Origin of the sequence: Vibrio sp. D404a (genome assembly GCF_030248535.1) — a bacterium.
Taxonomy (GTDB): Bacteria; Pseudomonadota; Gammaproteobacteria; order Enterobacterales; family Vibrionaceae; genus Vibrio.
Genome location: NZ_JAHGAJ010000017.1, coordinates 173,014 through 229,476 on the forward strand (window position 1 = coordinate 173,014; position 56,463 = coordinate 229,476).

43 protein-coding genes, 6 tRNA genes and 1 pseudogene (1 of these 50 only partly in view) are annotated in these 56,463 nt (G+C 45.9%); 20 read left to right on the forward strand and 30 right to left on the reverse strand.

Features of this window, described 5'->3' with window-relative positions; genetic code table 11:
* The 4 genes from ubiB to rmuC form a co-directional block, all read right to left on the reverse strand.
* On the reverse strand, positions 1-134 hold the 5' portion of the coding sequence (gene ubiB / locus KI655_RS11030; RefSeq protein WP_285404815.1) for a ubiquinone biosynthesis regulatory protein kinase UbiB. The gene continues 1,501 nt to the left of window position 1, outside the view; 134 of the gene's 1,635 nt are visible here — the first part of the coding sequence; the start codon lies at positions 132-134; its stop codon lies off the left edge, out of view.
* Entirely contained in the window at positions 131-736 is a 606-nt protein-coding gene (locus KI655_RS11035) for an SCP2 domain-containing protein (protein ID WP_285404817.1), read from the reverse strand. The genes ubiB and KI655_RS11035 overlap by 4 nt, the downstream gene beginning before the upstream one ends.
* Positions 737-847: 111 nt before the next feature.
* Complete coding sequence (ubiE, locus tag KI655_RS11040) at positions 848-1,627, reverse strand: bifunctional demethylmenaquinone methyltransferase/2-methoxy-6-polyprenyl-1,4-benzoquinol methylase UbiE (protein WP_285404819.1); 780 nt, start codon at positions 1,625-1,627, stop codon at positions 848-850.
* A 65-nt stretch (positions 1,628-1,692) separates the two neighbouring features.
* The gene (gene rmuC / locus KI655_RS11045; protein WP_285404820.1) at positions 1,693-3,225 is read right to left on the reverse strand and encodes a DNA recombination protein RmuC; all 1,533 of its coding nucleotides are present in this window, start codon (positions 3,223-3,225) and stop codon (positions 1,693-1,695) included.
* A gap of 136 nt (positions 3,226-3,361) precedes the next feature.
* Between rmuC and KI655_RS11050 the strand changes: the two genes are divergently transcribed.
* The gene (locus KI655_RS11050) at positions 3,362-4,249 is read left to right on the forward strand and encodes a DMT family transporter (protein WP_285404822.1); all 888 of its coding nucleotides are present in this window, start codon (positions 3,362-3,364) and stop codon (positions 4,247-4,249) included.
* Between the two features lie 124 nt (positions 4,250-4,373).
* On the opposite strand, the gene KI655_RS11055 is transcribed toward KI655_RS11050, so the two are convergent.
* The 7 genes from KI655_RS11055 to ftnA all read right to left on the reverse strand — a co-directional run bounded on the left by KI655_RS11055 (position 4,374) and on the right by ftnA (position 9,752).
* Positions 4,374-4,820 carry a PTS sugar transporter subunit IIA gene (locus KI655_RS11055; RefSeq protein ID WP_285404824.1) on the reverse strand — a complete coding sequence of 149 codons (447 nt, stop codon included), beginning with the start codon at positions 4,818-4,820 and terminating at the stop codon, positions 4,374-4,376.
* Positions 4,817-6,073, reverse strand: coding sequence for a PTS ascorbate transporter subunit IIC (locus KI655_RS11060; protein WP_032551054.1), 1,257 nt, complete (start codon positions 6,071-6,073; stop codon positions 4,817-4,819). Before KI655_RS11060 ends, KI655_RS11055 begins: the two co-directional genes overlap by 4 nt.
* 11 nt (positions 6,074-6,084) lie before the next feature.
* On the reverse strand, positions 6,085-6,354 hold the full coding sequence (locus KI655_RS11065) for a PTS sugar transporter subunit IIB (RefSeq protein WP_285404827.1): 270 nt from the start codon (positions 6,352-6,354) through the stop codon (positions 6,085-6,087).
* 291 nt (positions 6,355-6,645) lie between these two features.
* On the reverse strand, positions 6,646-7,116 hold the full coding sequence (locus tag KI655_RS11070; protein WP_285404893.1) for a hypothetical protein: 471 nt from the start codon (positions 7,114-7,116) through the stop codon (positions 6,646-6,648).
* Positions 7,117-7,427: 311 nt separating this feature from the next.
* A complete protein-coding gene (locus tag KI655_RS11075; protein WP_285404829.1) occupies positions 7,428-8,621 on the reverse strand; it encodes an NAD(P)/FAD-dependent oxidoreductase in 1,194 nt (397 codons plus the stop codon).
* A gap of 213 nt (positions 8,622-8,834) precedes the next feature.
* Entirely contained in the window at positions 8,835-9,158 is a 324-nt protein-coding gene (gene uspB / locus KI655_RS11080) for a universal stress protein UspB (protein ID WP_285404830.1), read from the reverse strand.
* Positions 9,159-9,224: 66 nt separating this feature from the next.
* On the reverse strand, positions 9,225-9,752 hold the full coding sequence (ftnA, locus tag KI655_RS11085; protein WP_285404832.1) for a non-heme ferritin: 528 nt from the start codon (positions 9,750-9,752) through the stop codon (positions 9,225-9,227).
* A gap of 187 nt (positions 9,753-9,939) precedes the next feature.
* Between ftnA and uspA the strand changes: the two genes are divergently transcribed.
* Together uspA and KI655_RS11095 are read left to right on the forward strand one after the other, a co-directional pair.
* Entirely contained in the window at positions 9,940-10,374 is a 435-nt protein-coding gene (gene uspA / locus KI655_RS11090; RefSeq protein WP_285404834.1) for a universal stress protein UspA, read from the forward strand.
* 51 nt (positions 10,375-10,425) lie between these two features.
* Positions 10,426-11,304: a carboxylate/amino acid/amine transporter gene (locus KI655_RS11095; RefSeq protein ID WP_285404836.1), complete on the forward strand. Its 879-nt coding sequence runs from the start codon at positions 10,426-10,428 to the stop codon at positions 11,302-11,304.
* A 123-nt stretch (positions 11,305-11,427) separates the two neighbouring features.
* Here the strand turns inward: KI655_RS11095 and KI655_RS11100 are convergent, their stop codons facing one another.
* The 3 genes from KI655_RS11100 to KI655_RS11110 form a co-directional block, all read right to left on the reverse strand.
* A complete protein-coding gene (locus tag KI655_RS11100) occupies positions 11,428-12,048 on the reverse strand; it encodes a hypothetical protein (protein WP_285404838.1) in 621 nt (206 codons plus the stop codon).
* 121 nt (positions 12,049-12,169) lie between these two features.
* Positions 12,170-12,949, reverse strand: a complete 780-nt coding sequence (locus KI655_RS11105; RefSeq protein WP_285404840.1) for a class I SAM-dependent methyltransferase — start codon at positions 12,947-12,949, stop codon at positions 12,170-12,172.
* A gap of 113 nt (positions 12,950-13,062) precedes the next feature.
* Entirely contained in the window at positions 13,063-16,200 is a 3,138-nt protein-coding gene (locus KI655_RS11110; RefSeq protein WP_285404842.1) for an EAL domain-containing protein, read from the reverse strand.
* A 99-nt stretch (positions 16,201-16,299) separates the two neighbouring features.
* Here KI655_RS11110 and asnC point away from each other — a divergent pair, with 99 nt between their 5' ends.
* Positions 16,300-16,764: a transcriptional regulator AsnC gene (asnC, locus tag KI655_RS11115; protein WP_261903388.1), complete on the forward strand. Its 465-nt coding sequence runs from the start codon at positions 16,300-16,302 to the stop codon at positions 16,762-16,764.
* Between the two features lie 68 nt (positions 16,765-16,832).
* Here the strand turns inward: asnC and prlC are convergent, their stop codons facing one another.
* Complete coding sequence (gene prlC / locus KI655_RS11120; RefSeq protein ID WP_285404846.1) at positions 16,833-18,875, reverse strand: oligopeptidase A; 2,043 nt, start codon at positions 18,873-18,875, stop codon at positions 16,833-16,835.
* Between the two features lie 272 nt (positions 18,876-19,147).
* Here prlC and KI655_RS11125 point away from each other — a divergent pair, with 272 nt between their 5' ends.
* The 4 genes and pseudogenes from KI655_RS11125 to KI655_RS11140 form a co-directional block, all read left to right on the forward strand.
* Positions 19,148-19,987, forward strand: coding sequence for a 23S rRNA (adenine(2030)-N(6))-methyltransferase RlmJ (locus KI655_RS11125; protein ID WP_285404848.1), 840 nt, complete (start codon positions 19,148-19,150; stop codon positions 19,985-19,987).
* A 169-nt stretch (positions 19,988-20,156) separates the two neighbouring features.
* The gene (locus KI655_RS11130) at positions 20,157-20,855 is read left to right on the forward strand and encodes a glutathione S-transferase family protein (protein WP_285404850.1); all 699 of its coding nucleotides are present in this window, start codon (positions 20,157-20,159) and stop codon (positions 20,853-20,855) included.
* Positions 20,856-21,084: 229 nt separating this feature from the next.
* Positions 21,085-22,440 carry a glutathione-disulfide reductase gene (gene gorA / locus KI655_RS11135; RefSeq protein ID WP_261903385.1) on the forward strand — a complete coding sequence of 452 codons (1,356 nt, stop codon included), beginning with the start codon at positions 21,085-21,087 and terminating at the stop codon, positions 22,438-22,440.
* A gap of 124 nt (positions 22,441-22,564) precedes the next feature.
* Positions 22,565-22,822: pseudogene (locus KI655_RS11140) on the forward strand (DUF6482 family protein); the annotation flags it as partial.
* Between the two features lie 79 nt (positions 22,823-22,901).
* Here KI655_RS11140 and KI655_RS11145 read toward each other — a convergent pair.
* A complete protein-coding gene (locus KI655_RS11145) occupies positions 22,902-24,143 on the reverse strand; it encodes an NADH:ubiquinone reductase (Na(+)-transporting) subunit B (protein WP_285404852.1) in 1,242 nt (413 codons plus the stop codon).
* Positions 24,144-24,429: 286 nt separating this feature from the next.
* Between KI655_RS11145 and KI655_RS11150 the strand changes: the two genes are divergently transcribed.
* From KI655_RS11150 to KI655_RS11165, 4 genes are read left to right on the forward strand one after another with little or no spacing between them, the layout of a single operon-like run.
* Positions 24,430-25,722, forward strand: a complete 1,293-nt coding sequence (locus tag KI655_RS11150) for a serine/threonine-protein kinase (RefSeq protein WP_285404895.1) — start codon at positions 24,430-24,432, stop codon at positions 25,720-25,722.
* Positions 25,723-25,724: 2 nt separating this feature from the next.
* Positions 25,725-27,161 (forward strand): chromosome partitioning protein ParA, encoded by a 1,437-nt coding sequence (locus KI655_RS11155; protein WP_285404854.1) that lies wholly within the window; start codon positions 25,725-25,727, stop codon positions 27,159-27,161.
* Positions 27,161-27,733 carry an ECF-type sigma factor gene (locus tag KI655_RS11160; protein WP_285404856.1) on the forward strand — a complete coding sequence of 191 codons (573 nt, stop codon included), beginning with the start codon at positions 27,161-27,163 and terminating at the stop codon, positions 27,731-27,733. Before KI655_RS11155 ends, KI655_RS11160 begins: the two co-directional genes overlap by 1 nt.
* Before the next feature lies 1 nt (position 27,734).
* A complete protein-coding gene (locus KI655_RS11165; protein WP_285404858.1) occupies positions 27,735-29,288 on the forward strand; it encodes a hypothetical protein in 1,554 nt (517 codons plus the stop codon).
* On the opposite strand, the gene KI655_RS11170 is transcribed toward KI655_RS11165, so the two are convergent.
* Positions 29,285-30,154 carry a hypothetical protein gene (locus tag KI655_RS11170; RefSeq protein ID WP_285404860.1) on the reverse strand — a complete coding sequence of 290 codons (870 nt, stop codon included), beginning with the start codon at positions 30,152-30,154 and terminating at the stop codon, positions 29,285-29,287. The two genes, KI655_RS11165 and KI655_RS11170, sit on opposite strands and share 4 nt — an antisense overlap.
* Positions 30,155-30,380: 226 nt before the next feature.
* On the opposite strand from KI655_RS11170, the gene KI655_RS11175 reads away from it, so the two are divergent.
* Together KI655_RS11175 and KI655_RS11180 are read left to right on the forward strand one after the other, a co-directional pair.
* Positions 30,381-33,782: a hypothetical protein gene (locus KI655_RS11175; protein WP_285404862.1), complete on the forward strand. Its 3,402-nt coding sequence runs from the start codon at positions 30,381-30,383 to the stop codon at positions 33,780-33,782.
* Positions 33,783-34,037: 255 nt separating this feature from the next.
* A complete protein-coding gene (locus KI655_RS11180; RefSeq protein WP_285404864.1) occupies positions 34,038-36,815 on the forward strand; it encodes a hypothetical protein in 2,778 nt (925 codons plus the stop codon).
* A 94-nt stretch (positions 36,816-36,909) separates the two neighbouring features.
* Here the strand turns inward: KI655_RS11180 and KI655_RS11185 are convergent, their stop codons facing one another.
* The 10 genes from KI655_RS11185 to KI655_RS11230 form a co-directional block, all read right to left on the reverse strand.
* The gene (locus KI655_RS11185) at positions 36,910-37,938 is read right to left on the reverse strand and encodes an SPOR domain-containing protein (RefSeq protein WP_285404866.1); all 1,029 of its coding nucleotides are present in this window, start codon (positions 37,936-37,938) and stop codon (positions 36,910-36,912) included.
* 187 nt (positions 37,939-38,125) lie between these two features.
* On the reverse strand, positions 38,126-39,064 hold the full coding sequence (locus KI655_RS11190; RefSeq protein WP_285404868.1) for an ABC transporter permease: 939 nt from the start codon (positions 39,062-39,064) through the stop codon (positions 38,126-38,128).
* 2 nt (positions 39,065-39,066) lie between these two features.
* Positions 39,067-40,044 (reverse strand): ABC transporter permease, encoded by a 978-nt coding sequence (locus KI655_RS11195; protein ID WP_032551023.1) that lies wholly within the window; start codon positions 40,042-40,044, stop codon positions 39,067-39,069.
* Between the two features lie 175 nt (positions 40,045-40,219).
* Complete coding sequence (locus KI655_RS11200; RefSeq protein ID WP_285404871.1) at positions 40,220-41,773, reverse strand: ABC transporter substrate-binding protein; 1,554 nt, start codon at positions 41,771-41,773, stop codon at positions 40,220-40,222.
* Between the two features lie 94 nt (positions 41,774-41,867).
* Positions 41,868-43,595: an ABC transporter ATP-binding protein gene (locus KI655_RS11205; RefSeq protein ID WP_285404873.1), complete on the reverse strand. Its 1,728-nt coding sequence runs from the start codon at positions 43,593-43,595 to the stop codon at positions 41,868-41,870.
* A gap of 1,035 nt (positions 43,596-44,630) precedes the next feature.
* Positions 44,631-44,707: transfer RNA gene (locus KI655_RS11210), tRNA-Pro, on the reverse strand.
* Positions 44,708-44,717: 10 nt separating this feature from the next.
* A tRNA-His gene (locus KI655_RS11215) sits at positions 44,718-44,793 on the reverse strand.
* A gap of 43 nt (positions 44,794-44,836) precedes the next feature.
* Positions 44,837-44,913, reverse strand: a tRNA-Pro gene (locus tag KI655_RS11220).
* 67 nt (positions 44,914-44,980) lie between these two features.
* Positions 44,981-45,056 (reverse strand) — tRNA-His (locus tag KI655_RS11225).
* A gap of 48 nt (positions 45,057-45,104) precedes the next feature.
* A tRNA-Arg gene (locus KI655_RS11230) sits at positions 45,105-45,181 on the reverse strand.
* 296 nt (positions 45,182-45,477) lie between these two features.
* Here KI655_RS11230 and KI655_RS11235 point away from each other — a divergent pair.
* Positions 45,478-45,891 (forward strand): cytochrome c5 family protein, encoded by a 414-nt coding sequence (locus KI655_RS11235; RefSeq protein WP_032551017.1) that lies wholly within the window; start codon positions 45,478-45,480, stop codon positions 45,889-45,891.
* A gap of 65 nt (positions 45,892-45,956) precedes the next feature.
* On the opposite strand, the gene rep is transcribed toward KI655_RS11235, so the two are convergent.
* Complete coding sequence (rep, locus tag KI655_RS11240) at positions 45,957-47,975, reverse strand: DNA helicase Rep (protein ID WP_285404876.1); 2,019 nt, start codon at positions 47,973-47,975, stop codon at positions 45,957-45,959.
* Positions 47,976-48,154: 179 nt separating this feature from the next.
* Here rep and KI655_RS11245 point away from each other — a divergent pair, with 179 nt between their 5' ends.
* The 4 genes from KI655_RS11245 (at position 48,155) to KI655_RS11260 (ending at position 53,366) form a co-directional block, all read left to right on the forward strand.
* Positions 48,155-48,736, forward strand: coding sequence for a TetR/AcrR family transcriptional regulator (locus KI655_RS11245; protein ID WP_285404878.1), 582 nt, complete (start codon positions 48,155-48,157; stop codon positions 48,734-48,736).
* 17 nt (positions 48,737-48,753) lie between these two features.
* A complete protein-coding gene (locus KI655_RS11250) occupies positions 48,754-49,860 on the forward strand; it encodes an efflux RND transporter periplasmic adaptor subunit (RefSeq protein WP_285404880.1) in 1,107 nt (368 codons plus the stop codon).
* 11 nt (positions 49,861-49,871) lie between these two features.
* Complete coding sequence (locus KI655_RS11255; protein WP_152467921.1) at positions 49,872-52,994, forward strand: multidrug efflux RND transporter permease subunit; 3,123 nt, start codon at positions 49,872-49,874, stop codon at positions 52,992-52,994.
* A 120-nt stretch (positions 52,995-53,114) separates the two neighbouring features.
* Positions 53,115-53,366, forward strand: coding sequence for an accessory factor UbiK family protein (locus KI655_RS11260; protein ID WP_032551009.1), 252 nt, complete (start codon positions 53,115-53,117; stop codon positions 53,364-53,366).
* A 273-nt stretch (positions 53,367-53,639) separates the two neighbouring features.
* Here the strand turns inward: KI655_RS11260 and ilvC are convergent, their stop codons facing one another.
* On the reverse strand, positions 53,640-55,124 hold the full coding sequence (gene ilvC, locus KI655_RS11265) for a ketol-acid reductoisomerase (RefSeq protein WP_285404884.1): 1,485 nt from the start codon (positions 55,122-55,124) through the stop codon (positions 53,640-53,642).
* A 147-nt stretch (positions 55,125-55,271) separates the two neighbouring features.
* On the opposite strand from ilvC, the gene ilvY reads away from it, so the two are divergent.
* Complete coding sequence (gene ilvY, locus KI655_RS11270; RefSeq protein ID WP_150870594.1) at positions 55,272-56,162, forward strand: HTH-type transcriptional activator IlvY; 891 nt, start codon at positions 55,272-55,274, stop codon at positions 56,160-56,162.
* A 125-nt stretch (positions 56,163-56,287) separates the two neighbouring features.
* Here ilvY and KI655_RS11275 read toward each other — a convergent pair.
* A tRNA-Ser gene (locus tag KI655_RS11275) sits at positions 56,288-56,378 on the reverse strand.
* Positions 56,379-56,463 lie beyond the last annotated feature (85 nt).

The following is a 56,463-nucleotide window of genomic DNA, read 5'->3' on the forward strand; positions in this document are numbered from 1 at the left end:
TTAAGCCAAAACAGTGACTTTCGAGCCAACAATGGCGCTTTAGTCAATTGGTGCTCTGGCATTAATTCATCAAGGCCATACTCCAACTGTACCTTGATAATGTGATAAAGACGTTTCAGTTCTGCCGGCGTCATGCTTTCTCCAGTAGAGTATTCAGCTTGGCCTCAAGGCGCGCTGTGGCACTTTTTACGTCATCAACCTGATCACAGAAGTGCGCAATCTCTAGCGGTGCTGGTGCGATCTTCCACTCTTCCGTTAGTACCTGCGCAAAGTGGTTCTGGTGCTTATTGGCTTGCGAAGCGACAAAACCGCCGACATTCTTAACGCCCTGTACCAGCGTATGGGCCACTACATCACCCGTCACACGAGACAGCCACTCTTCGATATCCGGCTTACAGTCAGTCATTAACTGAGCAAACTTCTGAGCCAACTGAATATCGCCTTCTAGAATCAGTTTGTCTTGCTTGATCAGCTTGGTGATATTGGATTGCTCACGCAACTCAGGGAGAACCGAGAGATTCAAAGAGAGGTAACAATCAGGCTGCCCTTCGTAATCGGCTAATACGTCGATCTGTTGGCTAAACACAAACGTCAGTGTTTTGTTGAGCTCTTTGAGATTCACTTGAATGATCTGGCCCTTTAAACGCGATAAACGACGAACCAGATCTGGGTCGTCGTTTACTAGGGTGTTCAAAGAGGTTTCAATAACCGCAGTTACTAGTGGGTCAAATGGCATGACTGTCCTTACCTTTGAAAACGGATAGGTCACCGCCTATCCGAGTATCATTATTGTTGCCTATTTGGCGTGTTCTTTTGTACTTATCGCTGCTCGAGCGTGATAACAAGCTTAGAACTTGTATCCACGGTGCAGCGCCACAATCCCGCCAGTCAGATTGTAGTACTTAGTGTTTTCGAAACCGGCTTCTTGCATCATACCTTCCAGAGTCTCTTGGTCTGGGTGCATACGAATAGATTCCGCAAGGTAACGGTAGCTGTCTGCATCATTCGCGATGATTTCACCCATTTTTGGCAATAGGTGGAATGAGTAGGCGTCGTACACTTTTGAAAGTGGCTCAAGTACTGGCTTAGAAAACTCCAATACCAACAGACGACCGCCCGGCTTCAATACGCGGAACATTGAGCGCAGTGCTTTATCCTTATCGGTTACATTACGTAGACAGAAGCTGATGGTGATGCAATCGAAGTAGTTGTCTGGGAATGGCAGTTCTTCTGCGTTCGCTTGAACATAATGAACGTTACCTACGATACCGCTATCACGCAGCTTGTCGCGGCCAACATTCAGCATTGAATTGTTGATATCCGCTAATACGACATGACCGTTTTCACCGACAATGCGCGAGAATTTTGCGGTTAGGTCGCCAGTACCGCCACCAAGGTCAAGAATGCGTTGACCAGGGCGAACGCCACTGCAATCAATAGTGAAGCGCTTCCATAGACGGTGAACACCACCCGACATCAGGTCATTCATAATGTCGTATTTAGCGGCTACAGAGTGAAAAACCTCTGCAACTTTCGCAACTTTCTCGTCTTTTGCGACTGTTTCAAAACCAAAGTGTGTGGTTTCTGATTCTACTGCTGTATTTGTTTGCACACTGGTGTCCGTCATGCTGTTCTCTACCCTGGTAAGTCCTCAACGGCAGCGCAATAAGCCTTTGGGCGCGCTGCGGTCGATTAGTTTACTTTATCCTCAGCAGGTTGTCTTTCTACTAACGAGGCATTTTCTGAAAAAGCGTCGTTTTGCGCGAGCTCTGTCAAGCTCACCGCGATCGGCTTTTTCACTTCTACCCCTAACTGCTTGAAGCTCTCTGCTTGACGAATCACGTTGCCACGGCCAGTTGCCAACTTATTCATCGCCCCTTGGTAGTTCTGGTTGGCTTTATCTAACGCTCCACCAAGGCCTTCCATATCATCTACGAACAAGCGCAGCTTATCGTACAATTTACTTGCACGTTCAGCGATGATTTGCGCGTTTTGGTTCTGACGCTCATTACGCCACAGGTTATCAATGGTACGCAGCGCCACGAGCAGAGTGGTTGGGCTCACCAAAATAATGTTCTGCTCCATCGCATCTTTAACAAGGCTTGGATCGGCCTGAATCGCTACTTGGAATGCAGGCTCAACGGGAATAAACATCAATACATAGTCGAGGCTCTGAATGCCTTTCAGTTGATGGTAATCCTTCTGGCTCAAGCCTTTAATATGTGCGCGCAGTGACACTAGGTGGTCACGCAGTGCCACATCACGCTCAGCATCAGTTTCTGCATTGAAGTAACGCTCATAAGCCACCAAGGCCATTTTCGAATCGACCACCACTTGTTTGTCTTGAGGTAAGTGAACAATCACATCCGGTTGATAACGCTTGCCGGCTTCATTCTGCAAGTTAACCTGAGTTTGGTATTCGTGTCCTTCACGCAGACCAGACTCGGCCAATACGCGCGCCAGTACCACTTCACCCCAGTTACCTTGCTGCTTGTTATCACCCTTGAGGGCTTGGGTTAGGTTCACCGCTTCACGAGTCATGCTTTCATTCAAGCGCTGTAGGTTTTTCAGCTCATGAACTAGGGTATGGCGCTCTTTTGCTTCTTGGCTAAAGCTGTCGTTAACCTGCCTCTTAAAACCTTCAAGCTGCTCTTTGAGTGGTGAAAGCAGCCCTTCAAGACTCTGTCTGTTTTGCTGATCGACCTTGGCGGTTTTCGCTTCAAACAACTGGTTCGCGAGGTGCTCAAATTGCTGCTTTAGGCGCGTCTCTGCTTGTTCTAGCAATTGCAGCTTCTCGTGATTGGCGAGGTTCTCTTGATCATGACGCGCTTCTTGCTCACGCAGTTCGGCTTCAAGCTCCGATTTCTGATCTTTGAGCGTGTTTATCTCATCGAAATATTGCTGACGCTCTTGTTTAACCGCCTCGAAATAGCGCAGCTTTTCCATCGCCGCCATCACCTTGCCGTGGGCTTGCTTGAGCTCAAATGCAGCTTTGTCGCGCTCATCATCGAGTTCATCAAGCTCTTGCTGGGCTTCAGCAAGGGAGGCTTTCAATTGCGACGTTTGTGATTCATGCAACTGACGGTCAGATTCCAACTGCTGCTCCAAAAGCTGCTGCTGAAAAGAGAGTTTCTGTTTGATCCACCAACCGACAAGGCTACCGCTGATAACCGCTGTAGAGGCGGCGGCGATAAGGGTGGTTTGATGCTCGATAATCCATTGCATGGTAGTGACTTAGCCTAATTGGAAATAACTCATTAAATGGTATTTTGATACTGGATAAATGTCCAGTTTGCCGTATTAAATTTCGACAGATAGACTAGGCGTCCGTATTCTGTCCTATTCAACTTGATGAGCCTTTATGAACGAACGTCGCGCCCTCGGCTTTGGCCTCTCCGCGGTCCTACTCTGGTCAACAGTAGCCACGGCCTTTAAGCTAACCTTAGCTGAATTTTCCCCAATTCAGATGCTGACCATTGCCAGCGTGGTCTCTTCTATTGCGCTGATTATCATCTGTTACTTCCAAGGCAAACTGTCACAACTGTCGACCACCTTCTTTGCCAACCCTTGGTATTACTTGCTGCTCGGCCTGATTAACCCCCTCGCTTATTATCTCATTTTATTCAAGGCTTATGACTTGTTGCCCGCCTCTCAAGCGCAGGCGATCAACTACAGCTGGGCGATCACCTTAACTCTGATGGCTGCGGTATTCTTAGGGCAGAAAATCCGCAAGCAAGACTGGGTGGCGTGTACCTTCAGTTACATTGGCGTGGTCGTGATCGCCACCAAGGGTGATATTCTTGGCATGCAGTTCGATAGTCCTCTAGGGGTTGGGTTAGCGCTACTATCGACGCTACTTTGGGCGGGTTACTGGATTCTGAACACCAAGAACAAAGCCGACCCTGTGGTAGGCGTGTTGCTTGGATTTTTGGTCGCACTGCCGTTTGCAATTGGTCTAACAATCTATGAGGGTGAAAGCTTTACTCAGATCACCACTAAGGGCTGGATGGCGGTGACTTATGTTGGTCTGTTTGAGATGGGCATTACCTTCGTATTGTGGCTATCCGCGTTGAAGTCGACCAATAACACCGCACGTATCAGCAACCTGATTTTTGCATCGCCGTTCATCTCGTTGATGCTACTCGCGACCATCATCGGTGAAGAGATTCACCCATCAACACTGTTTGGTTTGGTGCTGATCATTACTGGTTTGGTGATTCAACAGCTCAAGCTGTCAAAAGGCAAATAATCTACCAAGGGTAAATCGCCTTAAAGTAGACAAAAGTCGCTAAAAAACGCGAAGTAGATATAACTGACAAAGAAAAGGCCCTCATCGTGAGGGCCTTTATAATTGTGGGGGCAGGAGCGAATAATCAGTATTTCGCCAAGATATCTGCAATCTCTTTATTGGTGTTCGCTGCGATGATGGCATCAATATCATCATCATTTTGGAACAGCTCAGAGAGCGCCATAATAGTCTGAATATGGCTGTCTGAATCCATCGCCGCCAGAGTAATAGAGAAGTACACCTCGCCATTATCTTCCGACTCTAAATCCACACCCTTTTTGAATACCGTTACTTGCAGACAAGCCTCGTTAACACCGTCTTCAGGGCGAGCATGTGGCATCGCAATCTTTGGTGCCAGCACATAGTATGCGCCAATGTCTTTGTGTTTCTGTTGAATCGCTTCTAGGTAAGATTGCTCTACCTTGCCGCTCTCAATCAGCTTAGAGCAAGTGATCTCTAGCGCAGCATCAACCGTTAAGTTTTCTTCTGTTGAGATAACAATGTTATCGCCCGTTAGTTTCAAAATGCTCATGACACAATCCAACCTAGAATAAGACCAACAACACCGAAGTCAAAGTCAGCAAATGTTGTTGCTTCAAGACCCATACCACCTAGCACTGGCAGCAGTAACATCGGTAGGAATGAGATACACAGACCTTGAGTAAAGGCACCCAGCACCGCACCGCGTAGACCACCCGTCGCGTTACCGTAAACACCTGCAGCACCACCTACGAAGAAGTGAGGAACCACACCCGCTACAATGATTGTCCAATCGAACATGCCTTGGATGCCCATTGCAATCAGACCTGCTGCGAATGAAGACAAGAAGCCAATCAATACCGCGTTAGGAGCAACAGGGAATACCATCGGACAGTCTAGCGCTGGACGAGCACCTGGAACCAATTTGTCAGAGATGCCTTTGAATGCAGGAACAATCTCGGCAATCAACATCTTCACACCTTGCAGTACGATGTATACACCACCAGCAAACACAAGCGATTGCATGAAGGTAAATACAATCCAGTTCTGGCCACCCGATACCGACTCAACAAAGGTTGGGCCTGCAAAGATAGATGCGAACATGAAGAAGATCGCCATGGTTGTTGCCACTGCTACCGGTGTATCGCGAAGGAACATCAGGCTCTTAGGCACGTTGATATCTTCCGTCGACTTCGATGTATCACCAAACTTGCTACCGATGTAACCAGATACTAGGTAAGAGAAGGTAGAAAAGTGACCCATCGCTAGCTGATCGGTACCCATTACTTTCTCAGTGTATTTCTGAGCAAGTGCAGGCATGATCACCATCAGAGAGCCCACAATCACAGAGCCCATCGCCACCAAAAGTGTGCCTTGAATGCCGCCCGTAGACAGGATTACAGCCACTAGCATCGACATGAACATGGTGTGGTGACCGGTTAAGAAAATAAACTTAAGCGGAGTAAAACGAGCCAGTAGAATATTCACAACGAAAGCGAAGAACATAATCAGTGCCATTTCATAACCGAAGGCTTCTTGCGCTAATGCAACAATTGCTTCGTTATTTGGAATAACACCACTTACGCCGAAAGCTTCGGTAAATACCACTGAAAAGTTATTTAGTGCGCCAACAAGAGCGCCAGCACCAAAACCTAAAATTAGGAAACCCATAACAGTTTTAATGGTGCCTTTTAATATGGTTGATACATCTGCCTTTTGTGCAACTAAGCCAATAAAAGCAATTAATCCGACCATGATTGCTGGCTCTTTTAATAAGCCAAGCATGAACTCAAAGAAATTAGCCATTATTTACTTCCTTACATGAAAGCTTTTAGTTGCTCTTCAATTGACGCCTTATCAAAGATATTTGCTAGGCTTACAATGTTTGTTTTACCCGCTTCTGATAATTGATTTGCAACGTCGGTCGCTGCGACCCAAATATCCGCTGAGCTTGATGCTGCTGAAGATAAATCTTCGTGGTCAACTTCCGCTTCTAGACCAATTTTACCCGCAACTTCTTTAACTGCCATTTCCATCATTAAAGAAGTACCAAGACCATTTCCGCACACAACCATAATCTTTTTCATAATATAAATCTCTGTAGGGTTTTAATCAGGAAACTATATTGTCTCCGTTTATTTGTTGATAAGAATAGTATCTAAAAGCCCCAAAAACAGAATAGATCACCATCACAAAACCAAAATGACCTTGTGATGCAGATCTCGTAAAAAGAAAGAAAAAGACGATTTTATCGTCGATACCAGTGTCGATACTACTTAAGTGTGAGGTGAATAAATTATATAAGTTTGAGTGATAAACTGTGCTGGAATATAAAGTGTGATCTGGGTATATGATAGATGTTCAATATTGGACGAGAGTTATTTACCGTAATCAGTAAGCATCTTTTTAAGAAGGCTGTTAACGTCTTTGGTCTTTTTATTTCGCTTAGTTAATGCACTTAAAGAAGTCGGCATTTTTGGCGATTCTTTATCTGATATAACCTCTTCCTCTCGGTCTCGCATTTTTTGCACCGCAGGCAAAAGCATACGAACCTCTTCTCCTTCCCTATTTGCCATAACAACAATATTACCGGACTCTACCGAGGTAATCGTTAGAGTGCCGTGTTTAGGAGATTGGACTGTTTCACCGACTAGTGTAGATTGAGGTGGGACAGAGCGATCAGATAATTGACCACTGCGCAGTTTCGCCGCTGTAATAGCACGAATATTACCTGTATTTTCAAACGCAACGATAACAGTATGAGTATTGTAGTATTCTATAACGGTAACATAACCATGTTTTTTCGTATCAAATCTAGCACCTATTTGCATATCTAGCGGTGCATCCATTTTCTTAATTTGCATTCAGCAATACCTATTACGTCCGTTTGTCTACTCAATAAATTATATACGCCATTATCGCCATATTAAATAATAAATCATCTGTTCTAAGTCAAATGTCTCACATTAACTCTCACCAGAAATTGAAATACTTATTATTAAATAGTGAGTTGCGTAGGTTATTCGATAACTGAAATCTATCGTTTGAGAAAAAGAAGAAGAGAGCGAGGAAGCCAGCAAGATGAGTAAACCTTTCAGTAGGTCTTACTCATCTTGTTAATTTATCATGCAGAGGTGCGTTTGAGTTCGCGATTAAACCGCTACACCCACTGGCCAGCTGCGAAGCCAGAGCTCCAGCACCATTGGAAGTTGTAGCCACCTAGCCAGCCGGTCACATCCATCACTTCACCAACAAAGTACAAGCCCGAGACTGTTTTACACTCCATGGTTTTTGATGACAGGTGATCGGTGTCGACACCGCCTAGTGTCACCTCAGCAGTGCGATAGCCTTCGGTGCCATTCGGTGCGATCTTCCAGTTTTCTAGATGCTCAGTCACCGCCGCTAACTGCTTCTCATTGAATTGCTTTAACGGCTTGTCTTGCAGCTCTTTACGCTCAATCAACGCCTCCACCAGACGCTTTGGTAATACCTTAGCAAGCGTGTTCTTTAGGCTCTGATTTGGGTGCTTCTCACGTGAGCGCTCTAAAAGCTCAGCCACATCCGCGTCAGGCACCAAGTTAACTGATACCGCTTGACCTGCTTTCCAGAAAGAGGAAATTTGCAGAACGGAAGGGCCAGATAGACCACGGTGCGTGAAAAGCAGTGCTTCTTTAAATAGCGTACCATCTTGAGCGGTGATCTCTGCAGGGATCGCAATACCAGACAGTTCGGCGAAGTCCTCTTTATCTTCTTTATGCAGCGTAAATGGCACCAGACCAGCAGACGTTGGCATCACAGCTAAACCAAACTGCTCCGCAATCTTATAGCCAAACGGCGTTGCGCCCAGTTTAGGCATCGACAAACCACCTGTCGCTACAACTAGCGACTCACATTCAACCACATCAGTATTAAGGTGCAGTTGGAAGCCTGTCTCAGTCTTTTCAATCGAGTGAACGTCACAACGGTAGCGTTGCTGAACACCGGCATCATCACACTCTGCGAGAAGCATATTAACGATGTCTTTTGCGGTGTGGTCATTCACACAGAACAGTTGGCCATGATCTCGCTCTTCAAACTCAATGCCATACTTGCTGACCATAGAGATGAAATCCCAGTTGGTGTACTGAGAGAGCGCAGATTTCACAAAGTGGCGATTGCTACATAGAAAGTTATTGGCAGACACATCATAGTTGGTGAAGTTACAACGGCCACCACCAGAGATCAGAATTTTTCGACCTGGCTTCTTGGCATGATCAACCACCAGCACACGTCGGCCACGCTTACCCGCTTCAGCGGCACACATTAAGCCAGCGGCGCCTGCGCCAATTACGATGACATCAAATTTTTCACTCATGGTGTTCTGCTTTACTTACCTAATCATCACTCAGCACTTCCTGTACCTGTGACGTAACCAATAAAAAAGGATGTGCGTTAACAGCACATCCTTACTCGTTGCTCGCTATTTTAGCGTCAAATTTTAACTTTGCAATTGCTCGCGTTGCACTCAATAGGCGTGCACAACCGCTCTTGAAAAGAGATCAGCTTGTTTTGAATGACTCATTGTCGGTTAGACAAAGAATGCCGCCAAAAGGGTCACGCCAAGCAGAGAGACAGATAAAATGAACAGCTCTCTTACTCTATCGCACTTGCCAGTGAATACTGGGTCGTGATGATGGTGATACTCTTTACTCTTGATGTAACTGAACAGTCTTACCTGCTTGGTTACATTGCCGTGCGTTGTGAAGAAACCGCCGCCATCGACTTGTTGATACAAAAGTGGGTGTGCTTCTCGCATAATGTAAATCAGTGTTCTTAGCGCCGTAATGTAACGCGCCCAGTTCACACAAGTCACAACCATCAATGCAAATAGAATAGTGTCGCCACTGATCATCCTTTCCTCCCTACATCTTCGTGAGGCGCTCAAAAGAAAAAGACGATCAGAGCTTTTTCTTACAGCTTACGCTGCTGGAGCATCCATAATTGAAGATGAACCATCTTTTGCCAATTGCGCTAGATCTTTGTCGATAAAGAACAATGCTTTACCATCTTCGCCAACAAGCTCTAGCTTATCCAGAATACCTTTGAACAGCTTCTCTTCCTCATGTTGCTCAGCGACGTACCACTGTAGGAAGTTAAAGGTAGAGTAATCTTGTGTACTGAAAGCAACGTGAGCCAGTTTGTTGATCTTCTCTGTGATCATCTGCTCATGTTCATAAGTCTCGCGGAAAACAGCACCTAGGCTATCGAACTCATGCTTAGGTGCTTCAATGGCACCTAGGATCGGCATAGCACCTGTCTCACTTACGTAAGTGAATAGACGCTGCATATGTTCCATTTCTTCCACTGCATGAGCGCGTAAAAACTCTGCTGCTCCGTCAAATCCTTTGTCTTCACACCAAGCACTCATTTGTAAGTATAGATTGGATGAGAAAAATTCTAGATTAATTTGCTCATTCAGTTGTTCAACCATTGTTGTAGACAGCATTAAAGTCTCCTAGTTACGCCTTCATTTTCTCTACTATATCACTATTTTATCATTATCTCGCAGGCTATTAGTTAACCATTATTTCGATGAGGTTTTACGCAAGAGAGTGGATATGAGATCACTTCAGCAAAAAAACGCCTGCCTTAGTGCTAATCTTTAACTAGACAACGAATAGGGAGATAGCGGTATGAGTTACAAACATATTTTGGTCGCCGTCGATTTATCTGACGACAGTAAACTGATCGTAGACAAAGCAGTCGCACTCGCGAAGCCGCTCGATGCTAAGGTCTCTTTTATTCACATCGACATTAACTATGCTGAGCTCTATACCGGGTTGATTGATATCAACATGGCAGAGACACAGCACAACGCTATGGAAGCGTCGCGTATCCAGCTGAGCAACTTTGCCGAGCATGCCCAATACCCTATCACTCACACCTTAGTTGGTAGTGGTGATTTGAGCCATGAGCTGTGCGATACCATCAAAGAGTTTAATGTCGACCTTGTGGTGTGCGGTCACCATCAGGACTTCTGGAGCAAGCTGCTCTCTTCTACTCGCCAACTGATCAACGCAACACCGGTAGATATGCTGGTCATTCCATTGAGGGATCCAGAAGACTAATTCGTTACACTTGGGTAACATAGCTGAATACTTCCACAACTTGATATTGTTATGCGTTATTTAGTCGGTGTTACCCTTCTTTGGGCCTTTTCATTTAGCTTGATCGGTGTTTACCTCGCCGGTCAAGTTGATTCATGGTTTTCTGTCTGGATTCGTGTCGCGCTGGCCGGATTGGTGTTCCTTCCTTTCTTAAAATTCCGAGGCATTTCAAAAAAACTGATCGCGAAGCTAATGACGGTCGGTGGTATTCAGCTCGGACTGATGTACTGCTTCTACTATGAATCGTTCTTGCTGCTGTCTGTCCCTGAAGTGTTGCTGTTTACTGTCTTCACCCCAATTTACGTAACTTTGATTTACGACCTCTTGAAAGGACGTTTTTCCCCTTGGTACTTAGTAACGGCTGTGATCGCCGTGGCCGGTGCTGCTGTGATCAAATTTGCAGGCGTCAACGAAAACTTCCTCACGGGCTTCTTGGTGGTACAAGGGGCGAACCTCTGTTTTGCAATTGGTCAGATCGGCTACAAAACGATTATGGAGCAGGAGTCTGTCGAGCTACCTCAACATACCGTGTTTGGTTATTTCTATCTTGGCGCTTTCTGTGTCGCATCCGTAGCCTTCTTGCTGCTTGGTAATACCGATAAACTGCCAACGACGTCTGTGCAGTGGGGAATCTTGATCTACCTAGGTTTAGTGGCATCAGGTTTGGGCTACTTCTTCTGGAACAAAGGCGCGAGCTTGGTCAACGCAGGAGCGCTTGCCGTGATGAACAACGCGCTGGTTCCGGCTGGGTTAGTGGTAAATATTCTGATCTGGAACCGCGATGTCGACCTCACACGCTTGGCGCTGGGTGGTACGATTATTTTGTTGTCACTGTGGGTCAATGAGACGTGGGTTAAGAAGAAAGTCGCACTCAGTGCCAGCAATGCTTAACCGCTTAATGGCTTAATGGCTTAATGGCTGATGCTATTCAATGATAACCACCGACTGTCATCGGTGGTTTCGCCCGAAAACAAAAAGAGCGACCTCATGGTCGCTCTTTTTATTCAATTCGATTTAGTGAATATGGCTCACTTTTACAGCGGTCTTCGCGGCAAGCACGGTGTTATCCACCTTGAGGTTGATACTCTCTAATTGGCTTTGTAGCTTTTGACTCTTTTTGTACAACTTCTGCTGCTTTTTGATCATCTTAGCCAGCTTTTTGTTGTACTTCTTCTGCTTTTTCGCCACTTTCTTCGCGCGCTTCAGCTCGCTTTTATCAAGAAGCTCAGCCGGTGATGATGCCGGCTTATCGACACTCTTCAGGGCTCGCACTTTTTGAACCACAAGCTGCGATTTGTTCTTGGCCGCCGCTGTGCGTGATTGCTCTTTGGAAGCTAGCTCTTTAGAAGATAGCTCTTTAGAAGACAGCTTTTTGGCTGCAAGCTCTTGGCTAAGTGCATTAGCTGGTGCTGCGGTGATTGTTTCAGCCAACAGACCACACGCCGCTTTTTCACTGTCTGGCTTGCTTTGACAACTGGCCGGTGGAATCGCTGCAGGCTTACACAGATTCGCTTTATCAGCAGAAGAACGAGCACACGAGCGACACACAAACTTAGGCTCACTCACTAAACGGTGAATTTCCCCTAGGTGCTCACTAATGTCTCGACGATTTAACTTACAAAAGCGTTTAGCCATGCTACAACTCCAGCTAAGAATAATAATAATTCTTAGTTAGATATACATCTCTAACACGGCTACCGCAAGCAAAAAATGCAGTTTTAGCGTATTTATGACGGAACGTTTTTTAAGCGTCTTGCTAAGTCATTGATGCTTTTACATACACATCAAAACGGTTCTTTTTGGTCTCAATCGCCATACTTGGCTTTTGTTCATCTAACCAAGCCGCATAATCGGGTCTTTTGACCACAACACGCTTTGCCGCCAGCTTCATTGCAGGCTCTAAAAGACCGTCTGCATCAAGATCTGCGCCCACCAAAGATTGGAACACTCGCATCTCTTTCTTAACCAGTGCCGATTTCTTCTTGTTCTCAGGGTGTGGGTACATAGGGTCAAGATAGACCACATCGGGTTGAGCAAACTCTGGATCAGCACTCAGCTTATCAAGCGCATCATGACTCGAGGCATGAATCAAACTCATGCGCTCACTCACCCAACCACCGATATCAGGGTCTTGCTGCGCGCGCTGCAGGCCATCATCGAGCAGAGCAGCAACCACAGGATGTCGCTCAACCATCTGAACCTTGCAGCCCAATGATGCCAACACAAATGCATCACGCCCTAAGCCTGCCGTACCATCGAGTATGGTTGGCGTCGCGCCTTTGTTCAGACCAGCAGCCTTCGCGATCGCTTGCCCCTTACCACCACCAAATTTACGTCGGTGTCCAACGGCTCCGCCTACCAAATCCACAAAGATAGCGCCAAGCTTTGGCTCATCAACTTTACGCAGCTCAAGCCTTTCACTGGTCAACACTAGGGAAAACACACTGTTCTCATCATGAGATAGGTGCCAGCGTGAAGCCAACTCATTGAGGTGGTCGATTTGGTTCGCGTCTTCGCAAATCAGTTGTAGTTGCAAGGTTGTCTCCAGAGGACTCGATGATAAAAAAATAAGGCAACCAGTTTACCTGATTGCCTCATAAATACGTAACTTTGAGATGACTTTCTGTTTTTAGTCAACACGCTCGCTAATTAAAGCACACGCTCTTGTCGTAGCTCTTCCACCAGCTCAGGTAACGGTTTAGGGCGACCTATGATGTAGCCTTGTGCGTAGTTGACCCCAAGCTCGATAAGCTTATCAATGATTTGGGTGTTCTCCACAAACTCAGCCACCGTGTATTTACCCATCTGCTTGGCCAGATCATTGATTGAGCGCACCATCACGTGGTCCATCTCGTTGACATCAATATCACGCACAAACAGACCATCGATTTTAACGATATCCACGGGCAGTTTCTTCAGATAACCAAATGAAGATAAGCCTGAACCAAAGTCATCCAACGCGATCATACAGCCGAGCTCTTTCAAGCGAGTAAAGAACTTAATCGCCTGCTTCATGTTACTCATGGCTGCGGTTTCAGTGATCTCAAGGCAGATCTTGTCACACGGTACCGACGAGCTATCCAGGCTCTCAATCAAGAACTCGACAAACTCACGGTTACCCATCGAGTGACCAGAGAGGTTAATCGAACACATGCCTAACTCGTCGATGACGCCCTGATTCCCTTCCAACCAAGTAAGGGTTTGGCTGACCACCTGACGGTCAATCAAATGGGCGATATTGTAGCGCTCAGAGGCTGGCATGAAGATCCCCGGAGAGATGTACTCGCCTTGATTGTTCTTAATCCGCACCAGTATCTCAAAGTGCATCTTATCGCTCTCTTTTTCGAGCCCAAGAATGCGCTGTGCAAACAGTTCAAGGCGATCATGAGCCAATGCCTCATGCACTAAGTTGACACACTCCATCTCTAAGTGACGACGACGCAGGTCTTCATCATCTTGATGATAAAGGTTATAGCGATTGCGCCCCTCTTCTTTCGCCGCATGACACGCCGCATCCGCTTGAGCGTGCACCATCTGTGGGGAAGCAGCAGTATGATCGATCAAGCGAATACCGATCGAACAAGTCAGGTTGAGGCGAATCTCATCCCACAAGAAGGCATTATCACCCATCATCGCAATGATGCTGCGACACACATTGATTGCGTCGCGTTCAGTACAGTCCTTCAGTAGAACCGCAAACTCATCACCGCCCATTCGCGCGAGTACCGCATTGTAAGGCAGCACGTTCTCAAGCAGGCCAGCGCTGAATAAGATCGCCGCATCCCCAGCTTCATGGCCTGCGGTATCGTTAAGGACCTTTAGCTGGTCTAAGTCAAGGAACAGCATCGCATGGGTACGCATATGACTTTCCACCTCTTTGAGCGCTTTTTGCAGCTCTTGCTCAAAGTGGTTGCGGTTGAAAGTGTGTGTCAGTAAATCGTAACGAGCTTGATATTCCAACTGCTCTGCCAGTTCATGAGTCTCGGTGATGTCCTCACCCACTATCAACAGTTGGTTAGAGTCGACCAATGGACGGATATTCTCTCGAATCCAAATTTTACTGCCATCAGCGTGACGATACTGGATATCACGACGCCATACTCCACGGGATTTATGTTGCGGCTGCAGCAAGATTTGGCGAGGAATCATGGCATTTCGGTCGACGTAAAACTCACGCGGTCGATGCCCTAACAACTCACCCAACGGATAGCCCAATAGCTCCTCAGCAAATTGGTTCACCTGCTGAATACGGTTGTTTTCATCCAACGTAATCATCATCACCGGTTGCTTATCGTAGTAGAGCTTAAGGTTCGCTTCACGTTGGAACAACTTGTTCTCTGCCAGCTTTCTCGAGGTCACGTCACGGGCCTCAAACAAGAACTGACAATCATTAGACTCACTGTCCGGCATTGGCTTAAGAGAGATATCTAGGACAATCACACCTCGTTCGCGACACCATACTTCCGCTTCAAAACGCAGTGATGTCTGAGACTCAGGGTTCATAAAGTACTTATTAAGCGTCTCACTCGCCGAGTCTTCCCAGTGCTTATGCTGATAGATAGGCGTGCCTACTTGGTAACCTTGGTTGTAGAGCAGCTCATGCAACTTGCTGTTACTAGAGAGCAGTACCCCATCGCGGTCGATGATGCCCATAAACTGCAGGCTCTGATCGAATATCGATTCCAACAACAATTGGCTCTTACGGCTGTCGCGTTCGCTCTTTTTGAGGCGATTCAGATAGTAGACTAAGGTGATGATCACACAGCCCATCGCTAAAAACAGCAGGCTTAGCGTGCGAATCTCATCTTGGTAGCGCTCAAAGAAGGGTTGAGGCTTGTTGAAAAAGGTCGCTGAGGTTTCACTCTTGCCACCCAGATCCCAGCGTGTCAACTGTTGATAGTCGAGTTTGATTTCTGCTGCACCCTCAAGAACTGGAGGCAATGTCTGATGTGGGTTTGCCAACACGCGACGCAAGGTACGCCCTGTTTCGCGCCCTTGGCTCAAGCCACTCTGAATCACACCACCAATCGCGCCAAAACCCAAGCCGAGATCGTGCACCATGTAGATCGGCATGCGTGTCAGCTTATTCAGCGTGCGCCAGTCTTCATCACTACTGATGTTGCCGTTCTCATCTCGATAGTAAGCCCAGAAAAGCAAACTCTTCCCCATATCGGCTTGCTGAGAAAAGTCCATCAACTCACGGTAAGATTTGGGCTGAAACTGTTCAATGATGGCCGCATGCTCTGGGTGCTTCTGCAGGTGAAGGTCAACCTGAGCACGAATGGCCTCGCCCGTCACCGAGTAATCAGAAACGATATAGATCTTCTCGGCCATAGGCTGTAAGCGTTGGATTAAGGCGACGTTACTACTTAGATCAATGTCTTCGGTGATCCCGGTGGCATTCAGCCCTTCGATCATTGCTGGCGAATAGTTATTGATGCCACCAAACACCACCAAGGTATCTTTAAGCTCAGGGGCAAGCCTGCGCATCAGGTTAAGCGCATTATTATCGCTGACCACCACCGCCGCAAACTCTTCGTTCGCGAGTTTGGTTCGATAGAGTTGGTAGAGTTTTTCCAGATACTCTTCGCTCTGCGCGCGCTTGCTGTCGAGGTAGACGACGCGATAGGAGATGCCATCACGCTTTAGTTCAGTCGCGAGGCCTTTTTGAAAGTTATCAGTCCAGAAGAAACCTTGATGGTAAGAGTGAACAACCAACACATCTTTTGGTTGAGCCGAAGCCAACAGGCTCCAACCAAGAAGAATAAAAAACAACGAAAATCGCACTAAGCTCACCCTAACATCATACTTGCTGCTAATATTATCACCCTTGGCTATGATGTGTACTCTAGCTATCCCACTTTCACTCGAATTACAGAGGTTTGCATGTCGACTTCAACCGCTCGTCTTGATGATTTAGATCGCGCTATTCTAAAAACACTGATGGAAGACGCTCGCACACCTTATGCAGAGATGGCGAAACAGTTCGATGTCAGCCCTGCCACCATCCATGTGCGCATTGAAAAAATGAAGTCGGCGGAGGTGATCGAGGGTACAGAGGTGGTGGTTAACACCAAGAAGCTTGGCTACGACGTGTGCTGTTTTATCGGAATCAACCTAAATGCGGCCAAAGACTATCACTCCGCTATTGCCAAGCTCAATGCACTCGATGAAGTAGTGGAAGCCTATTACACCACAGGCGCTTACAACATCTTTGTAAAGCTGATGTGTAAATCGATTGAAGAGCTGCAATATGTGTTGATTGATAAGCTGCAGGCGATCGATGAAGTGCAATCAACCGAGACGCTGATCTCGCTGCAAAACCCGATCAATCGCAATGTGAACCCATAGCAAGTCGATAAATTGATACAAAAAGAGCCTCACGATGAGGCTCTTTTTCGATTTTGGCTAAGCCAGGTTTACGCGCTGATGCCCGCATGACGTAGCATGGCATCGATTTGAGGCTCGCGACCACGGAAGCGTTTGAATAGCTCCATAGGTTCTTCGCTGCCACCCATCTCTAGGATGTTGTTCAGGAAGCGTTTACCAGTATCAGTATTGAAGATACCTTCCTCTTCGAACGCAGAGAACGCATCCGCAGACAACACTTCAGCCCATAGGTAGCTGTAGTAACCCGCGCTATAGCCACCCGCAAAGATGTGACCGAAGCTGTGTGAAAAACGGTTCCACTCTAGACTTGGCAGTACCGCGACTTTCGACTTAACATCCGCCAGCGTTTCTAGCACACGTGCACCTACTTCTGGGTCATACGTAGTATGCAGCGTGAAATCGAATAGACCGAACTCAAGCTGGCGCAGAATGAACATCGCCGACTGGAAGTTCTTCGCTGCGAGCATCTTCTCTAGCATCTCTTTTGGTAGTGCTTCACCGGTTTCATAGTGACCAGAGATGAACGCCAACGCCTCTTCTTCCCAGCACCAATTTTCTAGGAACTGGCTTGGTAGCTCAACCGCATCCCAAGGCACGCCGTTGATACCCGAAACCGCGCCCGCTTCCACTTGAGTCAGCATATGGTGAATACCGTGACCAAACTCGTGGAACAGAGTCACGACTTCATCGTGGGTGAACAGTGCAGGCTTATCGCCCACAGGCTTGTTGAAGTTACATGTTAGATACGCAACCGGCGTTTGCAGCTCACCTGCTGCAGTAATACGACGACCACGACAGTCATCCATCCATGCACCACCGCGCTTGTGTTCACGTGCGTATAAATCTAGGTAGAAGCTGCCACGTAGGGTTTCATTGGCATCAAAGATATCAAAGAAGCGTACCGATTCATGCCAAGTATCGACGCCTTCACGCTCTTTAACTGTCATGCCAAACACACGGCTTAGTACTTCAAATAGACCAGATACCGCTTTTGACTCTGGGAAGTAAGGGCGCAGATCTTCATCCGAAATCTCAAATAGGTGCTGTTTCTGTTTCTCGCTGTAGTAAGCGATGTCCCACAGCTCCAATTCAGAGACACCAAACTCCTTCTCTGCGAATTGACGCAGTTCTTCCACTTCGCGCTCACCTTGAGGCTTAGCTTTCACGGCTAGGTCGTTCAAGAAGCCTAGTACCTGATCTGGCGTCTCAGCCATTTTGGTTGCCAGAGACTTCTCACTGTAGGTACCAAACCCAAGCATGCGTGCGATTTCGTGACGCAGCTTAAGCTGTTCCGTAATGATCTCACTGTTGTCCCACTTGCCTGCGTTTGGACCGCGATCCGATGCACGTGTCACGTACGCTTCGTACAACTCTTGGCGTAGCGCTTGGTTGTCACAGTAGGTCATCACTGGAAGGTAAGATGGGATGTCTAGCGTCAGCAGGTAACCCTCTTGCTCTTTGGCTTCTGCGGCGGCTTGCGCGGCGGCTAGTGCAGACTCAGGCATACCCGCTAGCTCTGCCACGTCAGTGATCTGCTTGCTCCAACCCATGGTCGCATCAAGTACGTTGTTTGAGAACTGCGAACCCAGCTCAGACATGCGCTTACTGATCTCACCGTAACGATGCTGCTCATCAGCAGGCAAACCAATGCCCGACAGTTCGAAATCGCGCAGCGCATCGGTAATGGTTTTCTTCTGAGCTTGGCTCAGTGATGCAAATTCATCACTCGCTTTGATCGCTTTGTATGCCTCAAACAAGCCTTTATGTTGACCAACCCAAGTGCCGTACTCAGAAAGCAACGGCAGGCAGCTCTCGTAAGCTTCACGCAGTTCATCGCTGTTCACCACTGAGTTCATATGGCTCACTGGTGACCAAATGCGGCTAAGGCGGTCGTCCACCTCTTCAATAGGTGCCACTAGGTTATCCCAGCTTGGTGAGGTATTACCTTCAAGTACTTGTTCTATCTTATTGCGACACTCTTCAATCACTTGCTCTACCGCTGGCTTAACGTGCGCAGGGGTGATCTGTGAAAACGGTGGTAGGTCCGTGAAGGTTAATAGCGGGTTAGACATATAAACATTCCTTTGGCTTGGAGACTTGTGTCTTATTGTAATCAGGTCGTCTTACAGTATTGAGTTCAATCGACTCATAATTACATGCGAATAGTTATTAAATAGTGTCCATAAGCGCAAATTTCAATAGTAGAACCAATAACTAACCTATCTCCTAGATGACGACACGCTCATTTATGGAAGAATTTCTTGGCGAGTGCGGTATATAATGGAGAGAGAATACCCACCGACACCAACCACACTCTATAGCGAGAGTGTTACGAGAGTTTAATTTGTTAAGTTATCGCCACAGCTTCCACGCGGGTAACCATGCCGATGTGGTTAAGCATATTGTACAAAGCCTTATTCTTAATTCACTGAAGCAGAAGGACAAACCTTTTGTCTATCACGATACCCACTCTGGTGTTGGTCGTTACGACTTAACTCACGAATGGTCGGAAAAGACCGGTGAGTACAAGCAAGGTATTGCTCGTGTATGGGACAAAAAAGATATCCCTGAAGACATTCAGAGCTACCTTGAGTCGATCTCAACGCTGAACAACGGCGATAAGCTGCGCTACTACCCAGGCTCACCACGAGTTGCGCGTGCTCACCTGCGTGAACAAGACCGTATGGTACTGACCGAGCTGCACCCAGCCGATCACCCTCTGCTTGAGCAAGAGTTCCACCGTGATCGTCAGGTGTCTATCTATAAAGAAGATGGTTTCAAGCGACTCAAAGGCAGCCTGCCACCGAAAGAGCGTCGTGGTCTGGTTCTAATCGACCCACCTTACGAGCTGGCGAAAGAGTACCGCGATGTGGTGAACGCAATTTTCCAAAGCCACAAACGCTGGGCAACTGGGATCTACGCGATTTGGTACCCAGTGGTTAACCGCTGCGATATCGAAGATATGATCGAAGGACTAGAAGGCTTAGGCATTCGCAAGATCCTGCAAATCGAACTCGGCGTATCACCAGACACCAATGAACGCGGCATGACAGCTTCGGGCATGATCGTGATTAACCCGCCTTGGAAACTGGAAAGCCAGATGAAAGAGATTCTGCCGTTCCTAAAAGACGCGATTGCGCCAGCAACCGGCCACTGGAAAGTCGACTGGATTGTCCCTGAATAAATCATCTCTAATTTATTCAAATAGAATCAAAAACATAAAAGTGCAGCGAACCTCTCGCTGCACTTTTTCTTTATTAAAAGATAACTTTTTTCGTCTCAGCTTCGTCTTTTCTCAATGACCTTCGTCTTATGGGTGTAAGTAAATTAATTCTTAGAGTGAGAAAGACCCGATGATTAAAGTTATCAGCTTCAAAATTTGCCCATTTGTCCAACGTGTCACTGCAGCGCTAGAAGCAAAACAGATCCCATACGAGATTGAGTACATCAGCCTCAAAGACAAGCCACAATGGTTCCTCGATATTTCGCCAAACGGACAAGTGCCAGTGATGGTGACTGAATCAGGCACAGCACTGTTTGAGTCAGATGCGATCATTGAGTACATCGAGGATGAATTTGGTCCACTTGAGCAAGGCGTGACTAACGAACAACGCGCCCTAGACCGAGCTTGGAGCTACCTAGGTTCAAAGCACTACCTACCTCAATGCGGCACTATGGGCAGTAAAGATAAGCAAACCTTCGAAGAGCGTGCAGAGAAGCTGATCAAGGCATTCCAAAAAGCAGAAGATCAGTTATCAGGTGATACCAAATTCTTCAAATCTGATGAACTAAGCAATGTTGATATGGCGTGGCTGCCTCTGCTGCACCGAGCAGACATTGTTAAAGCGCACTCTGGTTATGACTTCCTATGTGGTCTACCGAAGATGCAGGCGTGGCAAAAGAACATCCTAGAGTCAGGGCTAGTTGAGAAAACCGTATCAGAAGATTTCGTCAAACTGTTCAGCGATTTCTACCTCACCAACACCTACCTAGCCGACGGTAAAGATATACAAGCCCAGACAGGTTGCGGTTCAAACAACTGCTGTGGCTAAACTTTCCTTCTGGATCGACAAAGCGGAGTGATGGCTTATTCCGCTTTGTTGCTGTCTCATCGCTATTTGTCATAAGCAATGTCACTTTTTCCCATTTAGTAAATTGCTAGACTCGATTTATGATAGCAGCATAGGATAGGTAACAATTCATGTTGATAGCGTTGAGTTCACTCAGACGCACCCCAATGTAATTGTTATCAACAAAATTAATAAGCTCTTGGAGAAAGTAATGGCGACTCATTTTGATTATATCTGTATCGGCGGTGGTTCTGGCGGTATCGCATCAGCAAACCGTGCAGCAATGTACGGCGCAAAGGTTGCACTTATCGAAGCACAAGACCTAGGCGGCACATGTGTAAACGTTGGCTGTGTTCCTAAAAAGGTAATGTGGCACGGTGCTCAAGTTGCAGAAGCGATGAACCTGTACGCAGAAGACTACGGCTTCGATGTGGATGTAAAAGGCTTCGATTGGAGCAAACTGGTTGAGAGCCGCCAAGCTTATATTGGTCGTATCCACCAATCTTACGACCGTGTTCTAGGCAATAACAAAGTTAACGTGATTAAAGGCTTTGCTAAGTTTGTTGACGAGAAAACGGTTGAAGTAAACGGTGAACACTACACAGCGGATCACATCCTGATCGCAGTGGGTGGTCGTCCAACTATTCCAAACATTCCAGGCGCTGAGTACGGCATTGATTCAAACGGCTTCTTCGATCTAGCTGAGCAACCAAAGCGCGTTGCAGTTATCGGTGCAGGCTACATCGCGGTTGAAATCGCAGGCGTTCTGCATGCACTAGGCACAGAAACACACCTATTCTGCCGTAAAGAGTCTCCACTACGTAGCTTCGACCCAATGATCATCGAGACCTTGGTTGAAGTAATGGATGCGGAAGGTCCAACGCTGCACACTCACTCTGTACCAAAAGAAGTGGTTAAAGAAGCAGATGGCAGCCTAACTCTGCACCTAGAAAACGGTGAAAGCCAAAACGTTGATACCCTAATCTGGGCTATCGGTCGTCACCCTGCGACGGATGCAATCAACCTAGCATCAACAGGCGTAGAGACGAACGATCGCGGCTACATCAAAGTAGACGAGTACCAAACAACTAACGTTCCTGGCATCTACTGTGTGGGTGACATCATGGAAGGCGGTATCGAGCTAACGCCAGTTGCGGTTAAAGCGGGTCGTCAGCTTTCTGAGCGCCTATTCAACGGTAAAACCAACGCGAAGATGGACTACGATCTTGTTCCTACTGTTGTATTCAGCCACCCACCAATCGGCACCATTGGTCTAACGACTCAAGAAGCAGAAGAGAAATACGGCAAAGACAACATCAAGGTTTACACGTCTGGCTTCACTGCAATGTACACAGCAGTAACCAAACACCGTCAACCTTGTAAGATGAAGCTAGTATGTGCTGGCGAAGAAGAAACGGTTGTTGGCCTACACGGCATCGGTTTCACTGTTGACGAGATGATCCAAGGCTTCGGCGTAGCAATGAAGATGGGCGCAACCAAAGCAGACTTCGACTCTGTTGTGGCTATCCACCCTACTGGTTCGGAAGAATTCGTTACCATGCGATAATCGCATAAGCGACATTATCTAACGATTAAGAAAGCAGACTCCGGTCTGCTTTTTTTGTGCCCGCTCTGAACTTTGCTCAAAATTTCAACGTAACAGACAAAGATTTCCTCTTAACGAAACATCGGAGTGTGTTATGAACCTACTGATTGAATCTTTTGAAGGCGGCATCTACCTTGCTTATCAAGTCACAGACCATAACCGTCGACTGGTGATGGACAGTGACCACCATCCGAAAAAGTTTATGAGCCTTAACCAAGTGCGTGATCACTTCAACGACCAATCAATCACGTCAGCGACCCTGATTCATAACAGCGCTTACGACGAAATGTGTGGTGAGCAGTGTGGCAGCGATATGCCACTCAGCGTTGACCTAAGATGGTGATTACCTATCCATTGCACAACAATCCAATTGAAAAGAGGACTTGTCAGTAAGTCCTCTTTTTTGGCCTAAGCTTTTCTCTCTAACGCACCATGCGTCTATTTCTGCGCTTAATGTTGCCCTCACGGACGATGAAATCAAACAGCGGCGCAAACAGATTGGCAAACAGTATTGCGAGCATAATGCCTTCTGGATAGGCCGGATTGAGCACCCGAATTCCTATCGTCATTACGCCGATCAGAATACCGTAAGCCCACTTCCCTTTATTAGTAAAGGCGGCAGATACTGGGTCGGTCGCCATAAAGAACGTACCAAAGGCCACGCCACCGACAACAAAGTGCCAATAGAAAGGCATCGAGAACATCGCGTTGGTATCAGAACCAATCCAGTTGAGTAACGTTGACGTCGCTGCCAGACCAACAACAACCCCGGCTACGATCCGCCAAGAAGCTATCTTCATCGCAATCAGCGCCAAGCCGCTCAAGATGATCAGCATGGATGACACCTCACCCATTGAGCCCGGTATATTACCGATGAAGGCATCCATCCAAGAGATCGGTGCGCCTGTCATGTTGTTGACCAAGGCACTGCTTCCCCCTTCATACCATTGGCTCAAAGGAGTCGCGCCAGAATAGCCATCGGCAGCCACCCATACGAGACCACCAGACATATTGGCAGGGTAAGCAAAATAGAGGAACGCGCGCCCCGCAAGAGCTGGGTTGAGGAAGTTACGCCCTGTGCCACCAAAAATCTCTTTAGCGACCACGATACCAAAGGTGATGCCGAGTGCGGCCTGCCACAATGGGATGGTCGGTGGCAGGATCAAAGCGAACAACACTGAGCTAACAAAAAAGCCCTCGTTTACTTCATGCTTACGCACTATAGCAAACAACACCTCCCAGAAGCCCCCGACAACAAACACCGTAGCGTAGACAGGTAAGAAATAGAGCGCGCCGAGCCACATCTGACTGCCCCAGCCACTGGAGATTAGCCCCTCGGCACTGCCAAAGGCCCACGCTAGCCGCCAACTGCTGTCTATGATGGACGCCAGCTCGGCTCCAGAATAGGTCGCCGTTAGCCCCATGACTGCTTGATGACCGACGTTGTACATCCCCCAAAACATCGCGGGAAATGTTGCCAACCACACCATGATCATAATGCGCTTGAGATCAATACTATCTCGAACGTGGGTTAACCCCTTATTCACATGCCCAGGGGTGTAGAATATTGTCGCTGCTGCTTCGTAAAGTGGATAAAACCTCTCGTATTTGCCACCCGCTTCAAAGCGAGGTGACACCCCGTCTAACCATTTTTTCAAACTCATAGCTCTTCAACCTTCTTTGTGAGAGACATAGGTTTTACGAATCAGAAGCCAAAACAGAGCATTTTCTAATTTCCTCACATAGTTTGCATCAGCTCACAAAATGATTGATGAGCTATTAATCAACAAGTTATAAGTTCGAGCCATTCACTCATTTTTTGATATGTAATTGACAAAAATGTCGAAAAAACATCGAGAACTCTTATAGAATGCTGGCACTATAAAAGAAATAACAAGATCAGTTGTGCAAAATAAAAGCAGTGGCTCCACTGAGGTTTTCTATCACCTCATGGATCTGTCCGATGAAGAAAAAAGTCTTTATCTAAAACGATTAAAGAAAGAGCAACCCGGCTTATATCAGCAAGTTCTTCCCTTAATCAATGAAGGGCGTTCAGAGCAGATCACATCGCTGTTCGGCTTTCACGCGCAACAAGCCACAGAAACAGAACTCAACCTCACTGATACACTGGTGGATAAGTACCAGATCTCGCACGAGTTAGGTCGTGGTGGTATGGGCATCGTCTATGCTGCTAGCCGAGCTGATAGAACCTTCGAGCAAGACCTTGCGGTTAAGTTCATTCAACCGGCACTTTCCCATATTTTAGGTGAGCACGCGCTTTTCCAAGAAGCCCAGCTACTGGCACACCTCAACCACCCTTGTATTGCCAAAGTGTTTGATGGTGGCGTGTATCAAGAATCGGTCTACATCGTGATGGAGCGTGTAGACGGGGAAACGCTCTCTCTGCACCTGCAAAATCGTTCGTTGAGTGAAAAGCAAAAGCTTAACCTCTTCAAAGAGATCTGTTCTGCTATCGAACACGCACACCAACAACAAGTGCTGCACGCCGATCTCAAGCCAGAAAACATCTTAATCGATCCACTGGGCTCACCTAAGATTCTGGATTTCAACCTGACACAAAAGGTAAAGCAGCCAACGCCAAGCCAAGACACAGATACTTCTCTGCTGACGGCCTACAGCAAAGCCTACGCCAGTCCAGAGCAGGCCGCAGGACAATACTTAACGCAGCAAAGTGATATCTATTCGCTGGGTAAGATTTTAGCCCTGATCTTCGATGATACATCGAACCTCGACATTGACCTGATTGTAGAAAAGGCCACACATCATGAACCGTACCGACGCTACGCCAGTGTCGGGGAGTTGCGCCAAGATATTGTTCGTATTTTAGAGTGTCGTCCAATCTCCATGAGAGAAAAACATCCGTTTCACTCTTTATCCAAGCTACTCAAACGTCGCCCAGTACAAAGTGCATTAACCATCTTGTTACTGCTATCTGGCACGGCGTTTTCGACGGCAATATTCAATAAGAATTTGCAGCTGCAAAAAGAGAAGCAAGTCGCAGAAGAGATGATGTATGAGGTGACGAGCCTGCTGTTTCACGCAAAAGGCAGTGACGCTGCAAAAATGTCTGTCGGCACCATGCTTGAACTTACACGACGTCGAATATTATCGAATCCGGACTTACCCAAAGACGTTAAGCAAAAAATGCTGTTGGCGATGCTCACGCCAGCACCAGAAAAGTCCGTAACCAATAAAAACACAAAGAAGTCATCCAATAACTGATTATGAAAAAAGTCCTTCTACCGCTTATCGCGTTATGCACGACCAGCCTGACTATCCAAGCAGACGATAGCAAACCTTTGACGGGGTACTTCATTGATTCTCCCGTCTCTGGACTTTATTACGAGACCAGCTCCAACCTCTCGGGCACCACAGATAAAGGGGCGTTCCAGTACAACTCTGGCGACATCGTTAGCTTTTTTATCGGTACTGATAACTCTGGCTATCTGCTCACGACTCTCTCTGGTCAAGAGGTGATCACACCAACCCTGTCATCGACACGCCCAAGCCGCAGCATCAACATGACGCGCTTACTGCTGTCGCTCGATGATACCCCGGAGCACCGTGATGAAATTATCTTGGCAAGTAAGGTGTTGTCTGACGTTGAGTTTCAGAAAAAACTTAAGAACCTCGATTTAAGCTATTTAGATGCCAAAGACCTCGGCATTGACCTTGTTTCGGTCAAAGAGGCCGCCGAGCACCTGAATCAGAGTCAGGAATACATCAAGAACAACTTCGCTTCTGAAGAGGTCATTTTTTCGCCAAAAGACAAAGTGCTGCACAACATCATCATCGCTAAGAAAGACTACGCGGGACGTGCGTGTTTTTACGATCTCGCTCATCATGCTAACCCAAAATATAAGGGCCCAATCGGTGAGCTAAGCTATCAAATTACAGACAGCGAGCTGATTCAATTCCCAGGAACGGGTGATTACTTTAACGGCTGTACCCTGCGCCCTTACTACACACCTCAAGAAATCATCCGTGAGCCATTATCCGTTGGCGATGGTTGGACAGGCTTTACCAGTTGCGCACAAACGGGTTGTACTCGCCACGATCTCAGCGGTTTCTCGATTGAAGATTACGACGACGAAGGCGATTGGAAATATCGAACCGTAGCACTGGATTTTGATACCGAGACAGAGCTGTTGATGGAAAAGACTCAAGGCTTAGGTCAAACAGAGCAGATCCGACACGCCAATAAGGGGGAGATGATCTGGTTTACTTACACCAATGAGCGCGGTAACGACATCCCTTATGAAGGCATCTGGCAGCATACTCAATATCAGCACGCCGACATCATCACCGAATGCCTGTTGATCAAAGATCAACGCATTCTATTGGGACCTAGTGATGTAGAAGCCTGTCCGACGAACCACCAGCAATACACGCAGGACATCACTGAAAAGTTTGGCGACATGTGGTGGCTAGCCAATGCCAAGCCAACGGCCTCGCTTGCTCAAATGAATGTCACGGTGCGCTGGTATGACTCAGTCCCTCAACAACATTTTACCGCTTGGGAGTACCTACCTGCAGGGAAAAATTGGGACCAAGGCATCCTCTACAGATTCAAACAAAAAATTTCGCTAAATCCAGATAAATCTCATAATATCAGCACCCTATCTGTTTCTGAGTTTACTAAAGTGAGGTCTAACAGCTAATGGCAACTGCAACTCCAGATATCACACAGATCATCCACCAATGGCAATCCGGCAACAAAAGCGCCGAAGCAGACTTGTACCAATTCGCCTACCTGCAGCTTCGTCAGATCGCTCAACAAGAGCGCAGTCGCAGCGCACAAAAGTATGGCACCGACAATCAAGTCATCAGCGATAGCATGAACAGCACCACCGCGTTGATTCACGATGCCTACTTGAAAATGTCGTCTTCAGACTTGCAGTCGATCGAGAATAAAAAAGATTTCTTTTTAATGGCGGCCAAAGTGATGCGCCAAATCCTGATCGACAATGCTCGCCATCTTCAAGCGCAAAAACGTCAGCAAATGACGATGTTGAGTGACAATGAAGGGGACAAATTTGAACAGTTTATGATGATGGACAAAGCCATAGACAGCTTCAGTATCCACTACCCGCGTCAGTCTCAGGCTCTAAAACTTAAATACTTGATGGGTATGCGTAATCGCGAGATCAGCGAACTCTTAGAGTGCAGCGCCAGTTTGATTGAAAAAGATCTCAAGTTCTCTCGTTGTTGGCTACAAAGCAAATTGGTTTAAGATGAAAAAGCGTCTCTGTTTATTGGTTGTCACTGGCTGTGGAGCATTAACTTTTATGCCACCATGGCTTGCCTCAAAAGAAGTGGGCTCAGTCAATGTTGTGAGCAATGAGTCGGTTCCCTTACTCACCTCACCCACTACGAGTCTTCAATCGCATCAAGCTGAAACGGATCAAAGGCAACAAAATGCCACAGGCTCTGATGCTCTGATAAAAAGCAGAGCGGAACAATCGCTCTCAGACGTGACGATCCCATTTGTACCAGTTGAACAGTACAGCGAGCCAGTCACAATGCTCTCTGACAATCAGAATATCGAGACGCAGACATTGGTCGTTGCAGATCAAAAAGACCGTGCCGATCGTAACCAGAAACCACAAGTCAATCCGGCAGTTCAACAGAGTATTCAACACGAAATCAATCAATGGTCTTTTACTGAAAACTCTCCGATTAATTACTCGATTGATGTTACGGGCCTATTCGAAGACCCTGATGATGACTTGCTGACAACACAAATTGCTGTCAATCATCCCAAGTTTTCTGTTTCAAATCTCGGAGGAAGAACCAGCATCCAAGGCACCCCGAAAGTTGGAGAAGCGCCGACTCAGCTGATCGCTCGAGCCAAAGATGATTATCACGGCTCAGAAGAGAGCGCTTGGGTTACCACCAGCTTTTCCCTTCCTTCCATGTCTTCAGGCTTAGAGGAAGATGGCTTACACCCTTTGATTGGGGAAACTTGGTATCGACTGGAAACCAACCATCAATTTGCAGGCAAGACGTACAACTATGAAAAGGTCTACTGCGAAGCCTTTAAGTTCATCAATGACGAGGTGTTCTTTGCCTCTTCAAGCAATCTGACCACCTGCCCAAGTGAGCATGAGTTGCGTAAAGTAGGAGGATATCATGTCAATGGCGACAGCTTAGTTGTCTCTAGCAATCAATCTATTTTTGACACCGACATGCGCTGGAAAATTTTAGAGACCTACCCAAGTCACCCTACATTCGCGACTGCTCATGTAACGCAAGTCAAAATGGGCAATGAGTATGAAACTTATACGGTTGCCTCGAAAGCACAAATAGAGCAACGCATTAACACCATCACCGGGCTAGAAGCTCTGCAAATGACAATGCAGAACTATATGTATCTTGCGAACGATGGTCGGTACTATCTCGGCTGGTATGGCATGCATATTGGTAATTACCAACTACATGACCCTGATTGGCCAGATGAGATGGATGGCGACCTCAATATACAATCCTACAGCACAACCATAGTTTGCAAAGATGTCCTCAATAAGTTTGATTTCTTTTCAATAGGCGGACAGGGCTTGTACGGTGATGTGATTGGATACACCGTTAGTGAAAAGCTCGCTCCCATAGAGTGTGCTGAACAACCAATAAACAACCTTCAATATTCTTACCTAGATGTTGATTTCTTCGACCATGACGACTTCAAGCATGGAGAAGTCTTCAGCATTATCCTTCGTCCAAAAGCGGAGTGGCGCCATAAAGTCGAAGAGATCAAACTCAATGTAAAATTCTTAGGTCCCGATGGTTAAAAGTTCCACAGAGCCTGCAGGCCGGTACTGAACGTGTAAGTATCGGCTTCGGGAAGTGTGGCATTCTTCTGCTCGGTGACATAGTCCGTACACTTACCATCGACCATAGTTTTACAATAAGTGGTCGTGACAGTTTCAGTGTCAGATTGGAAGCGTTTCTCGTAGCCAAACATGGCATACCAGCCTAAATGCAAACCCGGGGTCACTTCATAGCTTACTGTACCTTCCACTGCCGCTCGGTAGCCAAAGTCGTAGAAATTAACATCCTCAAATTGTGTATTCGAAGTAACACTCCAGATCGGCAGACCAAAAGTCGCTTTACCACTGATGTGCCACTTATCACTCAAGTAAAGACTACCATCATCATAAGCTAACCCGACGTCCATAAAGATGTCCGTCGAGGTCTCTTCCCAGGTACCGTAGAAATACTTGTTACCCTCTTGGGTGTAATTCTTCACACCATAGCGAGTGAAGGTTTGATAGGTCAGCGAGGGGCCGCCAATCACGCGCCAGTTATCTTTGAACTTGTAATGAAGCTGGATGTTTGTGGCTGTCTTCAGATACTCCAACTGGTTGTTCTGCTGCAGAGCGCCGCCATTATTCCAATCTTCTGTCGAGTTCTGTGGAGAGAAAGAGGCCAATGCATCCACTGAGAAGTCAAAGTCCTGATTGACGTAGTACAAACCACCAGAGTTTAAGACAGGGTTTGTTACGGTTACTTCCGAGGTAAGCCCTCCATAAAACTCTTGATAAGTGACGTTTTCAACCCCTACCGTAAAGTACGAGTAGCTGTATTTATCACTCACACTTGCCTCTTGAGCTACCACAGAAAAGGGCAGCAAAGACAAACCAATCCATTTTTTCATTTCTAATTATCCACCAAGCCAATTTTGGGCTGCATGCTATTGAAATTGGAAATCGATTTGAAGAGCGCTCAAGCAAATAAAATTCAAATAAATTTTACGGTTTTTTCCCGAATTTACGTGTGTTGAAAAAACGATCGATACCCAGTAAAACATTCACCCAATTAATATAAGTCTCAAAAAATGAAACAAATAGAGCTTGGCTAGAGCTCGTGACAAAGGATATGAAATGAAAAAAGTTAGTTTACTAGCAGCGTCAGTGGCTTTCGCTCTAACAGGCTGTGGTGGTTCAGATGGTGATAGCTCTGGTGCTGCACCTGGTGGTGTGGTGATTACTGGTTTTGATGGTTACTTTAAAAATGCCGTTGTGTTTGTTGATAACAATAATAATGGTGTTTGGGATTTATCAAGCGATCAATTCTTAGGCTTAACAGACAGCAAAGGCCAAATCAATTTAGGCGTAACAAAACCAGCTGGCACACTAGCACTTCAAACTGTAACTCCTGCAAATGCAGCTCAAGCTAACCTTATAGCCATTGATCCAGAAAAATACGCTGGTATCTACACAGTAGATATGGATTTACCAGCACAGCCAGTGGAGCATGAATTAGTTTTCCGTGCACCTAATGGGTCTGGGGTTATCTCTCCAATTACAGACCTTGTTGCTATTGAGTCAGGAAATATTGCCAACGATGTTGATGGTGATGGCGTAGTTACAGAAGAAGAAGCAATCGCAGCAGTAGGTAGTGCTTTAGGTGATGACAACCTAGACCCTTACACTGACTTTGTTGAAGGGGCTGATGCCGACCCTGTTCTTCATAAAACCGCTCAAATTTTGACAGAAACCAAAGCCGCCAACCCAACTACATACGAAGATTCTGCAACAGAAATAGCAAAAGAAGCAGATAAAGCGGCTGAGTCTATTACTGATGAAGATCTCCTAAAAGATCCGAGCTTTAAACCGGAAGTTCCAGTAGCAGATAACGGCGATGTATCTGAAATCCCATCAAGCGAAATTGATAACCCGGATTACAAGACAACCGTTAACCCTGAGATACTAAAAGAAATTCAATCTATTGCTGATTCACTTAATCTAGAAGTTGGTACAGGCAATGGTCAAATTTATCATACCGTTGAAATCACGGATCTATTCCAAGACGGGAATATTTCAAGCGAGCAAATAGATGAATTTGTTGATTCCATCACTTACAACGCTGAAGAGATAAAAAAAGAATTTAACTTTGAAGTGTACTTAAATGATCCTAATGATTCCGAGAAAACTGGCCAGCGTTTCCTTTCCCTTGCCCTTCCAGATGGTCAAGAGCTCATCAAAGCTGGCGAAGTTGTAATTAAACTCATTCTTCCTGCAAATGAGAGCTTAAAAGTAAACAAAGTAGAAACTGAAATTAAGTTTGTTATTGGTGCTGGCGAAGCCATTGCTCCAAAGTTTAATACAGAGATTGCCGACGCCCTACAAGAAAGTGTTAATGGCTGGGTATTTGTCCGTAATACACAATCTAAAGTGTATGAACTAGATTATTCTGCACTATTTAGTAACTACCACTCAATTGAAGTTAGCTCTAATGCGATTGTAAATGGTTTTACGATCAGTGAGCCAAGCAATAATAAAGTTAATATCAGTGCCTTCCCACTTCGTTCTGTAGAACAGGACGATACTAACTACACGATTAAGCTAATAGCAACAAGTGAACAAGGTCTTAAAACGACCGTAGAGCTAAACCTTCCAGAGGTCGTTCTTGGAACACCTGAAACCTGTGATGAACTTGGCAACTGTGATGACTTCCCGATCATCAAACCTATTGAAGAGTTTGACAACCAAGAAGAGTGTGAAGACCAAGGTGGCTACTGGTACGACAATAGCTGTCACGCTGATCCAAAACCGGTTGATCCTGTTAACCCAACACTAGGCTTTACTCAGCAGCACTTCACTAAAGGTGGTGACTGGCACATGGGTAGCTTTGAGCATGGCGATGCTGAAATTGGTTACGCATCGCTACGTGTAAACAGCGACAACGGTCAAAACGAGTTCTGTTTTGCAAGTGATGACATCGATGGTAACAATACGTTAAGCCGTAATAGTTGGAAAACAACGCTAATGAATCTTGATGAGGGTACTGGCGTAATTGTTCCTGAAAATGACTGTGAAGCAGCAACTATTAACGATGACGGCACGATATCGCTATCTGAAGGCAAAAGTGAGCTTAAACTCACCATGCTTTACCAAAACATGAATGGCGCTGACTATCAGATCATCATGAAGTCAAATGAAGGTGAGTTGTTCTGGTTAGACTCGACTCAAACTGACTTCGATACGTTTAGTCATGCCATGGCGAAAGATGGTTATACAGAGCACTTCTTAATTGATGATGCAACAAATGGTTATATAACTTACCCACTTATTGATGTATTCACGTATACAGAAACAACTCGAACTCCAAGTGAAACAATTATTGCGGAAGGTACCTACGATGCGTACAGCCTAACCGAAAATGGAGAAACTTGGACGGGTTTATGGAGCGTTGAAGAACAGATCCAAGGTATGGGGCAAACTACTGTATTTCCTGATGTAGACGAAGACAACAACAATGCTCCTATCACTCGCCATCGCAATGCTTACCGTGACTTCGGTGGTATCCAAATTGGTATTGGTGACAATAATAAAGGCAGTAACAACCTTTTAGGCGACAATGGCTTCTTCTACATCACATCTGATAACGAAGAAACGATTACAAGTATTTATGATGGATGGGTAGCTAAAGCGCCTGCAGAACCAGATTTAGACCCGAGTGTCTTAATTGGTCACACCCTGTACAACATTGATCATGAAACTCTATGGAGTAATGATTATAGCGGTCCGCGCCCAGATGGCTTAGCTTACTGTCAGTCAATGCTTTTAGACAAAAATGGCAATGTATATTGGAGCGCATCAGAAAGCACAACAACTTGTCCAGAAGTTGATATGAGTGTCGTGGGTGGCACATGGCAACTCGACTCTGAGAAAAACCTTATCACAGTAACGGAAGCTGAAGATTTCCAAATGGAATTTAAGCTAAGTGATAAATTTACGAGTTTTACTAGCAACTCAATTTATCAAATAAATGATGTTGAGATTGAAGGCGGCATCTATGGAGATCCAAGCACCTTTATGGCGTTTGATAGCCAAGAAGATGCAACAAGAAGGCTAAATACCCTTTCAACAGCTCCAGATGGTCACGCTGACTTCGAAATGGTATTACCTTCTGCCGTTGACAGTAAAGAGAACGTACTGGGTAGTTTTGCTTTATCTCTAAAATATACTGACCACAGTAGTGATAACGGAACAATGGATGCTGATATCAACTTCGATTTACCATCCGATCAAGAGTCGTGTAGCTATCTAAATACACACTTTGAATCTTTCTGGATCACGGGAACAGATGTAAATGATAGTGAATTCAAGATTTCATCAACGGAGTGTTATGACGATCTAGGTGGTCATGATAACAGTGCCAACTTTGATTTCGATTTCGATACTGAAATCAAACCAGATTCAACAGTAAGCTTCATTGCTTTTGCTAAAGATGGTGAGACGATAAATAGCGTTGCAGCAAGTTTGGTTTGGGATGATTAGACTAAATAATTGCTGACAAGCTATCTAGCCTAAAGCCCCGCACTTGCGGGGCTTTTTATTTGGAAAGTAAATATAGCTTCACGACAATTATAAATATATTGAATGCATTATTATATTTGGGGTTTTTATAAGATTCTTTACGGCTTTTTCTTCATTTTCCGTATCTTGAACCACCCTCACACAAGCTGTAAAAACTAGCCAGTTTTATAAATAATTTCCAAAAATAATAGATTTCACTCGGTAAGGATGAAAAGAATGAAGAAGGTTAGTTTACTAGCAGCGTCAGTGGCTATTGCACTATCAGGTTGTGGCGGTTCAGATGGTGGCTCATCAGGTGGAGCGACTCCGGGCGGCATCGTGATTACAGGTTTCGATGGTTATTTCGAAAATGCAGTTGTGTTTGACGACGTCGGTCGACCTGGCGTTCTAGAGGTTGGCACTGATACCATTTTTGGCTTAACCGACAAAGATGGCAAAATCACGCTTCCTGCAGACACTGAGATTGATGGAAAACTAGCACTAAAAACACTTCGTCCTGGTGATATGGACAAGGCTCTCGCTAATGAACTTTATGCATTAAATCCTAACGGAAAAAATGTTCCCGAATTATTGGCGACATATACCGAAGATAGCGATCACAAAGGTCAACCAATGGCTAACAGTGTTGTGTTCCGCACCCCTGAAGGTACAGATAAAACAGCATTAGTTATCTCTCCAATCACCGATCTTGTTGCTATTGAAATGCAGAAAAACAATAGCTCACTTGAAGATGCGACAGCTACTGTAAATGAAGATCTAGGCGGTTCGATCGAAGAGCCTATCGATCTATTTTCAGACTTTGTAGCAACGTCAAAAGACGATCTTGAAAGCGCACAGTTACACAAAACAGCACAAATTCTTACTGAATCAAAAGCACAAGATCCAACGGCTTACGAAAATAACGTAAGCAGCATTACGGAAACCGCTGCAGAAACATCTCAAGAGATCGTAACTGAAGAAAACATGGGGTCTGAAGATCTTGTTAACGAGAAACCTGTTATCGATCCAAGCCAACCAGAAACCGCGGTATCTAACTACAAGCTACTCGTTGACTCTAGTGCACAAGCTACCCTTGAATCTGAATTTAAGAAACTAGAAGTTATTGAAGGCCAAGGGTTTACGCAGACTATTATTGTCCCTGAAAACTTATTCCAGGATAAGTACAGCGCTGAAGGAGCGTATCAAAGCATTGCTACCGCTCGCGCGAAAGTGAATGGTGAACAAGAGATTACTGTTACGCTAGAAGGCGAGATATTAACAATCTCTGCAAAAGAAAGCTTTGTACCGACCCTGAGCAGCTACATTGTTACTCTAACAGCAGATGATCGTGCTACTGCTGACTCAAAAGTATTGAGTGAGTTAAGTACTACATTCTCATTCGATGTTTCACTGGTAAACACCGCACCAAAAGTAGATCCGGAAGCACAATCAGAAATACAGCGCGAGATTACTGCCAACTGGACAATGAAGCAGGGTGAAGCGTTCTCAGCAGAGCTATCTGTTAGCGGCCTATTTACAGACCGTGAGGATGATACTCTAACTTATGACTCTAACATTAACTCTGTCGTAAAAGGTCTGACATCAAAATACGATGCTAAATTAGGCAAACTAATTATCTCAGGTCACCCGGAAACGCCAACAGAAGATATCAAGCAGTTCAACATCACAGCCGATGACGGACACACTGCGACATTTATGGTTTCGGAGCCAGCAACTTTTGATTTGCCAATCATTGCGATCGGCGATATCGCTGTCGACGAGGCGGTTGAAGCCGAACTTCAAAAGACAATCTCTGACACGTGGTCGCTTAAAGCTGGTGAAGAGTTCTCTGAGCAACTGGATATTAATGAGTTATTTACCTCGAACGTTTCTGGTGACGTTGAATACTACGCAAACTACGCGGCTCACGACAATAAGCCAGCAAGTAATCCAATCCCGGGCGTTTCAGTAAATGTAGATGAAAGTGGCTTAGTCACACTGGAAGGTAAACCTACATCGGAAACCAATGGTGTTATCCTTTACGTAGCAAAAGGAATCAATTTCTCTGGCGGTCAAGAGAATGACATTGAATCTAAAATGGTGACATTCGCACTACCAAACGTAAAACCAGCAGATATCACGCCTCCACCTGAAGGAGACCACCCTCTAGTCAATAACACATGGTACTTCCTTGAAAGAGGCAAATTTGACGGTGATGGCAATGAATCGAACGATTACTCTCGAGTATGGTGTGATACTGTTCGATTCGAAGATGGTAATGTTTATTACAGTAATCGAACCGTTGAAAACAAAAACGAGTGTACTTCAGAGGCAGATGAGTTGGTCGGTACCTATTCTATCGAAGGCAATAGCTTAGTTGCAGCTTACGCAGAAGGTAGTGAAGCTTTCAATATCACCTATGATGTGACCAACGATTACGATAGCAATGAAATATCACAAGGCGCTGTAACACTACTTCAAACGGAAGATGGCGAATCAAGTCGTTACACTTGGTTTAAGAGTGAACTGGATGCTGAGAAACGTATTCAAGTAGCATCGAGCGATAACTCTGATGTAAGAGATGCCGCTATCTACTGGCCAAGCTCTCAAGAAGATACGTTCAAACTGATCTCTACTACCCTTCAGATGGATGTGGCTAATGGCTCAGGTAATTCTCATGATTACATTAAAGTGTGGATGAATGGCATCAGCTGTGACGGTCTATTTGAAGGTCAGGATGGTGATGAGGCTATTTTTGATAGCTTTAGAGTTACTTTTGACGATAACCACAATGGTATCTACGCGAACAGTAACTCTTGTGACACAGTAGAAGAAGATGGAACGCCTAATGCTGTGATCTCATTCTTATTCGGCTTGAATAACAATAACCGCCTTGAGCTAGATGAGACATACAGCATCATGGGTAAAATATCCGATGGTTCAAGCAACTGGAGTCATTACATTACTGATATCAGCTTCAACATGACTTGGGATGGTGTGTCTAACGACGATTAATCTTTTTCAGCGATAAAAACAAAAACCCCAGCCAATTGCTGGGGTTTCTTTTATCTAGACCTTTTGGCCTACCGTAACTCAAATGCTCTTAAAGCTACTTCACACACATTACGTTAAGAAGCGATGAGCCTTTCAGTTGGGTGACATTACCATTAGTAAACAAGCCTTTTTTCTGTGCGCCCCAATATGGCAGGTGCATCGGCCAGTCCTTCTGCTCCATCACTTTTGAGCCTAAGATAGTTTGCCAGTCCTGCTCGCTCATTAGCTCCATGCCTAAGCCGTTACACGTCTGTGTGGCTTGGTCATAGTCAAGGCGGCTCCATGGCTTACCTTGCTCCATATAAAACTGCTGCTTACCGTCCAAAATGTATGGCACGGAGTAAGTCTTTCCAGACACAGAAGCCGTTAATCGAACCTCTACCTCACCTTGGCTGCCTGCTTGGTCAGGGAGAGATTTGATCGCCATAGGCTCAACAGAAGCTGATTGGGCTACCGTCTTAGGTTCTGCCACCTTAGGCGCAGGTGCTTTTGGTGCCGGCACTTTAGTCGCAGCGACAGGAGCTGCGGTAGCTTTCGCCGTTGAACGCACTTTTGGTTGGTCTTCCACTCTTGGTTTAACCACAGCCTTCTCTGCCTGAGGTTTTGATGCCGCAAGAGGGGTTACGTTCGCTGACTGAGACTTGTCGACCATACGAATGAAGGCTTCCTTGTAGCCTGCAACCTTGCGCACCTGAAGCAACTCTTTGCGTGCATCAGCATAAGTAGAATAAGGACCAATCAAGCAACGGTAGTTACCCTGCTCTGGCTTCATCCAGACGTTGGTCGAGATGTTCTTGTAGATAGGTTTCGCTTTCTCTAGCGGCAGAGGGTCGTTAAGCAGACCACACTGAACCCAGAATAAATTACTTTCAGAGTGAGTTTTGGGTGCTTTGCTTCCCCATATCCCTTTACCAATTGGACAAGAGGCTTCCAGCTGAGGCAGTTGGTCTGTGCTCGCCTGAGTTGCATCACATAACACCGATTCGGCGGACACATGGCCAGACAGCGACGCCCCTGCAACGAACAACGCCAAACCCAATCCTTTGCGAGAACCACGACATACTGCATTAATTGTCAATTTCATACCCATCACTCAACCCTCAGGGGTAAAATTATTACCGACACAATGTCGATAAAAAATGAATTCCATTTTAGACATTATTGACTGCGTCAATAATTCATAGTTCCTAAACTATAAGCAAAAAAAGAGCCGTAATTTCTTACGACTCTTAGTTTAGTGAGCTTTTTTATTAAAAATCAATCGCTCGGGATCAACCTTTATAAATTTTCGGGTTAAATACGTCGCGTAACCAGTCACCTAGTAGGTTAATCACCAGTACTAGCGTTACCAGTACCACACCCGGGAAGGCAGTAATCCACCATGCACCAGAGAAGATGTAGTTAAAGCCGATACTGATCAGTGCACCAAGTGATGGTTGGTCTACCGGTAGGCCCAGACCTAGGAAAGAAAGTGCCGCTTCTGACATGATGGCATTTGCCACCTGTACCGTAGAGATAACCAGAATTGGAGAAAGACAGTTTGGTAGAATGTGGCGGAACATGATGCGAGGCGCTTTAAAGCCCATCACACGTGCTGCTTCCACATACTCTTTCTTCTTCTCTGCCAACACCGATGCACGAATCGTACGCGCATACTGCGGCCACTCTGCAATACCGATGATCACCACCAGCATCACTACCGCGTACTGCGCATAGAAGTCACTACCAAAGCTCGCCTTAAAGATAGCCGAGACAATGATCGCAACCATCATGGTTGAGAAGGACAGCTGAACATCGGCAAAACGCATCAAGAAGCTATCAATACGACCACCGAAGTAGCCCGCAGACAAACCAATAATGATACCCAGTGTTAGCTGAAGACCTACCGCCAAGAAACCAATCGTTAGTGACAGACGAGAGCCGTAAAGCATGGTCGATAGAATGTCACGACCCTGCTCATCAGTACCCAGCAAGAAGCGCTCATCGCCATCTTCCATCCAAGACGGTGGTAGCTCTGAGTCCATGATGTCAATCGACGTCACATCGTATGGGTCAGTCGGCGCTAGAATCGGCGCCGCCAGAGCCATGATCAAGAATGCTGAAAATACGGCGAAGCTGAACATCGCCACTTTGTCGCGTAAGAAGTAGTACAGAATGTCTGACTGCTTGAATCGCTCCCAACGAGATGGAGCTGCTATAGTTTGTTCCATGATTATGCTCCTTTCCCTGTAATGTTCACTGTTGGGTTAATGATGCCGTATAGCAGGTCAACAATGGTGTTGGTTACTACGAAAATCAGACCAACAAAAATAACGTATGCGGTAATCAGTGGTGTATCCACTCGGTTAATCGCTTCAAGGAATAGGAAGCCGGTACCCGGCCACTGGAATACAGTTTCAGTAAGAATTGTGTAAGCCACCATGGTACCAATCTGAACACCACCTACCGTTAGTACAGGAAGCATGGTGTTTTTCAACGCATGTTGGTAGTAGATCTTGTTCAGTGCTAAGCCTTTCGCTTTACCGAACTTGATGTATTCAGAGCTTAGAACTTCCAGCATCTCAGAACGAACGAGACGGATAAACAGCGGTAGCATGATAGAAGCTAGCGCAATACTTGGCAGAACTAAGTGTGCAAGGCCATCCAGCGTAAAGAAGCCAGACTCCCAACCAAGCCAATTGGCGGTTTCACCACGTCCATAAGAAGGCAGCCAGCCAAGCTCAATAGAGAACACATACATCAGCATAATGGCCGTTAAGAACACCGGGATCGAGATACCGATACTACTGCCCGCCATGACTAGCTTGGTAAAGAAACTTTTTGGGTGAATCGCTGAGTAAACCCCAAGTGGGATCGACAAACAAACAATGATAAGCGATGCACCAAACACTAACTCAAGAGTGGCCACCAGCTTGTCTAAGATAACGTCCACAGCTGGACGCTTAAAGAAGTACGAAGTACCAAGATCACCTTGTAGAGCAGCGCCTACAAAGCGAGTGTATTTTGTAATGAAGGGATCGTTGAGGCCCAGCTCATCACGCAGCGCTTGACGCTCCGCTTCTGAAACAGACTGACCTACCAACTCACGTAACGGGTCGCCCAGGTTATCCTGAATGGCAAACGCCACCAAACTGATCACAAACATCACTATCAGTGCCTGAAACAGGCGCTTGACCAGAAACGTAAACATTCCTTGCCCCTTATCTATCCATGACTATCTAGTTAAGTCCGTAACTAGACAACAAATATTCAGTCTTAAAAAAGGTATCTAGCCAGACTGAAGGAAGACTAAATACCGAAACTTAATAGAACAACTTAAAAAGCGAGAGCCTGAACCAACAGGCTCTCACATCTAGCATGCTAGATTACTGTACAACTAGGTCGCCGAAGTAAGGCATAACCATTGGGTTAACTACGTCAGCAGCACCAACGTTAGACTTAGCGCCCCACGCTTCACTTTGCCAGTGTAGCGGTACGAACGCTGCGTCGTTGTAAAGTGTTGCTTCAACGCCTTTCAGCATTTGAGAACGCTTAGCTGGATCAGTTTCAGTGTTAGATGCTTCTACTGTTGCATCCATTTCTGGGTTTGAGTAACCAGAACAGTTGTACTGACCACGACCAGTCTCTTCGTTACGAGTCATAGTTAGGAACTCGTTGAAGTTCGCTGAATCTTCTGTATCTGAGTGCCAACCGATCATCATCATGTCTGCTGAACATAGGTCAAACTCAGGCCAGTATTGCGCTTTAGGCATAGTCTTAAGGTCAACCTTGATGCCGATCTTAGACAGCATTGCTGCAGAAGCTTGAGCAACTTTCGCATCGTTCACGTAACGGTTGTTTGGTGCCATCATAGTTAGTGTGAAGCCATCTGCGTAACCCGCTTCTTTCATCAGCTCTTTCGCTTTCTTAAGGTCGTAACGTGGCACTAGCTCCTCGTTGTGACCCGCGTAGCCTGTTGGGCTTTGCTGACCAGCAGCCGTTGCGAAGCCTTTCATAATCTTCTTAACGATACCTTCGTTGTTGATTGCGTGAACAATCGCCTGACGAACGCGAACGTCTTTCAGTGCTTCGTTGCTGTTTTGGTTCATTTGGAACGTGATGATACGAGTACCAGGTAGTGTTACCAGATCGATACCCTTCGCGTTAGAAACACGTTTGTGATCGTTTGGTGCAACTGGGTGAATCATATCTACGTCGCCAGAAAGAAGTGCTGCAACACGTGTCGCGTCTTCTTTGATTGGTACGAGAGTTAGGTTATCAACGTTACCTTTTGTCTCTGTATCCCAGTAATCGTTAAAGCGTTTGAACTGAACTTTTACGCCCTGCTCACGCTCAGTAACGATGAATGGACCTGTACCAGAAACGTTAGTCGAAGCGAACGAGTTGCCGTGCTTCACTAGCTCTGACTTCTCTTTACCATCCGCAGTCTTACCAGAGTAGAACTTGCTGTCCATTGGGAAGATGTAAGTCGCTGTTTGTAGTACTAGTGGGTAAGCCGCTTTCGATACTAGTTCAACTGTGTAGTCGTCCACTTTTACCATCTTCTCGTATGGTGCGAAGATCGACTTAAAGTCTGGAGATGCTTGTAGACGTTCGAAAGTCCACACAACATCGTCAGCTGTTAGTTCGTTGCCAGAGTGGAATTTCACACCCTTACGTAGGTTGAAGCGGAAAGTCGTTTCATCAACACGCTCCCAGCTTGACGCTAGGCGGCCTTCAAAATCCATCTCTTGAGTGAAACGTACTAGAGGGTCAAACACCATGTGAGACATTTGCAGTGTGCCACCAGATAGCTGCTCGTGCGGGTCAAGTGATACTGGGTCAGCTGCGTAGCCAACGGTAATATCTGCTGCTGCTGCACTAAAGCTTAGGCCAGCTGCCATCAAAGCGACTGCTAATTTGCTTTTCATGGTTTTCATTTGCATAACTCCTTCATGCGGGAATCCAGATCCCTAGTTGTTGTATTTGCGTCTGTTTTTGTTTTAAAGCAGGCTCGACTTCACCCGCTTTTATTTATACTGCGGCTTGTGCCACTGCTTTTTCTTCGCGTAAGCCCGTAAATTCAGGCATTAAAGAAATCAGTTGTTTGCTGTATTCATGTTGAGGCGATTTGAACAGTTGCTCAGTTGGTGCAACCTCAAGCAGTGTTCCCATCTGCATCACGCCCACACGGTCACACATTTGGCGAATAACCGGTAAATCGTGACTGATGAACAGCATGGTTAGATTCAGTTCGTCTTGTAGATCTTTAAGAAGGTTCAGGATTTGTGCTTGAACCGACACATCCAGTGCCGATGTAGGCTCATCACAGATAAGAAGACGAGGACGAGTCGCTAGAGCGCGAGCGATCGAGATACGTTGACGCTGGCCTCCAGAGAATTCATGTGGATACTTCACACCCGCCATTTTCCCTAGCCCCACGTGATCGAGCAGATCATGAACGATCTGACGCGTTTCGCTCTCATTTCGAGTCAATTTATGGAAACGGATTGGCTCAGCAATGATGTCGAATATCTTCATTCGAGGGTTCATTGAGGTGTAAGGGTTTTGGAACACCATCTGCATTTGACGACGCATCGGGCGACGCTCTTTCTCAGACTTAAGGCCTGTAAGATCGACGCCTTCAAAGGTCACCTTGCCTGAGTTTGGCGCGTATAGACCAGCGATGACACGGGCAATGGTTGATTTACCTGAGCCTGATTCACCTACTAGACCAAAGGTCTCACCTTCGTGTACCTCAAAGCTCACGTTGTTCGACGCTTGTACGTACTCACGACGGCTCTCAAAGAATGAATCTTTAGTTGTAAAGCGCAGATTGACGTTTTCCACATTCAACAATGGACCGGTGTATTCACGGTGGTCTTGGCTTTGGCCTAACCAGTGATTTTTCACATCAAGTGGTTCCATCTCGTGTGCTTCTTCGATGTAGCTCACCAGAGGGAAACGGTCGAGTTTACGGTCTGAACGAGGAACCGCAGAGATCAAGCTGTGCGTGTACGGGTGCTCTGGTGTGCCCAGAACCTTAGCCGTTGGTCCAAACTCCACCAGATCACCACGGTACATTACCGCTACGCGATCGGTTACGTTAGAAACCACACCCATATCGTGCGTCACCAACATACAGCCAACGTTTTTCTTGATACACAGTTCGCGAATCAACCCCAGAATTTGGTCTTGGATCGATACATCCAAGGCGGTGGTTGGCTCATCCGCAATAATTAGATCCGGCTCACCGGCCAGTGCAATTGCGATAACCACACGCTGACGCATACCGCCTGAGAATTGGTGCGGGTACTGTTTAAGGCGGTTTTCCGGCTGAGGGATACCCACTTGATTCATCAAATCCAGTGAGCGTTGATAGGCTTCTTCATCCGACACCTTCATATTGGCGTGGATGGTTTCTTTCAACTGCTGTTCTACCGTGAACAGCGGGTTAAGAGAGGTCATTGGATCTTGGAATATAAATCCAATCTTAGAACCGCGAACTTTACGCATTTCTTCTGGCGATAGGCCTGACACCTTCTCACCATCTAGGAAAACTTCACCACTCGCAATGCGGCCTGGAGGGCTCAATAGATCAATAACCGCGTTACCCACGGTTGATTTACCCGCACCAGACTCACCAACTACACCCACGATCTCACCACGTTCAATATTGAACGACAGTGACTTCACCGCAGCGTGTACACCATGACGAGATGGGTATTCGATACGAAGATTTTTTACTTCTAAAAGTGACATTACCAGACCTCTACTGCTTTGGCAGCTTTCTGCCCTGTCTGCAAAATTGAATCCATTCATACCAGAATAATGTTCTGATATTTTATACGGTTCACAATTTGGCAAATAATTCACAGAAAAGCAACAAAAATAGGATAAAAAGTCGACATTAAACGTCAAGCAAGCAAAAACACCATATAATTATTCACTTGATAAGCATATAGTAAGAGAAAAACAGCATTTATTTCGTGTTATAAAAGCCAAGCAAAAGCCTTTATTCATATACTTGTATAAGATTTACCACCCGTTAAAGCACTTCTCCCTTTTAGTCATTTTATTTAAATAATTATTCCGCAAAAACATTAACAATATAGAAACATACGCTATTTAATTTAAAAATAGCCACTATTTCATCCAAAAACCACCACAAAAATAGAAGTTTAAACCAGTATTTATTTACAGAATTGATAGTAAGAGTTATTGATCAAAGGCAGGGATATTTCGGGGAAAATAGGAAATTAGTAGGAAAAATCCTCGAGGAAGATCTTAATGCTTTTACCTCAATGAGGTTGAGATGAACACTCATTTTTACAAGATATCCCCTCAATAAGGTTTGGTGATAAATTATTCGTCAAACCAAGATAAAACGTATTTTCCTAGTCCGATATTGGGTAAAAGAAACAGTGATGTTTGATATTAGTGCAGTTTTTCATCAATCACTTCAATGGATTAATTTCCAGAGCACTTATTTAGGCAACAGGCTCACATTCTTAGTTCTTCATATGCTTTTAGGTGATAAGCACAAAAACTCACAACTAAACCGACATGACCGCTATAAAATTACTCTATGAGACCACAACCGCCGGTTACCAAATTATCTAAACTCCAGATGCAAAAAAGCCCCGTCATTTCTGACGCGGACGGCTAGTTGAGGCTTTCTTATAGTGGTCGGTGAAGAGGGAGGCGATGCGACTGGGCTTCCAGCCCCCGAATACACCATTATACTTTCGCCAAATAGAAAAAAAGCTCATCATTTCTGATGAGCTTTCTTAAAAGTGGTCGGTGAAGAGGGATTCGAACCCCCGACCCTCTGGTCCCAAACCAGATGCGCTACCAAGCTGCGCTATTCACCGACAAAATTAATGGGGTGGCTAACGAGATTCGAACTCGCGACCACCGGAATCACAATCCAGGGCTCTACCAACTGAGCTATAGCCACCACTAATTTTTTTGTATAACCGCCGAAGCGATTATTGAAATAGTGGTCGGTGAAGAGGGATTCGAACCCCCGACCCTCTGGTCCCAAACCAGATGCGCTACCAAGCTGCGCTATTCACCGACTTATGTTTTGTTCCGATTTTATCAGAACTGGGAGCCTAAGCTACCGATATTCTTTAAAAGAAAAATGGGGTGGCTAACGAGATTCGAACTCGCGACCACCGGAATCACAATCCAGGGCTCTACCAACTGAGCTATAGCCACCATTGTTTCTTTCTGCCAATTTCTCACTTGTCGAAACAAGTGTCCGGATGGCGCGCCTGAAAGGATTCGAACCTTCGGCCTTTGGCTCCGGAGGCCAACGCTCTATCCAGCTGAGCTACAGGCGCATGCCCTGTCGGCGGAGTGGAATAATACGTATATCACCCTAGGTCGTCTAGTACTTTTTTTATTTTTTTTCTCGTTTGCTCTCTTTTTCGACAGTTAATATGTGATAAACCCCTTATTTGAGTACTAGAACCCTCTATTGCCTATAAGTTGTTGTTTATTGCAACAACTTATCGGGATATAATCACCCATTATTTACATTGATTTAACAGTCGCTTTTTGCAACTAAAATCAACACACCCCTCTAACACTATAATTGGTAGGCACGTACTTACCTTGGGAATGTAAAGTGAGTTTAATGGATATGTCTCGTCGAATTTTAAGCCTTGTCATCGCAGCCGTGACTTTTTCAACGACAGCGGTCGCATCAGAACTGAGCCAAGCAGAGCATGACGCAATTGCTGAGCGCATCAAACCCGTTGGTCAAGTTTACCTAGTTGGTAGCGAGCCAGTGGCTGCAGAACCAACAGGCCCTCGTGATGGCGCAACAGTTTACGGTACTTTTTGTATTGCTTGTCACGCATCTGGCGTAAGTGGCGCACCAAAAACAGGTGATGCTGCAGATTGGGCACCTCGTATTGCTCAAGGTCGAGACATTCTAGCTGACCACGCAATCAACGGCTTCAACGCGATGCCAGCGAAAGGTTCATGTATGGACTGTTCAGACGACGAGATCAAAGACGCTATCGAGCACATGATCGCGGGTCTGTAATTTCTATAACTAGAAAGATAGATTCAAAAAAGGAGACCTAATGGTCTCCTTTTTGTTTGTCTGGATTATTTCTTATTGAACATCGCTCGAATATTCGCAATATGCGCTTGGCCTTTCTCCATTCGCTCTTCTTGGGATTGCGGCTTTTTCACCGTCTCCCACTCCACATCATCGTGTGGCAACTCATCGAGAAAACGGCTCTGAGTCGGTTTGATCAACTCACCAAACTGACGGCGCTCACGACATTTAGTAAAGGTCAGCTCTTTTTGTGCACGAGTGATCCCTACATACATCAATCGACGCTCTTCTTCGACATTACCTTCATCGACACTGGTTTGGTGCGGCAGAATGCCCTCTTCCGCGCCCATTAGGTATACATACGGAAACTCCAAACCTTTTGAAGCGTGCAGGGTCATCAATTGCACTTGGTCTGCATCGTCATCATCTTCACCACGCTCCATCATGTCACGCAGGGTCAAACGCTGAACGACCTCTCTTAACGTCTTCTCTTCTTTATCGTAGTTATCACCCTCAAGGTCAGCTACGATCCAGCTATAAAGGTCAGAGACGTTCTTCATGCGCATTTCTGCTGCTTTCGGGCTCGCAGACGTTTCGTATAACCAATCTTCGTAGTTGATATCACGAACCAAAGATCGAACGGCATCGACAGTGTTGCCACGCTCTGCATTATCTGAGATACGCACAATCCAATCGGTGAAGCGGCGTAGGTTCTCTAACCCTCGACCTGTCAGTGTTTGCTCCAAGCCCATCTCAAAGCTCGCTTCAAACAAGCTCTTTCCACGCATGTTGGCATAGCTACCCAGCTTCTCGAGAGTCACCGGGCCAATCTCACGACGCGGTGTATTCACGATACGTAGGAAAGCATTATCGTCATCCGGGTTCACTAGCACTCGCAGGTAAGCCATGATGTCTTTAATCTCGGCACGAGCGAAGAATGAGGTGCCCCCCGAGATCTTGTAAGGAATACGGTTCTGCATCAGCGCTTTTTCAATCAGGCGCGATTGGTGGTTACCACGGTAGAGCACCGCATAATCTTTATATTCAGTACGGTTTAAGAATTTATGCGCGATGATCTCACCGGTAATACGCTCCGCCTCATGGTCTTCATTTTTGGCGTTCAGTACCTTGAGCTTTTCGCCGTCTGGGATCTCAGAGAAAAGAGACTTTTCATAAACGTGCGGGTTATTGGCGATCAAAATGTTGGCTGCTCGCAAGATACGGCTGGTTGAGCGGTAGTTCTGCTCGAGCTTGATTAGACGAAGACTCGGGTAGTCTTCACCCAGTAGTACCAAGTTCTGCGGTTTTGCACCACGCCATGAGTAGATAGATTGGTCATCATCACCTACCACGGTCAAACGACCACGTTCACCCACTAATAGACGTACCAGTTCATACTGACTGGTGTTGGTATCTTGATACTCATCCACCAGTAGATAGCGAATACGAGACTGCCAGCGCTCACGCACTTCTTGATTGGTCTTTAAAAGCAGTACTGGCATCGCGATCAGATCATCAAAATCGAGTGCGTTGTAGGCCTTCATCTGCTTTTGGTACATCTCAAAACAGAATGCAAACAACTGCTCTTGCTCACCCTTTGCACGCGCCTTGGCCTGATCAGGCGTCAACATGTCGTTCTTCCAGTTCGAGATGGTACTCAGCAGCTGACGCAGAAGGTCTTTATCGCCATCAATCTGTTTCTCTGTTAGCTCTTTAAGTAGCGCCAACTGGTCCTGATCATCAAACAGTGAGAAACCCGCCTTGAGACCCAGCGCTTTGTATTCGCGGCGAATGATATTCAAGCCCATGGTATGGAACGTAGAAACAATCAGCCCTTTAGATTCGTTCTTACCTAATGTTTGACCAACACGCTCCTTCATTTCTCGCGCAGCCTTATTCGTAAAGGTCACAGCAGCAATGTTTCGTGCCTTGTAGCCACACTCCTGAACCAAGTAGGCGATCTTATTAGTGATAACACGTGTTTTGCCCGATCCAGCGCCCGCTAATACTAAGCAGGGGCCCGACACGTACTTCACGGCTTCGTCTTGTCTTGGGTTCAGTCTCATTAGATTCTCGATGTCATCTCAGGGTTAAATTGGAATTCGCGCCTATAATAAAGCTGCAATGTTCTTAATGCTACGTTCTCTTATACAAGATTTTTACGCTTTATGTATAAAACTAACTTGCACAAATGTATGGTTCTTGAGCTATAATGAATGAACGTTCATTCATTAGTGATGAGATTATGACTAATCATACCTCTCAGGATAAGCGCTTACAGATACTCTCTGCCGCCGAAACACTGATAGCAGCGGAAGGTTTTCAAGGCCTTTCAATGCAGAAGTTGGCCAAAGAAGCAGGCGTAGCTGCGGGCACGATATATCGCTATTTCGATGATAAAGAGCACTTAATTGAAGAGGTGCGCATTCAGGTTACTGAACGTATTGCAGAAGCGGTGCAAAATGGCGTCGATGACTCCGCACCAATCAAGCAACGTTACAGAACCATGTGGCTCAACATATGGAACTTGGCTGGCACCAATCTAGCGGCGATCAAAAACCGCGTTCAATATGACTCTTTACCTGTAACAAATAGTAAAACTTTCAGGGAACTAGAAAGAAAAATGTTTGCCCAAGTTGAGCTGTTGTTTAACGAGGGCAAAGAGCAAGGGCTATTTAAACCACTTGATAATGAAGTATTAGGTGGATTGAGCTTAGCAGCAAGTGTGTCACTTGCTCGTAAGCATTCTTTAGGTTTTTACCATCTCGACGATGAAGCGTTAGAAGCGGCTATCGAAGCGAGCTGGGACGCAATAATTAAACACTGATCGGAGTTTTGACCATAATGAAAAAGTGGACTTTCTTCATGTTACTCATCGCTGTGCTTCTTTTTGGCAGCGTAATTGGGTTCAACATGTTCAAACAACAAAAAATTGCTGAATATATGGCAAACCGACCTGAGCCTGAGTTTCCGGTAACGGTGACCGAGGTTCAGCCGATCGATTGGGTTCCAGTAATCGAAGCGATTGGTTTCATCGAACCTAACCAAGGTGTAACACTGGCAAACGAAACCAGCGGCATTATCGACCAGATCTCTTTTGAATCAGGTACTGAGGTTAAGAGCGATCAACTATTGGTTCGTCTTGATTCTGACGTTGAAAAAGCAAACCTGAAAAGCTCTCAAGCGCGACTACCAGCAGCACAAGCTAAGTACAAGCGTTACCAGGGTCTATTCAAGAAAGGTTCTATTTCAAAAGAAGCATACGATGAAGCAGAAGCAAACTACTTCTCTCTATCTGCTGATATTGAGAGCCTGAAGGCTTCGATCGCTCGTCGTGAAATTCGCGCACCGTTCGATGGCACTGTGGGTATTCGTAATGTTTACCTAGGTCAATACCTACAATCAGGTACTGACATCGTTCGTCTAGAAGACACCAGTGTGATGCGCCTGCGTTTCACGGTTTCTCAAACAGACATCTCGCGCATCAACGTTGGTCAATCGATCGATATCTTTGTGGATGCTTACCCGGAGATACCGTTTGAAGGCTCTATTAGCGCAATCGAACCTGCTGTTAGCGTTCAAAGTGGTCTGATTCAAGTTCAAGCTGACATTCCAAACAGTGATGGCAAGCTACGTAGCGGTATGTTCGCTCGTGCCAACATCATTCTGCCTAAATTAGAGAACCAAGTTACTCTGCCGCAAACGGCGATTACATTCACTCTATACGGCGACAATGTTTACATCTTGACGGAAGAAGACGGCGTGAAACGTGTAACGCAGCACGTGGTTAAGGTCGGTGAACGCACTGCAGACATCGCTCACATCCTTGAGGGTGTGAAAGCTGGTGATGTAGTCGTGACTTCTGGCCAAGTACGTCTAAGTAATGGTGCCAAAGTGAAGGTTGTTGAGAGTGATGCGATCACGCCACCTTCTGAAACACCTAAGCTGTAATCGGAGGCACAATGCGCTTTACTGATGTTTTTATTAAACGTCCAGTTCTAGCGGTATCCATCAGCTTTTTGATAGCGCTGCTTGGTTTGCAAGCAATCTTCAAAATGCAGGTGCGTGAATACCCAGAAATGACGAATACCGTGGTAACCGTAACAACGAGTTACTATGGTGCGAGTGCCGATCTTATCCAAGGTTTTATTACTCAGCCTCTTGAGCAAGCAGTTGCCCAGGCGGATAACATCGACTATATGACTTCATCCTCGGTTCTTGGTAGCTCTACCATTACTGTTAACATGAAGTTGAACACGGATCCAAACGCGGCTCTGTCTGACATACTAGCTAAGACGAACTCGGTACGTTCTCAGCTTCCAAAAGAAGCGGAAGATCCAACCGTAACCATGTCTACTGGTTCGACAACAGCAGTACTCTACATCGGTTTCACCAGTGATGAATTGGCTTCGAGCCAGATTACCGACTATCTAGAGCGTGTAATCAACCCACAGCTATTTACGGTAAACGGTGTATCGAAGGTTGATCTATATGGTGGTATGAAATACGCACTTCGCGTATGGCTAGACCCGTCAAAAATGGCGGCAGTTGACCTAACTGCTAGCGATGTGATGACGGTACTGAACGCCAACAACTACCAATCAGCGACGGGCCAAGCGACGGGTGAGTTCGTACTTTACAACGGCAGTGCTGATACCCAAGTATCCAATGTTGAAGAGCTAGAGAATCTTGTAGTACGTAGCGGCGAAGGCGAAATTATCCGTCTATCTGACATTGCTAAGGTTTCTCTAGAGAAGAGCCACGATGTTTACCGAGCAAGTGCCAACGGTCAGGAAGCGGTTGTTGCAGCGATTAACGCAGCACCAAGTGCAAACCCGATCAACATTGCAGCAGATGTACTTGAGCTTCTTCCTCAACTAGAGAAGAACCTACCTAGCAACATCTCGATGAACGTGATGTATGACTCGACTATTGCAATCAATGAGTCTATTCAAGAGGTTATTAAAACCATTCTTGAAGCGGCTTTGATCGTACTGGTCGTTATCACACTGTTCCTAGGTTCGTTCCGTGCAGTACTGATTCCGATCGTTACTATTCCACTGTCTCTAATCGGTGTGGCAATGGTAATGCAGGCGATGGGTTTCTCCTGGAACCTGATGACGCTACTGGCGATGGTACTCGCTATCGGTCTGGTGGTAGATGATGCGATCGTTGTCCTTGAGAACGTCGACCGTCACATCAAGCTTGGTGAATCGCCATTCCGTGCAGCAATCATCGGTACTCGTGAAATCGCGGTTCCAGTTATTGCAATGACACTGACGCTAGGTGCGGTATATGCGCCAATCGCGATGATGGGTGGTATTACGGGCTCACTATTTAAAGAGTTCGCACTAACACTTGCCGGTTCGGTATTTGTATCGGGCATCGTAGCACTGACACTTTCTCCGATGATGTGTTCAAAAATGCTTAAAGCTCACGCTGAGCCAAGCAAGTTTGAGCAGAAGGTACACAATGTTCTTGATGGCATGACTAACCGTTATGAGCGTATGCTTGGTGCGGTAATGCAGCATCGTCCAGTGTTCATTGGTTTCGCTATCATCGTATTTGCAAGTCTGCCAATGCTGTTCAAATTTATCCCGAGTGAGCTCGCGCCATCTGAGGATAAAGGTGTAATCATGCTTATGGGTACCGCACCATCGAATGCGAACCTAGATTTCATGCAAAACACCATGAATGACGTAAACACGATTCTATCTGATCAACCAGAAGTAGCGTACGCTCAGGTGTTCACTGGTGTGCCAAACGCAAACCAAGCCTTTGGTATTGCATCTATGGTGCCTTGGAGTGAGCGTGAAACCAGTCAGTCTGACGTTGCTAACCGTGTAGGTGAGTTAGTTAAAGATGTTCCAGGAATGGCAGTAACGGCGTTCCAAATGCCAGAGCTTCCAGGTGCAGGTTCAGGTCTTCCAATTCAGTTTGTTATTACAACACCAAACAGCTTTGAGAGCCTTTTCCAGATCACAACTGACATTCTGGCAGAAGTATCTTCAAATCCGCTATTCGTTTACTCAGATCTTGATCTGAACTACGACTCAGCGACCATGAAGATCAACATCGATAAAGACAAAGCAGGTGCTTACGGCGTGACAATGCAAGATATCGGTATCACGCTAGGTACTATGATGTCAGATGGTTACGTAAACCGTATCGACCTGAATGGTCGTTCGTACGAAGTTATCCCACAGGTTGAACGTAAGTTCCGTCTGAACCCTGAATCGATGAACAACTACTACGTACGTGCAGCTGATGGCAGAGCCGTTCCTCTGGGCAGTTTGATTACCATTGATGTGGTGGCAGAGCCTCGCTCTCTTCCTCACTTCAACCAACTGAACTCAGCAACGATTGGTGCCGTACCGGCTCCAGGCGCTGCGATGGGTGATGCGATTGCATGGTTTGAGAACATTGCAGAGACCAAACTACCAAGTGGCTACAACCATGACTACATGGGTGAGGCTCGCCAGTACGTAACCGAAGGTAGCGCGCTATACGCAACATTTGGTCTAGCACTGGCGATCATCTTCCTAGTACTGGCGATTCAGTTCGAGTCAGTGAAGGATCCACTGGTTATCATGGTTTCGGTACCACTGGCGATCTGTGGTGCGTTGATTGCCCTTGCATGGGGTGCAGCAACCATGAACATCTACTCACAAGTAGGTTTGATCACACTGGTTGGTCTGATTACCAAGCACGGTATCTTGATCTGTGAGGTGGCAAAAGAAGAGCAACTGCACAACAAGAAATCACGTATTGAAGCAGTAATGGAAGCGGCGAAGGTTCGTCTACGTCCTATCCTGATGACAACTGCAGCGATGATCGCAGGTCTTATCCCACTGATGTACGCAAGTGGTGCAGGTGCTGCTCAACGCTTCAGTATCGGTATTGTTATCGTTGCTGGTCTAGCAATTGGTACTATCTTCACTCTGTTCGTGTTGCCTGTTATCTACAGCTACCTAGCAGAGAAACACAAACCACTACCGGTTTTTGTTGAAGATAAAGACTTAGAGAAACTAGCACGTGTCGATGAAGCGAAAGCGGCACACCGTGAGTTAGCGGACAACAACTAACCTCAAGTTTCACGTTAATCGCAAAAAGGTCACTTCGGTGACCTTTTTTTATACGCCACAGGCGACATCTCCACTGCGATTAAATAGAATAGTAGGAAATAATCAGGAGTTTTAATTGATATGTTTGATCCAAAAAAACTAGAGCAGATTGCGAAACAAATCCATGACTCTATGCCTCAGCCAGTGAAAGAGCTAGGTTCTGATGTGGACCAAAAGGTTCGCCAAGTTATCCAAGGCCAACTAAACAAGCTAGACGTTGTCAGCCGTGAAGAGTTCGATGTTCAAACTCAGGTTCTACTGCGTACACGTCAGAAGCTGACTGAGATGGAACAAAAACTAGCAGATCTAGAAGCGAAGCTAGCTGACAAGTAAGCGTAAATACAGAAATACAAAAGGGTTGATGTGTAAGCATCAACCCTTTTTTATTCGCTTGTATTCTGGAAAGTATATTCCAAGCAATACTCTTCTATTGCTTTAAGGCGTGATTGTGAAGACATACATCGTCCACATCTTCAGGAGCAAGTTAGCGAGCTCTGTAAAAACAAAAAGGCTTGGTCAACGGCGACCAAGCCTTTTAATTAGATGTTGTGTTTTTTATTTATGACTCCAAATTTTTTGGAGTTCTCTAAATTCTTGCGATGCTAATTAGCCGCCTACTGCGATGCGTTTCATGTCGCTCATGTAAGCACGTAGCTCTTCACCGATGTACTCAACTGGGTGGTTACGGATAGCTTCGTTCACTTCGATTAGACGAGCATTGTCTACTTGGTTAGATGATTCACCTAGACCTTTACCAATAACGTCTGTAGATACTGAAGGCATGAACTTCTCACGTAATAGTGGCGTTGCTACGTTTGCAAATAGGTAGTTACCGTATTCTGCTGTATCAGAGATTACTACGTTCATTTCGTATAGACGCTTACGAGCAACCGTGTTTGCGATTAGTGGAAGCTCATGTAGAGATTCGTAGTATGCAGACTCATCGATGATGCCAGATGCAGTCATTGCTTCGAACGCTAGCTCAACACCAGCACGAACCATTGCAACCATTAGGATACCGTTGTCGAAGTACTCTTGCTCAGAGATTTCAACATCACCTTCAGGGTAGTTTTCGAATGCAGTTTGACCTGTTTCTTCACGCCAGCCTAGTAGGTTCGCATCGTCGTTTGCCCAGTCAGCCATCATAGTGCTAGAGAAATGACCTGTGATTACGTCATCCATGTGCTTGTTGTACAGTGGACGCATAAGCTCTTTTAGCTCTTCAGAAAGCTCGAACGCTTTGATTTTCGCTGGGTTTGATAGACGGTCCATCATGTGTGTCACACCACCAAACTTTAGTGCTTCCGTAACAGTTTCCCAACCGTACTGTAGAAGCTTACCTGCGTAGCTCGGGTCAATACCTTCAGCAACCATCTTCTCGTAAGAAACGATAGAACCTGCTTGTAGCATGCCACATAGAATAGTCTGTTCGCCCACTAGGTCCGATTTCACTTCAGCAACAAATGAAGACTCTAGACAGCCCGCACGGTGACCACCAGTACCAGCAGCCCATGCTTTCGCGATATCCCAACCTTCACCCTTTGGATCGTTCTCTGGGTGAACGGCGATAAGAGTCGGAACACCGAAGCCACGCTTGTACTCTTCACGTACTTCTGTACCTGGACACTTAGGTGCAACCATAACAACCGTTAGGTCTTTACGAATTTGCATGCCTTCTTCAACAATGTTGAAGCCGTGTGAGTAACCTAGTGCAGCACCCTCTTTCATTAGAGGCATTACTGTCTCAACAACGTTTGTATGCTGTTTGTCTGGAGTTAGGTTGATCACTAGATCTGCTTCAGGGATTAGGTTTTCGTAGCTGTCTACTTCAAAACCGTTCTCTCTTGCGTTTTTGTAAGATTGACGCTGCTCGTCAATCGCAGCCTGGCGAAGTGCGTACGCTACGTTCAGGCCAGAGTCACGCATGTTTAGACCTTGGTTCAGGCCTTGAGCACCACAACCAACGATAACGACTTTCTTACCTTTCAGGTAATCCGCTTCAGTTGCAAATTCACTGCGGTCCATGAAACGACAACGACCTAATTGGTCTAGCTGCTCGCGTAGGTTTAAAGTATTGAAATAGTTAGCCATCTGGGCGCTCCTTTTAAGAATTTTTCCGTTGAGGTCGGTAGCTTTGTTACCGAATGAGTTCATACTAAAACAGACATGCGGTTGCTTAAAGTGATATATTCACAATTAGTTATTGCAATTAATGCAACGTGGAAACATTCGTAATATATGAACATAAAATCATTACAGTTATTCATACATTTGTGTGACAGCAAAAATTTCAGCAAGACTGCGGCGGCGATGCACGTCAGCCCATCGGCTTTAAGTCGCCAAATACAGAAACTCGAAGATGAAACAGGGCAAGAGCTGCTGATTCGAGATAACCGTAGTGTCGACCTCACTCCAGCAGGAAAACAACTGCTTCCCGTTGCACTCAATATTGTCAGTGAATGGCAACAGTACAACCTTCATTTAAAGGGCGGAGAGCAAGAGCTGAAAGGTGAGATTCGAATCTTCTGTTCAGTGACAGCAAGCTATAGTCATTTGCCTGAGTTAATTACTGAGTTTCGAGCTCTCCATCCTTATATTGAATTTAAACTCTCAACGGGCGACCCAGCTCAAGCAATAGATAAGATCCTCAATGACGAAGTCGATATCGCTATTTCCGCAAAGCCAGATATCCTTCCATCACGCCTGGAGTTTGAAACGATTAGTGATATCCCGCTATCTGTTATCTCTCCAGCAGGAGTCAGTAGCTTCAGCCAACAACTACAGTCTGAACACATCGATTGGAATGATCTGCCATTCATCATTCCAGAGGCGGGGACCGCACGTGAGCGTGCCAACGCTTGGTTCAAGAAGCTGAAAATCAAGCCCAATATCTATGCTCAGGTATCTGGCCACGAAGCGATAGTTAGCATGGTGGCTCTTGGGTGTGGTATTGGCATTGCTCCAGACGTCGTCATCAATAACAGCCCAGTAAGAGATAAAGTTGAACGCTTAAAGATAGAACCGATCAAACCGTTTGAATTAGGCGTATGTTGTAAGCGAGCACAATTGGATAACCCACTTATTCGCGCATTCTGGCAGGTTGCAGAAGGGAAATATTTAACGGATTAATGGGCGAGATGACTGTTTGGTAGAGACATAGAAAAGAGCACGCTAGTGCTCTTTTTTTATTGGCAGAATTCTGATACGACAGAAATGAAAAAAGCCCGCTGATTTCTCAGCGGGCTTTTCAATGGTGGTGGAGGGATAGGGATTTGAACCCTAGAACCGCTATTAACGGTTGCCGGTTTTCAAGACCGGTGCTTTCGACCACTCAGCCATCCCTCCAACAAATTGTCATCAACAGATTAATACACTGTTGAGGTTGTTATTTGCTATGCAAACAACGGAATCAAAGCCTGGCGATGTCCTA

Coding starts and splice junctions, on each gene's coding strand:
- KI655_RS11170 (WP_285404860.1), bottom strand. CDS start 30,154: ATGAAAAAATGGATTGGTTTGTCTTTGCTGCCCTTTTCTGTGGTAGCT.
- KI655_RS11060 (WP_032551054.1), bottom strand. CDS start 6,073: ATGGCTAATTTCTTTGAGTTCATGCTTGGCTTATTAAAAGAGCCAGCA.
- asnC (WP_261903388.1), top strand. CDS start 16,300: ATGTCGACTTCAACCGCTCGTCTTGATGATTTAGATCGCGCTATTCTA.
- ilvY (WP_150870594.1), top strand. CDS start 55,272: ATGAACATAAAATCATTACAGTTATTCATACATTTGTGTGACAGCAAA.
- KI655_RS11035 (WP_285404817.1), bottom strand. CDS start 736: ATGCCATTTGACCCACTAGTAACTGCGGTTATTGAAACCTCTTTGAAC.
- uspA (WP_285404834.1), top strand. CDS start 9,940: ATGAGTTACAAACATATTTTGGTCGCCGTCGATTTATCTGACGACAGT.
- KI655_RS11190 (WP_285404868.1), bottom strand. CDS start 39,064: ATGGAACAAACTATAGCAGCTCCATCTCGTTGGGAGCGATTCAAGCAG.
- KI655_RS11250 (WP_285404880.1), top strand. CDS start 48,754: ATGAAAAAGTGGACTTTCTTCATGTTACTCATCGCTGTGCTTCTTTTT.
- KI655_RS11070 (WP_285404893.1), bottom strand. CDS start 7,116: ATGGATGCACCGCTAGATATGCAAATAGGTGCTAGATTTGATACGAAA.
- KI655_RS11160 (WP_285404856.1), top strand. CDS start 27,161: ATGGCAACTGCAACTCCAGATATCACACAGATCATCCACCAATGGCAA.
- KI655_RS11130 (WP_285404850.1), top strand. CDS start 20,157: ATGATTAAAGTTATCAGCTTCAAAATTTGCCCATTTGTCCAACGTGTC.
- KI655_RS11050 (WP_285404822.1), top strand. CDS start 3,362: ATGAACGAACGTCGCGCCCTCGGCTTTGGCCTCTCCGCGGTCCTACTC.
- KI655_RS11075 (WP_285404829.1), bottom strand. CDS start 8,621: ATGAGTGAAAAATTTGATGTCATCGTAATTGGCGCAGGCGCCGCTGGC.
- ilvC (WP_285404884.1), bottom strand. CDS start 55,124: ATGGCTAACTATTTCAATACTTTAAACCTACGCGAGCAGCTAGACCAA.
- KI655_RS11150 (WP_285404895.1), top strand. CDS start 24,430: ATGGATCTGTCCGATGAAGAAAAAAGTCTTTATCTAAAACGATTAAAG.
- KI655_RS11055 (WP_285404824.1), bottom strand. CDS start 4,820: ATGAGCATTTTGAAACTAACGGGCGATAACATTGTTATCTCAACAGAA.
- KI655_RS11145 (WP_285404852.1), bottom strand. CDS start 24,143: ATGAGTTTGAAAAAATGGTTAGACGGGGTGTCACCTCGCTTTGAAGCG.
- ftnA (WP_285404832.1), bottom strand. CDS start 9,752: ATGCTGTCTACAACAATGGTTGAACAACTGAATGAGCAAATTAATCTA.
- KI655_RS11195 (WP_032551023.1), bottom strand. CDS start 40,044: ATGTTTACGTTTCTGGTCAAGCGCCTGTTTCAGGCACTGATAGTGATG.
- KI655_RS11185 (WP_285404866.1), bottom strand. CDS start 37,938: ATGAAATTGACAATTAATGCAGTATGTCGTGGTTCTCGCAAAGGATTG.
- KI655_RS11200 (WP_285404871.1), bottom strand. CDS start 41,773: ATGAAAACCATGAAAAGCAAATTAGCAGTCGCTTTGATGGCAGCTGGC.
- gorA (WP_261903385.1), top strand. CDS start 21,085: ATGGCGACTCATTTTGATTATATCTGTATCGGCGGTGGTTCTGGCGGT.
- KI655_RS11175 (WP_285404862.1), top strand. CDS start 30,381: ATGAAAAAAGTTAGTTTACTAGCAGCGTCAGTGGCTTTCGCTCTAACA.
- uspB (WP_285404830.1), bottom strand. CDS start 9,158: ATGATCAGTGGCGACACTATTCTATTTGCATTGATGGTTGTGACTTGT.
- KI655_RS11180 (WP_285404864.1), top strand. CDS start 34,038: ATGAAGAAGGTTAGTTTACTAGCAGCGTCAGTGGCTATTGCACTATCA.
- KI655_RS11260 (WP_032551009.1), top strand. CDS start 53,115: ATGTTTGATCCAAAAAAACTAGAGCAGATTGCGAAACAAATCCATGAC.
- KI655_RS11255 (WP_152467921.1), top strand. CDS start 49,872: ATGCGCTTTACTGATGTTTTTATTAAACGTCCAGTTCTAGCGGTATCC.
- rep (WP_285404876.1), bottom strand. CDS start 47,975: ATGAGACTGAACCCAAGACAAGACGAAGCCGTGAAGTACGTGTCGGGC.
- KI655_RS11065 (WP_285404827.1), bottom strand. CDS start 6,354: ATGAAAAAGATTATGGTTGTGTGCGGAAATGGTCTTGGTACTTCTTTA.
- KI655_RS11205 (WP_285404873.1), bottom strand. CDS start 43,595: ATGTCACTTTTAGAAGTAAAAAATCTTCGTATCGAATACCCATCTCGT.
- rmuC (WP_285404820.1), bottom strand. CDS start 3,225: ATGCAATGGATTATCGAGCATCAAACCACCCTTATCGCCGCCGCCTCT.
- KI655_RS11095 (WP_285404836.1), top strand. CDS start 10,426: ATGCGTTATTTAGTCGGTGTTACCCTTCTTTGGGCCTTTTCATTTAGC.
- KI655_RS11100 (WP_285404838.1), bottom strand. CDS start 12,048: ATGGCTAAACGCTTTTGTAAGTTAAATCGTCGAGACATTAGTGAGCAC.
- ubiE (WP_285404819.1), bottom strand. CDS start 1,627: ATGACGGACACCAGTGTGCAAACAAATACAGCAGTAGAATCAGAAACC.
- KI655_RS11235 (WP_032551017.1), top strand. CDS start 45,478: ATGGATATGTCTCGTCGAATTTTAAGCCTTGTCATCGCAGCCGTGACT.
- KI655_RS11245 (WP_285404878.1), top strand. CDS start 48,155: ATGACTAATCATACCTCTCAGGATAAGCGCTTACAGATACTCTCTGCC.
- KI655_RS11165 (WP_285404858.1), top strand. CDS start 27,735: ATGAAAAAGCGTCTCTGTTTATTGGTTGTCACTGGCTGTGGAGCATTA.
- prlC (WP_285404846.1), bottom strand. CDS start 18,875: ATGTCTAACCCGCTATTAACCTTCACGGACCTACCACCGTTTTCACAG.
- KI655_RS11155 (WP_285404854.1), top strand. CDS start 25,725: ATGAAAAAAGTCCTTCTACCGCTTATCGCGTTATGCACGACCAGCCTG.